Annotated in this window: 47 protein-coding genes and 1 tRNA gene (2 of these 48 cut by a window edge); 21 read left to right on the forward strand and 27 right to left on the reverse strand. The window is 37.2% G+C overall.

All coding sequences use genetic code 11. From position 1 onward, the window contains the following. From HCO57_RS13590 to HCO57_RS13615, 6 genes are all read right to left on the reverse strand, one after another. On the reverse strand, positions 1–2,605 hold the 5' portion of the coding sequence (locus HCO57_RS13590; RefSeq protein WP_167989471.1) for an amidohydrolase family protein. 332 nt of this gene lie to the left of the window's left edge; 2,605 of the gene's 2,937 nt are visible here — the first part of the coding sequence; the start codon lies at positions 2,603–2,605; the stop codon falls past the left edge of the window. A 67-nt stretch (positions 2,606–2,672) separates the two neighbouring features. After that, complete coding sequence (locus HCO57_RS13595) at positions 2,673–3,740, reverse strand: DUF3810 domain-containing protein (protein ID WP_167989472.1); 1,068 nt, start codon at positions 3,738–3,740, stop codon at positions 2,673–2,675. Between the two features lie 44 nt (positions 3,741–3,784). After that, positions 3,785–4,381, reverse strand: a complete 597-nt coding sequence (locus HCO57_RS13600; protein ID WP_167989473.1) for a hypothetical protein — start codon at positions 4,379–4,381, stop codon at positions 3,785–3,787. Positions 4,382–4,473: 92 nt separating this feature from the next. Beyond that, a complete protein-coding gene (locus HCO57_RS13605; RefSeq protein WP_167989474.1) occupies positions 4,474–5,580 on the reverse strand; it encodes a peptidylprolyl isomerase in 1,107 nt (368 codons plus the stop codon). Then, on the reverse strand, positions 5,580–6,137 hold the full coding sequence (gldI, locus tag HCO57_RS13610; RefSeq protein WP_136950951.1) for a gliding motility-associated peptidyl-prolyl isomerase GldI: 558 nt from the start codon (positions 6,135–6,137) through the stop codon (positions 5,580–5,582). Before gldI ends, HCO57_RS13605 begins: the two co-directional genes overlap by 1 nt. Beyond that, a complete protein-coding gene (locus HCO57_RS13615; RefSeq protein ID WP_167989475.1) occupies positions 6,134–7,153 on the reverse strand; it encodes a DHH family phosphoesterase in 1,020 nt (339 codons plus the stop codon). Before HCO57_RS13615 ends, gldI begins: the two co-directional genes overlap by 4 nt. A 150-nt stretch (positions 7,154–7,303) precedes the next feature. Here HCO57_RS13615 and HCO57_RS13620 point away from each other — a divergent pair, with 150 nt between their 5' ends. Then, positions 7,304–7,723 (forward strand): nucleoside-diphosphate kinase, encoded by a 420-nt coding sequence (locus HCO57_RS13620; RefSeq protein WP_167989476.1) that lies wholly within the window; start codon positions 7,304–7,306, stop codon positions 7,721–7,723. A gap of 72 nt (positions 7,724–7,795) precedes the next feature. On the opposite strand, the gene HCO57_RS13625 is transcribed toward HCO57_RS13620, so the two are convergent. The 3 genes from HCO57_RS13625 to recF are packed head-to-tail and all read right to left on the reverse strand — an operon-like array spanning position 7,796 to position 9,595. Continuing rightward, complete coding sequence (locus HCO57_RS13625) at positions 7,796–8,092, reverse strand: DUF721 domain-containing protein (protein WP_136950954.1); 297 nt, start codon at positions 8,090–8,092, stop codon at positions 7,796–7,798. Beyond that, positions 8,092–8,514, reverse strand: a complete 423-nt coding sequence (locus HCO57_RS13630; protein ID WP_167989477.1) for a hypothetical protein — start codon at positions 8,512–8,514, stop codon at positions 8,092–8,094. The genes HCO57_RS13625 and HCO57_RS13630 overlap by 1 nt, the downstream gene beginning before the upstream one ends. Position 8,515: 1 nt before the next feature. Beyond that, on the reverse strand, positions 8,516–9,595 hold the full coding sequence (gene recF / locus HCO57_RS13635; RefSeq protein ID WP_167989478.1) for a DNA replication/repair protein RecF: 1,080 nt from the start codon (positions 9,593–9,595) through the stop codon (positions 8,516–8,518). 124 nt (positions 9,596–9,719) lie between these two features. On the opposite strand from recF, the gene HCO57_RS13640 reads away from it, so the two are divergent. The 7 genes from HCO57_RS13640 to HCO57_RS13670 all read left to right on the forward strand — a co-directional run bounded on the left by HCO57_RS13640 (position 9,720) and on the right by HCO57_RS13670 (position 15,858). Next, positions 9,720–10,481 (forward strand): tetratricopeptide repeat protein, encoded by a 762-nt coding sequence (locus HCO57_RS13640; protein WP_136950957.1) that lies wholly within the window; start codon positions 9,720–9,722, stop codon positions 10,479–10,481. Between the two features lie 2 nt (positions 10,482–10,483). Further along, entirely contained in the window at positions 10,484–10,966 is a 483-nt protein-coding gene (ribH, locus tag HCO57_RS13645; RefSeq protein WP_136950958.1) for a 6,7-dimethyl-8-ribityllumazine synthase, read from the forward strand. A gap of 106 nt (positions 10,967–11,072) precedes the next feature. Next, positions 11,073–11,357, forward strand: coding sequence for a riboflavin synthase subunit beta (locus tag HCO57_RS13650; protein WP_136950959.1), 285 nt, complete (start codon positions 11,073–11,075; stop codon positions 11,355–11,357). Further along, complete coding sequence (gene mutL / locus HCO57_RS13655; RefSeq protein WP_167989479.1) at positions 11,357–13,210, forward strand: DNA mismatch repair endonuclease MutL; 1,854 nt, start codon at positions 11,357–11,359, stop codon at positions 13,208–13,210. Before HCO57_RS13650 ends, mutL begins: the two co-directional genes overlap by 1 nt. A 1-nt stretch (position 13,211) precedes the next feature. Beyond that, positions 13,212–13,955: a rhomboid family intramembrane serine protease gene (locus tag HCO57_RS13660; RefSeq protein WP_167989480.1), complete on the forward strand. Its 744-nt coding sequence runs from the start codon at positions 13,212–13,214 to the stop codon at positions 13,953–13,955. Positions 13,956–13,957: 2 nt separating this feature from the next. After that, entirely contained in the window at positions 13,958–14,833 is an 876-nt protein-coding gene (locus HCO57_RS13665) for a rhomboid family intramembrane serine protease (RefSeq protein ID WP_167989481.1), read from the forward strand. Between the two features lie 77 nt (positions 14,834–14,910). Continuing rightward, entirely contained in the window at positions 14,911–15,858 is a 948-nt protein-coding gene (locus tag HCO57_RS13670; RefSeq protein WP_209066172.1) for an endonuclease/exonuclease/phosphatase family protein, read from the forward strand. On the opposite strand, the gene HCO57_RS16680 is transcribed toward HCO57_RS13670, so the two are convergent. The 11 genes from HCO57_RS16680 to udk all read right to left on the reverse strand — a co-directional run bounded on the left by HCO57_RS16680 (position 15,848) and on the right by udk (position 26,158). After that, a complete protein-coding gene (locus HCO57_RS16680; protein ID WP_245167601.1) occupies positions 15,848–16,159 on the reverse strand; it encodes a DUF6122 family protein in 312 nt (103 codons plus the stop codon). The two genes, HCO57_RS13670 and HCO57_RS16680, sit on opposite strands and share 11 nt — an antisense overlap. Then, a complete protein-coding gene (locus tag HCO57_RS13675; protein ID WP_167989483.1) occupies positions 16,152–16,787 on the reverse strand; it encodes a WbqC family protein in 636 nt (211 codons plus the stop codon). Before HCO57_RS13675 ends, HCO57_RS16680 begins: the two co-directional genes overlap by 8 nt. A 9-nt stretch (positions 16,788–16,796) precedes the next feature. Further along, on the reverse strand, positions 16,797–18,509 hold the full coding sequence (lepB, locus tag HCO57_RS13680; protein ID WP_167989484.1) for a signal peptidase I: 1,713 nt from the start codon (positions 18,507–18,509) through the stop codon (positions 16,797–16,799). Positions 18,510–18,561: 52 nt separating this feature from the next. After that, entirely contained in the window at positions 18,562–19,269 is a 708-nt protein-coding gene (gene dapB, locus HCO57_RS13685) for a 4-hydroxy-tetrahydrodipicolinate reductase (RefSeq protein ID WP_136950967.1), read from the reverse strand. A 4-nt stretch (positions 19,270–19,273) separates the two neighbouring features. Continuing rightward, entirely contained in the window at positions 19,274–19,915 is a 642-nt protein-coding gene (locus HCO57_RS13690) for a DUF5683 domain-containing protein (RefSeq protein ID WP_136950968.1), read from the reverse strand. Then, positions 19,908–20,816: a ParB/RepB/Spo0J family partition protein gene (locus HCO57_RS13695; protein WP_167989485.1), complete on the reverse strand. Its 909-nt coding sequence runs from the start codon at positions 20,814–20,816 to the stop codon at positions 19,908–19,910. Before HCO57_RS13695 ends, HCO57_RS13690 begins: the two co-directional genes overlap by 8 nt. Then, the gene (locus HCO57_RS13700) at positions 20,817–21,590 is read right to left on the reverse strand and encodes a ParA family protein (RefSeq protein WP_136950970.1); all 774 of its coding nucleotides are present in this window, start codon (positions 21,588–21,590) and stop codon (positions 20,817–20,819) included. It lies immediately after the preceding gene. A gap of 137 nt (positions 21,591–21,727) precedes the next feature. Next, entirely contained in the window at positions 21,728–23,794 is a 2,067-nt protein-coding gene (scpA, locus tag HCO57_RS13705; RefSeq protein ID WP_167989486.1) for a methylmalonyl-CoA mutase, read from the reverse strand. After that, complete coding sequence (locus HCO57_RS13710) at positions 23,787–25,163, reverse strand: methylmalonyl-CoA mutase subunit beta (protein ID WP_167989487.1); 1,377 nt, start codon at positions 25,161–25,163, stop codon at positions 23,787–23,789. The genes scpA and HCO57_RS13710 overlap by 8 nt, the downstream gene beginning before the upstream one ends. A gap of 59 nt (positions 25,164–25,222) precedes the next feature. Further along, the gene (locus HCO57_RS13715) at positions 25,223–25,549 is read right to left on the reverse strand and encodes an FtsB family cell division protein (protein WP_167989488.1); all 327 of its coding nucleotides are present in this window, start codon (positions 25,547–25,549) and stop codon (positions 25,223–25,225) included. Next, complete coding sequence (udk, locus tag HCO57_RS13720; protein ID WP_136950974.1) at positions 25,550–26,158, reverse strand: uridine kinase; 609 nt, start codon at positions 26,156–26,158, stop codon at positions 25,550–25,552. 200 nt (positions 26,159–26,358) lie between these two features. Here udk and HCO57_RS13725 point away from each other — a divergent pair, with 200 nt between their 5' ends. The 4 genes from HCO57_RS13725 (at position 26,359) to HCO57_RS13740 (ending at position 31,150) form a co-directional block, all read left to right on the forward strand. Further along, a complete protein-coding gene (locus tag HCO57_RS13725) occupies positions 26,359–26,844 on the forward strand; it encodes an acetyl-CoA carboxylase biotin carboxyl carrier protein subunit (protein ID WP_167989489.1) in 486 nt (161 codons plus the stop codon). 15 nt (positions 26,845–26,859) lie between these two features. Next, a complete protein-coding gene (locus tag HCO57_RS13730) occupies positions 26,860–28,302 on the forward strand; it encodes an acetyl/propionyl/methylcrotonyl-CoA carboxylase subunit alpha (protein WP_167989490.1) in 1,443 nt (480 codons plus the stop codon). A 4-nt stretch (positions 28,303–28,306) separates the two neighbouring features. After that, positions 28,307–29,848 carry an acyl-CoA carboxylase subunit beta gene (locus HCO57_RS13735; RefSeq protein WP_167989491.1) on the forward strand — a complete coding sequence of 514 codons (1,542 nt, stop codon included), beginning with the start codon at positions 28,307–28,309 and terminating at the stop codon, positions 29,846–29,848. A gap of 87 nt (positions 29,849–29,935) precedes the next feature. Beyond that, on the forward strand, positions 29,936–31,150 hold the full coding sequence (locus tag HCO57_RS13740) for a multidrug effflux MFS transporter (protein ID WP_167989492.1): 1,215 nt from the start codon (positions 29,936–29,938) through the stop codon (positions 31,148–31,150). On the opposite strand, the gene HCO57_RS13745 is transcribed toward HCO57_RS13740, so the two are convergent. From HCO57_RS13745 to nagB, 5 genes are all read right to left on the reverse strand, one after another. Further along, a complete protein-coding gene (locus tag HCO57_RS13745) occupies positions 31,147–32,226 on the reverse strand; it encodes an anhydro-N-acetylmuramic acid kinase (protein ID WP_167989493.1) in 1,080 nt (359 codons plus the stop codon). The genes HCO57_RS13740 and HCO57_RS13745 overlap by 4 nt on opposite strands. 1 nt (position 32,227) lies before the next feature. Then, complete coding sequence (locus HCO57_RS13750) at positions 32,228–33,736, reverse strand: glycoside hydrolase family 3 protein (protein ID WP_167989494.1); 1,509 nt, start codon at positions 33,734–33,736, stop codon at positions 32,228–32,230. A 2-nt stretch (positions 33,737–33,738) separates the two neighbouring features. Beyond that, positions 33,739–35,007 (reverse strand): MFS transporter, encoded by a 1,269-nt coding sequence (locus tag HCO57_RS13755; protein WP_167989495.1) that lies wholly within the window; start codon positions 35,005–35,007, stop codon positions 33,739–33,741. Further along, on the reverse strand, positions 35,007–36,494 hold the full coding sequence (locus tag HCO57_RS13760) for a glycoside hydrolase family 10 protein (RefSeq protein ID WP_167989496.1): 1,488 nt from the start codon (positions 36,492–36,494) through the stop codon (positions 35,007–35,009). The genes HCO57_RS13755 and HCO57_RS13760 overlap by 1 nt, the downstream gene beginning before the upstream one ends. A gap of 80 nt (positions 36,495–36,574) precedes the next feature. Then, positions 36,575–38,515, reverse strand: coding sequence for a glucosamine-6-phosphate deaminase (gene nagB / locus HCO57_RS13765; RefSeq protein ID WP_167989497.1), 1,941 nt, complete (start codon positions 38,513–38,515; stop codon positions 36,575–36,577). Between the two features lie 174 nt (positions 38,516–38,689). On the opposite strand from nagB, the gene HCO57_RS13770 reads away from it, so the two are divergent. Together HCO57_RS13770 and murQ are read left to right on the forward strand one after the other, a co-directional pair. Further along, positions 38,690–39,439, forward strand: coding sequence for a DeoR/GlpR family DNA-binding transcription regulator (locus tag HCO57_RS13770; protein ID WP_167989498.1), 750 nt, complete (start codon positions 38,690–38,692; stop codon positions 39,437–39,439). 1 nt (position 39,440) lies between these two features. Next, positions 39,441–40,256 (forward strand): N-acetylmuramic acid 6-phosphate etherase, encoded by an 816-nt coding sequence (gene murQ, locus HCO57_RS13775; protein WP_167989499.1) that lies wholly within the window; start codon positions 39,441–39,443, stop codon positions 40,254–40,256. On the opposite strand, the gene HCO57_RS13780 is transcribed toward murQ, so the two are convergent. After that, positions 40,253–41,377: a PQQ-dependent sugar dehydrogenase gene (locus HCO57_RS13780; protein ID WP_167989500.1), complete on the reverse strand. Its 1,125-nt coding sequence runs from the start codon at positions 41,375–41,377 to the stop codon at positions 40,253–40,255. The genes murQ and HCO57_RS13780 overlap by 4 nt on opposite strands. A gap of 144 nt (positions 41,378–41,521) precedes the next feature. Between HCO57_RS13780 and HCO57_RS13785 the strand changes: the two genes are divergently transcribed. Both HCO57_RS13785 and HCO57_RS13790 read left to right on the forward strand, forming a co-directional pair. After that, positions 41,522–50,029, forward strand: a complete 8,508-nt coding sequence (locus HCO57_RS13785) for a T9SS type B sorting domain-containing protein (protein WP_167989501.1) — start codon at positions 41,522–41,524, stop codon at positions 50,027–50,029. 298 nt (positions 50,030–50,327) lie between these two features. Continuing rightward, positions 50,328–50,401, forward strand: a tRNA-Pro gene (locus tag HCO57_RS13790). A gap of 163 nt (positions 50,402–50,564) precedes the next feature. Here the strand turns inward: HCO57_RS13790 and HCO57_RS13795 are convergent. Beyond that, the gene (locus tag HCO57_RS13795) at positions 50,565–51,323 is read right to left on the reverse strand and encodes a helix-turn-helix domain-containing protein (RefSeq protein ID WP_167989502.1); all 759 of its coding nucleotides are present in this window, start codon (positions 51,321–51,323) and stop codon (positions 50,565–50,567) included. A gap of 220 nt (positions 51,324–51,543) precedes the next feature. Between HCO57_RS13795 and HCO57_RS13800 the strand changes: the two genes are divergently transcribed. The 5 genes from HCO57_RS13800 to HCO57_RS13820 all read left to right on the forward strand — a co-directional run. Further along, positions 51,544–51,939 carry a molecular chaperone Tir gene (locus tag HCO57_RS13800; protein WP_167989503.1) on the forward strand — a complete coding sequence of 132 codons (396 nt, stop codon included), beginning with the start codon at positions 51,544–51,546 and terminating at the stop codon, positions 51,937–51,939. A gap of 2 nt (positions 51,940–51,941) precedes the next feature. Then, positions 51,942–52,655, forward strand: a complete 714-nt coding sequence (locus tag HCO57_RS13805; RefSeq protein WP_167989504.1) for a PspA/IM30 family protein — start codon at positions 51,942–51,944, stop codon at positions 52,653–52,655. Positions 52,656–52,675: 20 nt separating this feature from the next. Then, the gene (locus tag HCO57_RS13810) at positions 52,676–53,374 is read left to right on the forward strand and encodes a hypothetical protein (protein ID WP_167989505.1); all 699 of its coding nucleotides are present in this window, start codon (positions 52,676–52,678) and stop codon (positions 53,372–53,374) included. Positions 53,375–53,386: 12 nt separating this feature from the next. Beyond that, positions 53,387–55,453, forward strand: coding sequence for a flotillin family protein (locus HCO57_RS13815; RefSeq protein WP_167989506.1), 2,067 nt, complete (start codon positions 53,387–53,389; stop codon positions 55,451–55,453). 151 nt (positions 55,454–55,604) lie between these two features. Further along, positions 55,605–57,671 carry the 5' end (the start) of a DNA repair ATPase gene (locus HCO57_RS13820; protein ID WP_167989507.1) on the forward strand. It continues 2,799 nt past the right edge of the window, so only the first 2,067 of its 4,866 coding nucleotides appear in the window; it begins with the start codon at positions 55,605–55,607; its stop codon lies off the right edge, out of view.

Here is a 57,671-nt window from a genome sequence, read left to right on the forward strand (position 1 = left end):
CACCATATTTCATAGTTTTGGCCGCTTCTTGGTTTAATCTCCTAGACATTTCTGCATCATCACTATTGATAGCTACAGTAACCCCTTGGCTAGCCATAATTGCAGCATTGTAGGGAATAGCATCTTTTACCTCGTACTTATATGCCCACCAATCGCTAAATGTTGATGCGCCAACGCCGTGTTCTGCCATTTTATCTGCCACTTTATAGCCTTCTAAAATGTGCGTAAAAGTGTTTACTTTAAAACCGAATTTTTCGGCAACTTTCATCAGCATGTTAATCTCGCTCTGTACATAAGAGTGGCAACTAATAAAGCGTTCGCCATTGATGATTTCTGCAATTACTTCTAGTTCTTCATCTACACGGTAGGGCTGTCCACTTTTCTTTTTGGCATCGTATTCTTTTGCACGTTGAAAGTAATTCATAAACACTTGTTCAACACCCATTCTAGTCTGTGGAAAACGAGAATAACTATCCCAGTTGCTTTGCTTTACATTTTCTCCCAGTGCAAACTTGATGAATTTAGGCATATCTGGAAATAATAAATCATCTGCACCTTTTCCCCATTTTAGTTTAAGAATGGCAGACCTGCCTCCAATTGGGTTTGCGGAACCATGCAGCAATTGTATGGTAGTAACTCCGCCTGCTAGGTTACGATAAATGTTTACATCTTTAGGGTCTACCACATCTGCCATTTTAACTTCTGCAGAAGAGTTGTGGCCAGCCTCGTTGATAGATAATCCAGCAATATGGCTATGTTCGTCAATTACGCCAGCCGTAAGGTGTTTGCCTGTAGCATCTATAACTTTAGCATTACCAGCACCTAAGTCAGTGCCAATCTTTGCTATTTTTCCATTTTTAACTAATACGTCTGTGTTTTTTAGAATTGCTTCCCCAGTCCAAACCGTAGCATTCTTAAATAGTATATTTTCCGCCTTTGGCAACTCTGTATTTCCTAACCCTATGTTGGGATAGGTCAATTGTACTAACTCTGGTGAACTTGCGGTTGCTTTTTCCTTTTCTTTCTGTTGAAAAGATTTTTCTTGCGCAGCAGTAAATTGTGTGGATGTACCGTTGGGCAAGATTAGTTTCCCAGCAATGTTTTTGCTTGTGCCATCCACTTTTGCTGTGGCACGATATAAATCGTTTTCCTTAGAGAAGGAGAAGGTAAGCCAGTCTCCATCATAATTTATTTTTGAAGTAAGTTTAAGAGTATCTAGTTTTACTTCTAATTTAGGCTTACTTGCTTCACCAGAAATAGCTAAATTAAAGGTTTTGCCTTGTGCCTTAAGAACATAATCGCCACGAATGTCTACTTGGTCCATAGCATTGATTACGTTTTTTTCTCCTTGTACCCAGTTTTCATAGAGGGTAGTACTAGTTTCAAAAATATCACCAGAAGCAATTAAAAAATTAGCTTGCTTGCCCTTTTCTAAGGTCCCAATGGTACTAGATTTGCCAATAATACTAGCAGGTACAGTAGTAAGAGCCTCTAAAGCTTTGGTTTTAGAAAGACCGTAGGTAATTGCTTTGTTAATATTACTTAGAAAATCCTTGGTCTTTATGTCATTCAACGTAAAGGAAAAGATAACTCCATTTTCTGCTAATACTTTTGGATTAGACGGAGCTAAATTCCAATGGCGCATATCAGATAAGTTTACATATTTTGCAGCGAAAGGGTCTGTTACATCATAAGCCTCTGGAAAGTTTAAAGGTATAATTAAACGTGCATTAGTTTGCTTAACTTGGTCAATAAACTGATACTCATCTCCTCCTCCAAGTATAGTGTATTGAATTCCAAATTGGTCACCTACTTTATCTGCACGCATAATGTTACCGTTATCACCAGCCGCAAATATTTGTGGTAAGCTTTTGTTAGTTATTAAAGCTTCTATTGAGCGGTCTTTGGTAGCTACATTCCCTTTAGCATACCAGTCCATGTCATAATACAACTGTCTCATTAAAGCTGTTGCCCCCATAAGACTAGTTGGGTAAGATTGTCTAGAAGTTACACTTTTAGAAAAAGAAAAATATTGAGCGGATTCGTCTTCTAAGATACGGTCTGCATCATTGCCGTCCGAGTTTAAAGCTACCAAGACACCTGTACCTCTGGCAATGCCATCTTGCACGTGTGCATTCACAACACCAAAACCAACTTTGCGTAATTCTTCTGCTTTTTTATCATCAAACTTAAACTTTTCAATAGCTGCCATTTCTGGCATAATGTGGTCGTTCCAATAAAATCCTTCTCTGGACGGTCCGTATTGCGAGGCTCTGCCGCTACCTGAGGCACGTTTAGGTTTTTCTATTCCAAAATCCGAGTACACATCTATAAAAGACGGGTATATACTCTTACCTGCAACATCTGTTACAATGGTGTTTTTAGGAATACTTACTGTTGTGCCAACACTGACAACTTTGCCATTTTGGATTAATAAAGTGGCGTTTTCTAAAACCTGTGTTGGTGTTACGTAAATTTTAGCATTGGTAAATGCCCTGTAGTTGTTGTTCTTTGCTTTTACGCCTGTATTATTAGGAAAGTAATCTTGCGCAAACAAAGAAACACTGCACCAGAATACTGCTAGTGCTAGGAGTCTCATTTTCATTAGTGGAATTTATTTGAATTAGTCCCTTTAAAGGTAAACTAACACAAATAACTGTGCAAAAAGCACACTAAAATCCTTTAGCTTTATGATAATTAATCAATAACCCCACCACTTTATTATAACTATGAATACCATCTGCCTGTTTATTTGCTTTTAAGAAACTATTAAATAAGGCTTTGAAAATTGGCTCTGTGATGTTTTCATAATTATCCCAAAAGCTTCTAAGTTCTGCGTAATTCTTTTTTACACCTGGATTTAAAGTTGCCCATAAACGATTAAAATCAGATTCGCTTTTTGCACGTAGGTCAGACAAGCAGTAGGCTAGTGCATGGGAATATGCGGCATATTTAAAATACGGGTCCTTGTTATTAGCAGTCACTAAAAAACCAATAAAATTGGTAGCAGATTCAGAAGAATAACCAATTTGATGCCCCGCTTCATGTCCGCTGATGGTTGGGAATCTAAGAATTGGAATTTTACCGTTTACTTGAGCTTCATTAGTAAATGGATTTAGATAACCACCATAACCCATGTAAGTTAGTGGCAGGCTATATAATGATGTTTTGAGACTTTTAGGTTGATATTTAAATTCTGGATAGATTACAGATAACGATTTATAACCCGCTGTGGTTTTTTTGAAAACTTCTTTTTGGCTGTAAGGGATAAAAACAGCTAGAGCGGTGTCTTTTGTTATGTTAAATTGAAGTGTATTGGTTTTTTCTATCAAATAGGTATTAAATTCTACCAATTCTTCTAAAGTGTAGTTCCTTTCTATCCCTAATTTCTCTTCAATAGGTAGCCTATGGTAATTTAACCCCCAAAATAAGTGAAATATAAAATAACCAATAGATAACGAAACACCGGTATCAGTAAAAAAATGCAATGGAGCCTTCCATACGTTTTTGCCTTTTAAAAAGAGGTAACGTAGTAAAGAAAAAGCTAGAAGGGTGTAAAAAATGTCGCCTACAGAAAAGGGAATCCAACCAGTTAATACGCGTAAAAATGTGCTTATCCAAAGATATATACCTTCGGAATAATAGGTTTCTACAAAATTAGGGTAGTGACTAAGCAAACGTACTAGCACAATTTGTGGTAGTAGGGATAACGCTATAATCCGTTTTGTTTTTGTATTCATTAATACTAACGAAGCTACAACAACTAGTGCATTCTTCCAATTTGTTATTCTATAAAGACCGAAGAAACTTTGCCATTAAAATTACCCTCTTTTCTACTATGCAAATTTAGAATTAGGCCAAAGGTTTGGTCTCTATGTGCTTGTAGACTGATTGCTCCATTACGCAATTTGATTTTTCTCCCATTTAGCCGTACCTCAATAATTCTGTTACTTAGGTTGTAGTTATGATGCATATTGTCATCATCATAATCATCATCGTCTAATTTGTAATAATTAAAATTAAGGTTGTGTCTGTTGTATTCTTTTAGATAGATTTCCATTTGGTTGCCATCGTCCAAGAATAAAGAAATAAATATCTCGCCGTGACTCTCTATATTCGCTAAAGCGTCTTCTACATAAAAGGAATATACAGAACCATAATTTTGATGGGTAATTTTTCCTAAATTATGATGATTGCATTGAATAGTGCAGCGGTGCGGAACGGGTTGTCTTCTTGGGGGAGCAGGTCTTCTACGGTTAATTACAACTACTTCTGGAAGGTCTATTCCAATTTCAATATGGCCACCAATATGGACCTGCGCGTTGGTTGGGATGCAACTAAGTAATACAACTAGAATTGTTAATCTGGTAAGTATTTTCATTTACTTGATTTTACAAGTGAAAATCAAGCATTATGCCAAAAACAAAAAGCCCTAACCGTTTGGTTAGGGCTAGATGGTATATAAAAAATATGTTATTCAGCTATACCGGTAATTTCTAAATCGAAAACCAAAGTAGAGCCGCCAGGTATTGGGCCATAATCGTTGTCTCCGTATCCTAAATGTGGTGGTATAAAAAGGCGAACTTTATCACCTACTTTCATAGTTTGCAAACCTTCTCTAAATCCAGGAATTAATTTAGCCTCTGGTCCATAAACCATAGGGAATGGACGGTAACCCCCTTGGTCTCTACGCCCAGGGTTAAGCTGTCCGTACTTTGCAGCAACTTCTTCTATATTACTGTCAAACAAATTACCATCTGTAAAATAACCCGCATAGTTAACCAAAACTTGTTGCCCCATTTGTGGTTGCCGTCCATTGGCATCATTTAATTTTAATACTTTTAGGCCGCTTTCTAGTGTTTCTGCTTTCTCTAACTGCTCTGCAATTTCAAAAGCAAAATCCTCTTTCATCTTTTTCATGGCTGCAATAACTTCTTCTTCTTCTTTAAAGTAGTCTTGCATTACTTTAATTGCATCAAACTTTTTAGCGTCTTTACCATTACGAATAATTTCTACTTTATTCATAGTAACTGGCTCAACAGGCTTGTCTCCGCTTCCTGTTTTTACTGCAGCAATAGAATCTACCACTTCTATGCCCTTCACTACTTCACCAAAAACGGTATGTTTACCATTTAACCAAGGAGTTTCTTTATGGGTGATAAAAAATTGACTGCCATTGGTTTTAGGTCCAGAATTGGCCATGGAAAGAATTCCTTTCTTGTTATGCTGTAATGTATCTACAAATTCGTCCTTAAACTTATAACCTGGGCTACCAGAGCCAGTGCCTGTTGGGTCGCCCCCTTGAGACATAAAGTCTTTTATAATTCTATGAAAAGTAAGCCCATCATAATATTTTTTGTCTTTAAATTCTTCAGAAACAAATGGATTATTCCCTTCTGCAAGAGATACAAAATTCGCCACCGTTACAGGGGTGGCTTCTTTATGTAATTTTACTACAATGTCTCCCTTATTGGTTTGGATATCTGCATAAATACCATCGCCCAAATCTGCATATTTTCCAGATTTACATGCGGTCATTAAAAGTAAGAGGGTGCTTATCCCAAGCAATAATTTTCTCATCAAGGTCTATTTAAATTAGTACTGTCTTTTTTTATTTCGATTAGTGTAATGCTCGATTTTACAGGCATGTTAGGTCCTATTTTATCGTTATCTCCCTTATAGCCGTAGGCTTGGCTAGACGGAAATAAAAAGGTGGCTTGTTCTCCTTCTCTTAATAGTTTTACGGCATTACGAAGCCCAGGAAATAATTGGGATTTATCTACGGCATGTTGTACCAAGCCGATATCTTTTCTTTTGTAAATGGTATCTCCTGTAAAACTCATGATATTGTAGGTAAGAAAAACTACATCATCGGTTTGTGGTGTGTAAGCCAAACTATCTTTCTGGGTTTCATAAAAATACCAAAAACCACTAGTGCTGGTTTCGTATTCATTTAGGGTATCTTTCTGTATTATCTCCTTAATCGCAGTTTCTTCTGCAGCTAATAGGCGTTTGCTTCGCTCTGCGGATTCTCTAATAAAACTTGTGCTTTTTTGTTGCACAGGTTTTCTAGGTTCTGGCTCGCCACAGCTTAATAGAACTACACCTGCAAGAATACTTAAAATACTATTTTTCATGCGTGTAATGCTGTTTTGTATGCTTCTAAAAGCTTTTTAAATTTAGTCACCGTTGCTTCCATTGAGTCATCACTTCTACCTCCTGCTGCATTATCATGTCCGCCACCGTTAAAATGTTTTCTAGCGAATTGATTTACAGAAAAATCACCCACAGATCTAAACGAAATTTTAATAATGCCTTCCTCTTTATTTTCAATAAAAATCACCGCAAATATAATCCCTTCTAAGGTAAGCCCGTAATTAACAAACCCTTCGGTATCTCCCTTGGTGTAATTATGCTTATCCAATTCTTCTTGGGTCATGGTAATAAATGCAGTGCGATACTCTTGCAGAATTACCAAATTATTTAGTGCAGTACCCAAAAGATGTAGGCGAGAAGGAGAATTATTATCAAATATATTCTGATTAATCGTAGTACCCTCTGCTCCTTGATCTAGTAAAGAGGCAATTACTCTATGTGTTCTACTGGTTGTAGACCTGTATTTAAAAGAGCCTGTATCTGTTAAAATACCAGTGTACAAGCTGGTAGCCATTTCCGGACTAATTAATGTTACCGCATCAAATGCTTCAACAACGTTGTAAACCATTTCGCAAGTAGAACTCATGCTGGTATCAGAATAGGTTATTTCAGCGTAATCTGCGGGTTGTTGGTGGTGGTCTATCATCACAAATTTAGCCTTGGCGTTTGTTAGCAAGGCTTCCATCTGTTGTCCAGTCCTAGAAAAATGATTAAAGTCTAGAGTAAATATAAGGTCGGCATTCTCAATTAAGCTCTTGCAATGCGCTTGTTGATATTCGTAAATTAGGATGTCTTTGCTGCCAGGAATCCATTTTAAAAACTTTGGAAAATCGTTTGGAACAATTACTTGAGCATCATGCCCTTGAGATGCTAAAAAACGTTGTAAACCTAAAGTAGAGCCAATAGCGTCCCCGTCTGGATTCTTATGAGGTACAATTACGATGTTTTTAGCCTTAGCTAGCAATGCTTTTAACTGCTTTACCTGTGTTGTATTCATGAGCCCAAATATAGTATTATAATAGCGTATTGCCGTTTTAAATTAGGCGTATAAAAAAGATATGTAATGTGTATTGGTAATCTTTAATTAAAGTAGATACTCTTGTGACTTTTATGAAAAGGCGTACTTTTGCGCAAAATTTCTAAAAAAATGACAGGTAATAGAACATTCACCATGATTAAGCCAGATGCTGTTGAAAACGGACACATAGGGGCTATTTTGGATAAAATCAGCGGTGCTGGTTTTAAAATCGTAGCAATGAAGTACACCCATTTAAGCAAAAGGGATGCAGAGGCTTTTTACGCTGTACACAATGAACGTCCATTTTTTGGTGAGTTGGTAGAATTTATGACCCGTGGTCCAATAGTAGCCGCTGTGTTAGAAAAAGATAATGCTGTGGAAGATTTTAGAGCTTTAATCGGAGCAACAAATCCGGCAGAGGCTGCAGAAGGTACAATCAGAAAATTATATGCTACTAGCTTAGGTGAAAATGCGGTACACGGTTCTGATAGTGATGAAAATGCTGCTATAGAAAGTGCTTTCCACTTTTCTGGTAGAGAAATTTTCTAAGTAAAAAGATTGCTAAGCCGTATAATACGGTTCGTTATACAAGAAAAGCCACCTGTGAGGGTGGCTTTTCTATTAGCGTAATACTATTTTTTTTACGAGTTCTGAACCCAACTCTTCATTAATCATGGCAATTATCTTTTGTTTACCCATGCTCAATTCTTGGCGTAAAACAGAAGAGGTTAAGGATACGTATAGCGTTTCGTTTTTTAATTCTACTTGCTGGGTGTAGGTGTTAATTCCTGGCCCCATGAGATTGGTCCAAGCTTCTCGCGCATTTACCTTATTTATCCCTTTTTCTAGATTATTTTCCTTGATAAACGCTTTTAGTACATCTCCTAAATGCTGTTGTTCGTTGTGTCTTTTAGCCATTAGGGTATAATATTTATAGGGTCGTATCTTTTGTAGCTATAGGTAATACCTTCTTTATCCTTGATGGAAAAATTAAGAGAGTCTAGATGGTTTAATTGCTCGGTCCATTGGTTTAATCCATTTTTATATTGCAGCAAAAATTCATCGTCTTTTTTTAGAATGCTAAAAGGCTCAACATCCTTAGTGCTAGTATACGTCCCATCTAATTTTGGTTGTACTTTGCTTTTAATTCCTTTAAATTGATTTAATTGAATAAAATCTATAGTGGTATTTACAGTGTATTCTTTTTTAGTGCCATCGGCAAATTCTACCGTAGTAATTTCCCAATATCCGTTGAGTAAATGTAAGTCTGTCTCAGTGATAGATTTATCTGTACAACTTAAAATACCCAATAATAGGCCAATAACTATCCAATACTTCATACTACAAGTTAAATATTTTATAAGATTGATGTATGTTTTTTACCACCTTTTCCGTTCGGTCTGCATGGGTGTCGCTTATAAATAGTTGACCAAAATGGTCATCATCTACTAATTTTACCAACTGCGCTACACGTTGCTCATCTAACTTATCAAAAATATCATCCAATAGTAGAATAGGAGTGGTGTTGGTTTGTTCTTTAATCATTTTAAATTGCGCAAGTTTTAATGCAATTAAAAACGATTTTTGCTGTCCTTGACTACCAAATTTTTTAATAGGATGTTCTGCGATACTAAAATCCAAATCGTCTTTATGTATACCAGCAGAGGTGTATTGTAGCGCTCGGTCTTTTTCCAAACTGCTTTCTAATAAGGTAAGTAAATCATTATCATGCAATTTGCTATTATAATGTAAGGCGATGCCTTCTTCCTTTTTAGCTACATTTAAATATTGTTCTTTAAACAATGGTATAAAGCGTTCTAAAAAATCTTTTCGCTTGTTGTAAATAGTAGTGCCGAGTGATGCTAGTTGTTCATTGTAAACCCCAAGAGTTACTGCGTCAAAAGTGTGGTTGGCAGCAAAATACTTTAATAGGGAATTGCGTTGCGTTACTATCTTATTATAGTTGATAAGGTTTTGTAAATACCCGTTGTCTGATTGTGATATCACACCATCTAAGAATTTACGGCGGGTATCACTCCCTTCAATTATTAAATCACGGTCGGCTGGCGATATAATAACTAAAGGTAAAAAACCAATATGTTCAGAGAAGCGTTCGTACGCTTTCCCATTTCTTTTAATTATTTTTTTAGTTCCTTTCTTATAGCTACAAATTACCTTTTCTTCTCGCTCATTCTTTTCAAAAAGGCCTTCTATCATAAAAAAGTCGGTCCCATGCTTAATATTTTGCGTGGTTACGGGGTTAAAGTAGCTTTTGCCAAAAGAAAGGTGGTAAATAGCATCTAACACATTTGTTTTGCCCACGCCATTTTGTCCTACAAAACAGTTTATTGTAGAATCAAACTCAAAATTTTCACTATCAAAACTCTTGTAATTAACTAAGGACAAATGTTTTAAATGCATAAAAAGGTGCTGTGGATTAAAAAAAGCAGCTCAGAACCCAAAAAATGGGGTTTCAAAAATAACGAATAATTTACCTTTCGATTTTAGATAAAAACTTTATTTTTGCCCGATTAAAAAAAGGAAGATGGCCACATATAAGAAGCGCGGTTACAAACCAAAGACAAAGGAAGAAGAAGTAATTATAGAAGAACAAGAAAGCACAACAGCAGAGGTATTTAATACACTGGATGAGGGTGCTTCTAAAACCGAAGCTTGGGTTTCTAAAAACCAAAATTACATTGTTGGTGCTATTGTAGCAGTTGCTGTTGTGGTATTAGGGTATTTGGCCTACACTAAATTTGTAGTGGAACCAAAAGACACTAATGCGGCGAATGAATTCTCTTATCCAATGCAAAACTTTAATGCAGCACTGACTAATGAAGCTCAGAAAGACTCTTTAATGACGTTAGCTTTAGAAGGTACGGAGGGTAAGTTTGGTTTTATTGATATTATTGAAGAATATAGCGGTACACCAACTGCAAACATGGCAAAATATGCTGCAGGTATGGCGTATTTAAACTTACAAAAGTATGATGAGGCTATTTCTTATTTAGAAGATTTTTCTTCTGACGATGAGGTTTATAGCGCTTTAGCTTTAGGTGGTATTGGCGACGCTTTTTCCCAATTGGAGCAACAAAAAGATGCTTTTGATTACTATAAAAAAGCTATTTCTGCCGCTGGGGAGAATGATTTTACGGCGCCTAAGTTTTTATATAAAGCAGGCGTTGCTGCCCTACAGTTGGGGAATAAAGAGCAAGCGTTGGATTATTTTAATAGAATTAAAGAAGAATTTCCAGCAGCAAAAGAGGCTAACTCTATAGACGCGTTAATTGGTTTTGCAGAGTAAGCATGGCTACAGAAAATAAAAACCTTTCCGTTTACAATAAAGAAGAATTGCCAAATGTGAGTCATTTAAAAATCGGCTTGGTAGTTTCTGAATGGAATGACAGTATAACAGAGCCCCTTTATCAAGGGGCTTTTGAAGCCTTAATAGATTGTGGTGTAGCACCAGAGGCAATTACGAGATGGAATGTTCCTGGTAGCTTTGAACTTACTTTTGGCGCTAAAAAAATGATTAAAGAATTGCCTGTAGATGCTGTGATAACTATTGGCAGTGTTATAAGAGGAGAAACTAGCCATTTTGATTACGTATGTAGTGCTACAGCACAGGGCGTTAAGGATTTAAATGTGCAGTTTAATGTACCTGTGATTTTCTGTGTACTTACAGATGACACTATGCAGCAAGCCATTGACCGCAGTGGAGGTAAACATGGTAATAAAGGTACAGAAGCCGCCATTGCTGCACTAAAAATGGCTATGCTAGGCAATTAAATTCCTTAAGGAGTGCTACTTGCACCCTGTTGTTAACAAATATTGTGAGCTGTAGTTTAAGGCTTCCTGCTATTTTAAGTAACTTTGAAGCTACAGTAAAAGGAATATGCGCAACTTTTTAAAGTTAAGGACAAATCGGGATTTTGATTACAAACCACGTTTTTACAAAGGCGAGGGAAACCCTTACAAGATTGAGCATAAATTAGATCAATTTAGGACAACTGCCACACACCAAAGAGGAATAAAACGGAAAGTAAGTAATGCCTTAAACGACCTTAAAACAGAGGGGGATAAGGATATGAAGAGGCGTTTTTTAATTATCCTTGGAATTTTGGTGTTGTTATTCCTTTTTATCATCGATTTTGATTTATCTATATTTTTAGGCTCCTAATGGCAGACATCATAAAACTATTACCAGACCATGTCGCTAACCAAATAGCAGCAGGGGAAGTGGTTCAACGACCGTCCTCAGTGGTGAAAGAGTTGTTAGAAAATGCCATAGATGCTGGAGCGGATACTATTAAACTCATTGTAAAGGATGGTGGCAAAACGCTAATTCAGGTAGTCGATAATGGTTCCGGAATGAGCGAGACGGATGCGCGATTGGCATTTGAACGCCATGCTACTTCTAAAATTACTTCTGCAGAAGATTTATTTAATTTACACACCAAAGGTTTTAGAGGAGAAGCGTTAGCTTCTATTGCAGCCATAGCACATGTAGAGTTGCAAACTAGAACTACAACCATGGATGTTGGCGTTTTAATTAAGATTGAAGGGAGCCAGATAAAAGAACAAGAAATGGTGGTGACGCCAGAAGGCACATCTATCGCTATCAAAAATATATTTTTTAATATCCCAGCGAGAAGAAACTTTTTAAAATCTAACCAAGTAGAATTACGTCATATCACAGACGAATTTCAACGGGTAGCTTTGGTACATCCAACCATTGCTTTTCAGTTTTATAACAATGGTTCTGAATATTTTAACCTTCCTTCAGAAAGTTTTAGGCAGCGTATTGTACATATTTTTGGTGCTAAAATGAACGAGAAATTGGTGCCTGTAGCAGAAGACACAGCGGTTGTAAAACTTAATGGTTTTATTTGTAAACCAGCGTTTGCCAGAAAGAGTAGAGGAGAGCAGTTTTTCTTTGCCAATGGCCGTTTTATAAAGAGTCCATATTTGCATCATGCTGTGGTTTCGGCTTTTGAAGGTTTGCTAAAACCAGAGGTATACCCTGGTTATTTTATTTGCTTAAATGTGGACCCAAAGTCCATAGACATCAATATACATCCAACAAAAACGGAAGTTAAGTTTGATGATGAAAATACCCTGTATGCAATTTTACGTTCTGCTGTAAAGCATAGTTTGGGGCAGTTTAATGTGGCACCGGTATTAGATTTTGACCGTGATCAAAATTTAGATACACCCTACGCCTACGAGCAAAAGCAGGCAAGTTTGCCAAAGGTTTCAGTAGATGCTAGTTTTAATCCTTTTGCCAAAGAAAAAGTATCGACAACTCAAAAAGGAGGCATAAAAGTAGCCTTGCCAAAAAAACCAAGAACGGAAGGATGGCAGGAACTATATGCATTTGATACTGTAGAAAATAATGTTTTTTCTAGCATTCAGGTAGAATCTGACTTAACGGAAACTAGTCTTTTTGATACAGAAGGAACAACGCAGGATGCCACCCACCAAACCTTTCAATTACAACGTAAATTCATAGTAAGTACAGTAAAATCTGGTTTGCTACTTATTAATCAAAATAGGGCACATCAACGGGTGTTATTTGAGCGTTTTTTGGAAGAAATAACTATTAAAAAAGCAGTTTCTCAACAATTGCTTTTTCCGGAAGTCTTGGAATATACTAGTACGGAGAAAGCACAAATAATGGCTGTAGAAGAGGTGTTGCACAATTTGGGATTTGATATAGATTATTCTCCCAAAAATGGGGTAGAGGTGCGGGGTGTTCCTACATTGTTGCCAGAAGGAAGTGTGGCTTTGGTCTTAGAAGACATTTTAGCTTCTACTGCTATTGGGCAAGAAGAAATAGGATTTTCTCAAGCAGAACAAATGGCAAAGATTATGAGCAATGCTTTGGCGGTCAAAACCGGTCAAGAGTTGAGCTCAGAAGCACAATTAGGGTTGTTAAACGATTTATTTGCATGTAAAGAGCCCAAATTGAGTCCAACAAACAAAACAATTTATACCATAATTGGTGTTAACGAATTAGAGAATAAGTTTTAAAATGGGGAGGATTACAGAAGGGATTAAGCACTTAATCATTATAAATGTTATCTTTTTTATCGCAGGGATTTCTGGATTGGCAGATACCTTGTATCAATATTTAGCATTGTGGTTTCCTTTGAACCCTAATTTTCAGATATGGCAAGTGTTTACCCACATGTTCTTGCATGATTTTACAGGCTTTATGCATATTTTATTTAATATGTACGGTCTTTGGGCGTTTGGTACGCCTTTAGAACGTATGTGGGGTCGTAACAAGTTTCTTTTCTTTTATTTTTCTGCAGGGTTAGGAGCGGGGTTAATACATATTGCAGCCAATTACTTTTTCTTTAGTCAAGGTTTAGATGCTGTAATGGCCAGCGGCTTAGCTAAGCAAGAGATTATTGATGTTTTGGCTAGTGGCAGGTATAGTCCCGATTGGTATAATTTGGCATCTAAAGGAACTATAGATGGTTTTATATCAGCCTTTAATGCCCCAGCAGTGGGAGCCTCTGGTGCGGTATATGGGATTCTCGTTGCATTTGCTTTTACCTTTCCTAATGCAGAATTGATGATGATATTCTTGCCAATACCCATAAAAGCAAAATATTTTGTGCCTTTGATTATTTTGGGCGATTTGGTCTTTGGATTTAGTAGTGTAAATACAGGTATTGCCCACTTTGCACATATTGGTGGTGCACTCATAGGTTTTATAATGATGTGGTACTGGAAAAAAAATCAGTTTAATAATAATCGTTGGAACTAACCATGAAAAATGGTAATCTACAATATCAGTTTGCAAGGCTTTCTGTAGCAGAGAAGTTGATAGTTATCAATATCATCATTTTTATTGTAAGTGGCTTAATACAAGCTTTGTTTAGTGCTAGTCCTAACATGGTAATGGGCTGGTTTCAATTGCCTAAAAATTTTGGGGAATTTATAGTACAGCCTTGGTCTTTAGTTACGTATTCTTTTTTTCATAGCGGCATTGGACATATATTTTGGAATATGTTGATGCTTTGGTTTGCCAGTCGTATTTTTTTAAACCTTTTTGATGCACAACGCTTTCTAACCGTCTATTTTCTTGGAGTTATTGTAGGTGGACTGTTTTTTTTATTGAGCTATAACATCTTTCCTGCGCTATTGAATACTAACACGGCATTGATTGGCGCTTCTGCTGGTGTTACAGCAGTATTGCTGTTTGTATGTAGCTACATACCAAACCAGGATGTTAGAGTTTTTATCGTGAATGTAAAACTATGGCATGTGGGGGTGTTTTTTGTGTTAATCGATTTAATACAAATTCCATATGGTGGTAATATTGGTGGTAGGTTAGCACATTTAGGAGGTGCTTTAATAGGGTATATCTATGCACGGCAATTACTAAATGGAAACGATATAGGGGCTGGTTTTTCTAGATTTATAGAAGGTTTTCAAAATATATTTAAACCGAAAGAAAAGAAACCCAAGTTTAAGAAGGTATACAAAAACCAAGCTGCAAGCAGCACTACAACAAGGGACTATGATAAGGTTGCAAGACAGAAAAGGATAGATGCTATTTTGGATAAGATTAGCAAAAGTGGTTATGAGAGTCTGTCTAAGGCAGAAAAAGATTTTTTGTTTAAAGCTGGTAAAGAAGATTAGTTAGCGTAGTGAGATTGTCCTTTTGTTTACGTTGGTTAGTTAAAATTAATCTTGTAGTTGTTCTAATTACAGTTTTGTTGATTTTGTCTAGTTTTTCAAAAGAAAGTTTTTTTGGAGTCTTTTCTTTTCTAGGTTTGTTTATTCCTGTAATAGCCTTTGTACATTTTGGTTTTATTGTATTATGGTTAACGACTAAAAAAAAGTGGCGAGCTTTGTATTCTGTGCTGTCCATTGTTTTTATTTATTACGCTTTTGGATTGTTTTTCAGACCATTTTCTGGCCCTGGTGAAGAAACCATTTCAATCATGTCCTTTAATGCAAGAGGGTTTAATAGATATGATTGGATGGCAGATGAGAAAGGAGGGGACAGAATATCTAAGTTTTTGAATAAAAAATTTCCTGATATACTTTGTATTCAGGAACATACAAGAATTCGTTACAAACAACTGAAGTCCTATAAATACAGGGCGGAAACTCCCTATGGCTCCGACAAATCTACACAAGCGATTTTCACTAAATATCTAATAGTTAATAAGGGGTCTTTAGATTTTCCAGGGACAATTAATAATGTAATATTTGCGGATATTGTTATTCAAATGGATACGGTGAGGGTATATAATGTCCATTTGCAATCATATGTTGTAGATCCAAATGGAGATGTACTAGAAAAAGGAAAATATAAAAGTACTCTGAAAAAGATATGGTATGCGGTTGGTAAACAACATGAACAAGCATACCTATTAAAAAATCATATAAAGACTTCTGGTATACGTAAAATTTTAATTTGTGGCGACTTTAATACAACGCAGTTTTCCAATATTTATAGAACAATTAAAGGTAATCTACAAGATTCATTTTTAGAAGCGGGTAGTGGGTTTGGTAAGACATTTGATTTGTATGGATTTCCTATGCGTATTGACTACATTTTAGCAGACGATAATTTTGAGATTACATCACATAAAAACTATGATATACAATTATCAGATCATTATCCAGTAATGGCAACTGTAAAATTTAGGGAATAAACTGGCAATCTACAATATCTGCTAGTATATGTATTAATAATGCTAAACCAATAATTCTCGTTTTTTTTACTACAAACAGGCCTACATAAACAATCATAGCCCAATAGGTGTGTAGGGGATGAAAGTTAATACTGCATCTATTAGGGTCAAATACAGGTGTACTCAATAGGTGGTCAAGGTCTATTACTATGCCTAATAGTAAGATTAAGCTAACTTTTTTCCATTTATGAGGATATATGGTGGCAGCTAGCATAACCGGTACTAAGAAATGTATGCCGTAATGCAAACAAAACCTAAGCATGTAAAAACGATAAATCCGCCTCTTTTAAAAGACTTAGCGCATTTGGCCCTTCATTAAATAACAAATCTAATGCACTAGTATTGGGTATAAAAGCATGGCGGGCCATGAATACTTGATTGTATTTGGGGGCATTAAAAGGGAGTTGTTGCTTAGCATTCACCAAAAAACGACCATCTTGATGGTTCTCTATTGTTTTATGATAGGTTTCTGTTTTGGGAAAATCTAAATTTATGCTCAAGGCATCCTCAAAAAAACGCAAAGTATCAAAATTAAAATCGATAAGATGCGTGTAATCTTTTGTGAATAACGGTGCTAATTCGTCTTCATAAAATTCAAAAAATGGTGACGTGCGATAAGCCGTTTGCAGCGTACGCCAATGCTGCCGTTGCCATTGCTCTTTATTATCAATCTTAACCTCACCATATTTTTGTCGCCCCTCGTTCTTTTTAATATGCTGTATAGGTATTGTCAGTGTATGTTTACCTTGGTCTGTACAGATATGATATCTATTCCGATAGGTTTGCTTCTGGAAATTATCTTGTGCTTCCCAGATACCTTGGTGCTGTATAGCCGTGGCAAGGGTAGCAATATTGGGAAAACAAACAGGATGTAAAACTATAGTTGCCAAGGTATTAAATTAAGCTTCTTCTGATTTTTTCTTCTTTTTTCTAAAGAAATCGAACACAAAATAACCCGCAAGCGCAATTAAAAAGAATTTAAAGTAAGATCTAGGTTCGCCACTACCACCAACTGTTGTAAAAACACGATCCCAACGTACTTTTTCATTAAATTTAATACCGTCTTGAAAGTTGTCAAAACTCATCCAAATGAATACAGGTTTACCTACGATGTGATTCTCTGGAACAAAGCCCCACGTTCTACTATCTTCTGAATGGTCGCGGTTATCCCCCATCATCCAAAAATAGTCCATTTTAAAGGTGTAACTATCTGCCGGTTTTCCATTAATCAAAATCTGGTTTCCAGATACCTTCACTGTATTATGTTCGTAGTCTCTAATCACCTTTTTGTAAAGCGGTAAATTTTCTAAAGTAAGTTTAATACTTTTGTCCTTTTCCGGAATATATAGTGGTCCAAAATTATCGTTATTCCAGCTGTATAGCTTGTTCTGAGGAAAAATGTTATAACCTGCCTTGCCTTTAGGCTCTACTGCTCTAACGACAGAATCTACACTGCTATTTTTCTCTAATGTAGCTTTCATCTCTTCTGTTAAATTCACCAAACGTTGCCTTGGTGTCTCTTCAGAAAGATTCGTTAATCTTGCATTGCGTATCACCTCAACAGGAATACCGTTCTGATTAGTAATGAGCGAAATTTTGCCATCAGAACGCTTGTCTGCAGCGAGTAAATATGGCGTAAGAATTTGAAGTTGCTGCTGTGTAATAGGTTCGCTTACATACGTTCTCTGGAAACTGTCTGCTCCAACTTCGTTTAAAATACGGCTACTAACCCCTTTGTTAGCGTATACTATGTTGTTAAACATTGGTTTTGCGCGGTCATCTAGCTGTAATTTTTTACCATCTATATAAACGTCACCATCTATTACAGATAAAGTGTCTCCTGGTGTACCCACACATCTTTTTACGTAATTAGACTTTTTATCAATAGGCTTTTTTACACCCTGTTCTTTAACAAAAAACTGTCTAACTGTGTCTGCAGGCCAACTAAAAACAACGATATCATTTTTTTTGGGCGACTGAAACCCTGGCAATCTAAAATATGGGATTTGAGGCTTATTTAGATAGGATTTAGTACCAACAATAGGCAAGGTGTCGTGTACCATAGGAGCGGCAACCGCCGTCATTGGTGTTCTCGCTCCAAAATGAAATTTACTTACAAATAAAAAGTCGCCCACACGTAAGGTGCGCTCTAAAGAACCCGTGGGTATTACGTAGGGTTGTATAAAATAGGTATGTACCATGGTGGCGGCAACTATAGCAAATACAATGGAACTAACCCATTCACCAACACCTGTAGTTGGTTTTAAACTACGGTCTTCTATATATTTTGCATCCATGGTGTAATTGACTACATAGATGTAAAATCCTAGGGTTAAAATTACTGCCCATGTTTGCCATAATTTGTTTTGTCCAAAACTTCTTATAGTTTCTACCCAAATTACAGGAAACATCAATAAGTTTATAATGGGGATAAATAGTAGTATAGTCCACCATTTTGGCCTATTGATGATTTGCATTAAAATTATAGCGTTGTAGACAGGTATTGCTGCTTCCCAAGCTTTTCTGCCAGCTTTAACATACAATTTCCAAGTGCCAAGAAAATGAATGACTTGTACTATTAGTATAAATAAAATCCACTGGGTACTATCCATAATTAATTGTTTATCTCGTAATCAGACAATAATTTATCGTGTTTGTTACCAATTAACTTAGGTTTAACACATCTTTCATGCTGTAAACACCTGTTTTGCCTTGCAGCCATTCTGCGGCTATGATTGCGCCCATTGCAAAACCATTGCGGTTGTGTGCAGTATGTTTTATTTCGATGCTATCTACATCACTATCATATTTTATGATGTGTGTGCCTGGAACTTCTCCTTCTCTAATGGAGGTAATGGCAATTTCATCGGGATGTGCACCTACCAATTGCCATCCTGAATAATCAGAATTAGCAATTATGCCTTCGGCAAGGGTAATCGCTGTGCCACTAGGGGCATCTATTTTATGTACATGATGAATTTCTTCCATATGGGCATGGTAATCCTTAAAACCATTCATCATTTGGGCTAGTCGTTGGTTCAACTCAAAAAATAGGTTTACGCCTAGACTAAAATTTGAGCCATAAATAAATGCGCCGTTTTTAGCTGAACACAAGGCAATTGCTTCTTCATATTTGGCCAACCAACCTGTGGTGCCAGATACAACCGGAATACCTTTCTCAAAGCACAAGGAAATGTTATTGAAAGCTGCATCTGGAGTACTAAAATCTATAGCTACATCTATCGCGTCAAAGTCTAGTTGATTTACATCTGTATCTAAATCTACTTTAGCAATAATGGTATGGCCTCTTTCTGTTCCTATTTTTTCTAACATACGGCCCATTTTACCGTAGCCGAATAATGCAATGTTCATAAGCTTAAAATTTTACTACCAACGTAAAGCCATAGCTTGGGTCGCCCGTAACTTCGTTGAGGTCTAGGTATGGTGATATGTCGTAGGCTAACTTATCACTAACATTAAATTGTTTTAAGTGTGCGGTTACATTGGCATCAATTATATTTAGTGCGTAAATACCAATGTTCAGCAATAACCACAAGTCTCTAGATTGCTGTATGTTTTCTTGTGCGTTCTCTAATCCTTCTGTAGATACGTTAATGACACCATTGCCATCTGGGTCATAAAACTCATCATCTGTAAAACCAGCCTTTCTACGTTTAAAAGCATTTCTGTACCTTCTGTATTTGGTATGTTCTGTAGAATAATTGTAGATACCCCAACCCATAATACCCCAAACAATGGGTGCTTTCCAATATTTTTTATTGTAAATCTGCCCTAAACCTGGTAAAACTGCTGAGTAAAATGCTGCTTTACTTGGGGCTAGTGGGTCAATAATTTCTGGAACATAAACAACTTCTTCAACAGTAATTCCTTTAGCTTTTGCGTTTGCTTTAATGGAATCCACAGCAGAAACGTTCCTAATAGAATCGGTTTCTACTTGAGCTAGAGCGACAAAAGAAAAAAGTAAGCATAGGGTAGTATGAAAAAGGGAATTATTCACCCGAAAGTATTTTTTGTAAACGTTGAAATTCTTCTTTGGAATGAAACGGAATTACAATTTTACCTTTTCCGTTGGCCGAAGCTGTTATGTCCACCTTAACGGCTAAATTTTCTTTTATGGCATCAAAGCGTTCTTGTATAAATTCTGGCAACTCTTTTTTTGCCTTTTTAGCTTTTGCACTGTTTTTATCACCACCTTCTTTATAGGCCTTTACCAATTGTTCTGTATCTCTTACAGATAATCCTTCAGCAACAATTTTCTCGTAAACGTCTATTTGGTCTTTATTTTTTTCAATATTTACTAAAGCTCTACCATGACCCATACTTATAAAGCCATCTCGCATCCCTGTTTGTATAATAGGATGTAATTTTAATAGGCGTAAATAATTAGTTATTGTAGAACGTTTTTTGCCAACGCGGTCACTTAATTTTTCTTGTGTGATTTCAATCTCATCAATCAATCTTTGATAAGATAGTGCAACTTCTATGGGATCTAAATCTTGGCGTTGTATATTTTCTACCAAGGCCATTTCTAACGACTCTTGATCATTGGCTATCCTGATGTAAGCAGGTATGGTCTCTAAACCAACAATTTTAGAGGCTCTAAACCTACGTTCCCCAGAAACCAGTTGAAACTTGTTATAGTCTAATTTACGTACGGTTATGGGTTGTATAATCCCTAATTCTCTAATGGAGACGGCTAGTTCTTGCAGTGCTTCATCACTAAAATTTGTTCTTGGCTGAAAAGGATTTACCTCAATAGAATTCAAATCTAATTCTACCACACTACCAATAACTTTATCCGCATTTTTATCAGTAACGGATTGTATGTCGTTTTCTGGATCTTTTAATAAAGCGGAAAGCCCTCTTCCAAGGGCTTGTTTTTTAGTTGCCTTCGCCATTTAAACTTTTTCCTTGTTTTTATTCAATATTTCGTTGGCCAAGTTTAGATAGTTGCTTGCGCCTTTGCTGCTTGCATCGTATTTAATAATACTTTCTCCGTAACTTGGTGCTTCACTAAGTTTTACATTACGTTGTATTATGGTGTCAAAAACCATATCTGCAAAGTGTTTCTTTACTTCTTCTACCACTTGGTTAGACAGGCGTAATCTAGAATCATACATAGTAAGTAGCATACCTTCAATATCCAAATCTGTATTGTGGATTTTTTGTACACTTTTTACTGTGTTCAATAGTTTACCTAGTCCTTCTAGAGCAAAATATTCACATTGTATAGGAATGATAACAGAATCTGCTGCCGTTAGTGCATTTAAGGTAAGTAAGCCTAAAGAAGGTGCGCAATCTATTAAGATGTAATCATAGGCATCTTTTAGGCCAGCGATTGCTTCTTTCATCATATATTCCCTGTTGTCTTTATCTACCAATTCTATCTCAATAGCAACAAGGTCTATGTGAGCAGGTATTAAGTCAACATTTGGAGATTCGGTGGTTACTACAGTTTCTTTTGCCTTGTATGTGTGCTCTAATAACTGATAGGTACCCAGTTCTACACCTTCTACATCTACACCTAGACCAGAAGTGGCATTTGCTTGGGGGTCTGCATCAATTAGTAACACCTTTTTTTCCAGCACTCCTAAAGAGGCGGCAAGGTTAACGGTGGTGGTTGTTTTACCAACCCCTCCTTTTTGATTTGCAATAGCAATGATTTTGCCCATTGAACGCGTTAAGTTAGGGGTTAAAAATACAATTATTTACAACGCTAAAAAACGGAAATTGTTAACACTGGGTGAATAACTTGGGATAAACTCGTTAAACTACGTTAAACAAATCTTTAATTCCGAATAATTCAGTTTTAATTCATTAAAATTTCTAATAATGTAATAGCGGCTTTACTAATTTTAGTCCCAGGTCCAAACACTGCAGCAGCACCTGCACTAAACAAATAATCATAATCTTGTTTGGGTATAACGCCACCCACAATAACCATTATATCTTCTCTACCATGTTCAGCTAATGCTTTAATCACAGCAGGTATAAGTGTTTTGTGCCCACCAGCTAAAGAAGAAACTCCTAAAATATGCACATCATTCTCCACGGCTTGTTTAGCAACTTCTTCTGGTGTTTGGAAAAGTGGTCCTATATCTACATCAAAGCCCAAGTCTGCATAACCCGTAGCTACAACCTTAGCGCCGCGGTCGTGCCCATCTTGCCCCATTTTAGCAATCATAATTCGTGGACGTCTACCCTCTTCTAAGGCAAACGTATCTGCTAGTTCTCTTGCTTTTAAAAAGCTCTCGTCATTATTTATCTCTTTGCTATACACACCAGAAACCGATTGTATTTTTGCCTTATGCCTGCCAAACGCCTGTTCCATAGCATCACTTATTTCACCAAGTGTTGCTCTAGCTTCTGCCGCATCCACAGCTAAAGCTAACAAATTTTTAGAAGAATCGCCAGCCAATTTAGCCTTAGAAACAGTAGTGATTTGTTCTAACAACTGTTTTACTTTTTTAGTGTCTCTTGTGGTTCTAATTTGGTTCAAGCGTTCAATTTGTTGCGCTCGTACTTTTTGGTTGTCTACCTCTAAAATTTGTAAATCGTCCTCTTCTTCTAATTGGTATTTGTTAACGCCTACTAAAATTTCTTTACCACTATCTAAACGTGCTTGTTTTTTTGCTGCAGCTTCTTCAATTCGGAGTTTAGGAATACCCGCTTCTATAGCTTTTGTCATACCACCAAGCTTCTCTACTTCTTGAATGTATTCCCAAGCTTCATTCGCAATTTGGTCCGTTAGTTCTTCTACATAATAACTGCCAGCCCAAGGGTCTACCGTTTTTGTAATTTGGGTTTCTTGCTGTAAAAATAGTTGTGTATTACGAGCTATTCTAGCAGAAAAATCTGTTGGTAAAGCAATAGCCTCGTCCAAAGCATTAGTGTGTAAACTTTGCGTGCCTCCAAAAGCAGCTGCCATAGCCTCAATAGTTGTTCTCGCTACATTATTAAAAGGGTCTTGTTCTGTAAGACTCCACCCACTAGTTTGGCTATGCGTTCTAAGCATAAGAGACTTTTGGTTGCTAGGTTCAAATTTGGAAACAAGTTTAGCCCATAGCATACGAGCTGCGCGCATCTTTGCAATTTCTGTAAAATGCCGCATGCCAATACCCCAGAAAAACGATAAACGTGGTGCAAAATCATCTATTTTTAATCCTGCTTTTAGTCCTGTACGGATGTATTCTATACCATCTGCTAGAGTGTAAGCAACTTCTAAGGCAGCCGGAGCACCAGCCTCATGCATATGATAGCCAGAAATACTGATACTGTTAAATTTTGGCATCTGTTTGCTGGTATATTCAAAAATATCTGCAATGAGCTGCATGGATGGGGTAGGAGGATAGATATAGGTATTGCGCACCATAAACTCCTTTAAAATATCGTTTTGGATGGTACCTGATAACTGGTCCAAGGCTACTCCTTGTTCTTTTGCAGCAACGATGTAGAAGGCCATTATGGGTAATACCGCGCCATTCATGGTCATAGAAACAGACATTTTATCTAGTGGAATGCCATCAAATAATACCTTCATATCTTCCACACTGTCAATCGCTACGCCAGCTTTACCAACGTCACCAATAACTCGTTCATTATCACTATTATAACCTCGGTGTGTAGGTAGGTCAAAGGCTACAGAAAGACCTTTTTGACCAGCAGCAAGATTTCTTCTATAAAAGGCATTACTATCTTCTGCGGTCGAGAATCCTGCGTATTGTCTAATGGTCCAGGGTCTTCTAACATACATAGTAGAATAAGGGCCTCTTAAAAAAGGAGCAATACCTGCAGCAAACCCCTCATGTCCATTTATAGGTTTAGCTTCGCTACTTTGTGAACTTAGTTCTAAGTTTTGTATGTTGATTCTACTCATCTTTTAATCGGTTTTGTTCTACAGTTTCTGCTAATCTTTTACGTAGAATTGGTGGTAAAAGGGTTTTTCTTTTGTTGCATACCATGAAGGGCGATTTCTGTAGTGACGCCTTCATTTTATCTTGCGGATTTTGATATACATTAGTGCCGATTAAGGGTAGTTGGCCAGCATCAAACAAGGACTGTTCTTTTTGTGCAGCTGCTTTTATCTTTTTCTGTAAAATGCCTTTTTTTAGATTAGCTAAAAACCCGCCTGAAGTTTCTAATTGTTTCCATAAATCTAACGCAGCCTGAGCCAATTGATACGTTAATACTTCAATATAATAAGTGCCATCTGTAGCATGTAATGCTTCATCTAGGTATGCTTCTTCTTTTAAAAGCAATAATTGGTTTCGTGCTATGCGGTCACCAAATTCATTACTATAATTAAAAAGTGTATCATAAGGGGTGTTTATTATAGTATCCGCACCTCCCAAAACAGCTGCCATACTTTCTACAGTGGTACGTAGCATATTCACATTATAATCATAAATAGTTTTGTTCCGTAATGTAGGTGTAGCTGTTAATTTAAATGTAAAATTACCTTCGTACTTATTTTGCAGGCTTTCTAACAACCAACGTAAAGCTCTTAATTTTGCAATTTCAAAAAAATAGTTGCCTCCAATGGCAAGATTAAAATTTATATAGCATTGGCCACCAGCTTCTGCTAGGTTTAAATACTCACTCGCGTGTGCAAGTCCATAAGCTAATTGTTGCACGCAATTGGCACCCGCATTTTGGTACAATTCCAGATTTACTGTATGGCTGTAAACATTTACGGCGTTATTGGTAGCCATTAAGTCCTTCGCAGCCTGTAAATCGGTCTCCATAGTGCTAGACCAATTTCCGGTTTCTGCTAATTGCCCAATAGGATCATAGGTCAAAACCAAACTTTGATATTCTGGTTTCCATTCTTCTAATATACTTTTATAGTGTGTTGTAGAAGGGTTCGTGAATCCTAACTGTAAAGCAATTTCTTTTTTGTTTATTCCTTTTAATAGTGTAGATAGGTCTGCCGTAGTAGGGATAGCAGATATACAGATTTCTTGAGCACCATTATTAATGGCCTTTAATGCAACACTATTGCTTTCTTGTTCCGTGGCAAAAATAAGGTGTTGCGCTGCTCTCCACTGGTGCTTTTTAGGCATTTTGTAACGGGGCAATGCTTCTAAATCTTCTTGGGAATAGAAAGGTTTTACTTTTATACCTTCTAAAGTTTCCCAAACTAAGGTGTCATTATAGTCCGCTCCTTTAAGGTCTACCTGTATTTTTTGTTTCCATTGCTTGGCGCTAACCTCAGAAAACTCATCAAAAAGAGGATGTTGATCCATACTTTAAAGATTCAGTTTGTTAGTGCAAGGCCTGCAAAAGATATTTTATTAGAGCCTTGCTATTGCTTTAGTTTTAGACTGTCTTCGTATTCAATTAAAAAGATTTCTTCACCATCTTTTTTCATAAAATACTTTTCCCGAGCAAACTTTTCTAGCTCGTCTTTACTAGACAATTTTTCCAAGAGTTTTTTATCGTGCTCAATCTCTTTTTGTAAAAACTCCTTTTTCTGTTCAAGTTTATTTATTTCCTTTTGCAGCTCCCTGTGTATTAAAAGGGAATTGGTGTCAAAAAAGGCCATCCAAATAACAAAAATAGTCAAGACTAAAACATAGGTGTTAGTCATGATTTTAATCCATTTTTTTTGTCTTAAGGCCTTTAACCCCATTTATATCAACTTATTGTTAATAATGGTACGTACCATATCTACCGCAACTGTATTATAATGGTTGTTAGGTATAATTATATCTGCAAACTCCTTGGAGGGCTCTATAAATTGATTGTGCATAGGCTTTACGGCAGTTTGGTAGCGGTAAAGTGCCTTTTCTAAGTCGTGCCCACGTTCTTTAATATCGCGTTGTAAACGTCTTATTAGACGTTCGTCTGAGTCTGCATGTACATAAATTTTTATATCAAACAACTTTCGTAATTCAGGATTGCTTAATACCAAAATGCCTTCTACAATTATAACCTTTTTAGGTGCTGTAGGTATGGATTCTGGTAAACGTGTTTCTTCTACAAAAGAATACACAGGAATAGCTATAGGTGCGCCTGCTCGTAAGGTGTTTATATGTTGTATGAGCAAGTCAAAATCTATAGAATTGGGGTGGTCAAAGTTTACTTTGCTTCGCTCCTCTTTGGTAAGGTAAGATAAATCGTTGTAATACGAATCCTGTGAGATAACCACAACTTCATTTTCTGGAAGTTCATCAACTATTTGTTTTACAACTGTAGTTTTACCACATCCGGTACCACCCGCGATTCCGATAATTAACATGAGAATAATTTTACGCCAAAAATACACATTTGACCCTATTTGCAGGGTTTTAAATGTGCAATACCTTAAATTTATATGTGCTTTTTGTCTTTCTTACGAATTAAGCATTTAAAAATCAACAAGTAAAATTCATTTTTTGAATATTTGCTAATTATTTAGCAAATAACCTATCTTTAAATGCGAGAAATTTAATGATTTCAATGGAAAATAAATATATTCTTAAGGTTGATGGCGGTTCTGAGTTTTCGTTAACAGCAAAAGACCTTACACAATTAAATGTAGTTGCGTCTGGTCAAAATCTTTTTCATGTTTTACATAACGATGAAAATTTTAAAGCAGCTGTAGTAGGGAGAGATTTTCAGAATAAAACCTATCAAGTAAAAATTAATGCCACTGTACACACGGTTACTATTCAAAATCCACTTGCCACACTAATCAAAGACATGGGTTTAAGTGTTAATGCAGGAGCTGTGGTCAACAGTATAGAAGCGCCCATGCCCGGTCTTATTTTAGATATTGCAATTAAAGTAGGGCAAGAAGTAGCGGAAGGTGATACCCTGTTAATCTTAGAAGCGATGAAAATGGAGAATGTATTAAGCGCTCCACGCGCTGGGGTCATAAAAGAAATTGCAGTGGTTAAAGGCGATGCAGTTGAGAAAAAACAAGTGTTGATTACGTTTGAATAATTCTTGTAAAGTAAGATGAAAAAAATATTAGTTGCCAATAGAGGAGAAATTGCCCTTAGGGTAATGAAAACCGCAAAGAAAATGGGAATTAGAACCGTTGCTGTTTTTTCAGAAGCGGATAGAAATGCGCCACATGTAAGTTTTGCGGACCAAGCTATTTGTTTGGGGCCAGCACCTTCTAATCAATCGTATTTATTGGGTGATAAAATCATTGCAGAGGCCCAGCGTTTGGGTGTAGATGGTATACATCCAGGGTACGGATTTTTAAGTGAAAATGCGGATTTTGCGGAGGCGGTAGAAAATGCAGGTTTAACCTTTATAGGACCCAAATCTCACGCTATAAGAGTTATGGGTAGTAAGCTTGCTGCCAAAGAGGCGGTTAAAAGTTATGATATTCCCATGGTTCCTGGTATAGAAGAAGCCATTACAGATGTTGCCAAGGCTAAAGCCATCGCTAATGAAATTGGCTTTCCTATTTTGATAAAGGCATCTGCAGGTGGTGGTGGTAAAGGCATGCGTGTAGTAGAAAAGGAAAGTGATTTGGAGCAACAAATGAATCGTGCCATAAGCGAAGCTACTTCTGCATTTGGTGATGGCTCCGTATTCATAGAAAAATATGTTACCTCTCCTCGTCATATTGAAATTCAGGTTATGGCAGACACGCATGGTAACTATCTTCATTTTTTTGAGCGGGAATGCAGCATACAGCGCAGACATCAAAAAGTAGTAGAAGAAGCGCCTTCCGCAGTATTAACCCCTGCCTTACGTACAGAAATGGGGGAGGCAGCTAAAAGAGTAGCCAAGGCCTGTGATTATGTGGGAGCTGGTACTGTAGAGTTTTTGTTAGACGGAGACCATAATTTTTACTTTTTAGAAATGAATACCCGCTTGCAAGTAGAGCACCCGGTTACCGAATTAATTGCAGGGGTAGATTTGGTAGAATTGCAAATAAAAGTAGCCCGTGGGGAAGCACTGCCTTTTAAGCAAGAAGATTTAAAAATTACTGGGCATGCTATGGAACTTAGAGTGTATGCAGAAGACCCGTTGAACGATTTTTTGCCAAGTGTAGGTTTGCTGTCTAAATACAACATCCCTGTTGGGGAAGGTATTCGCGTGGACAATGGGTTTCAAGAAGGTATGGAAATTCCTATTTATTATGACCCAATGTTGGCTAAATTAATTACGTATGGTGCTACAAGAGAAGAGGCCATTGCTTTAATGGAAAAGGCTATTGCGGCCTATGAGGTAGAAGGGGTGCAAACTACCTTGCCTTTCGGAACTTTTGTTATGCAACACCATGCATTCACCTCTGGTGATTTTGATACTCATTTTGTTAAAAAATATTACAATCCAGAACAATTAAAAGAAGGACAAGAAAAAGAAGCACATTTGGCCGCCCTATTGGTCTTAAAATTGTATTTGGACGATAAAAAAACACTAAGACTGCCCATTGCTTAAAATTATGGACGATAAAATTAAACAGTTACAAGATAAAGTTGCTCAGGCTCATTTAGGAGGCGGGGAAAAACGTATAGAAAAGCAACATGCTAAAAAGAAATTAACGGCTAGAGAGCGTATTGCATATTTACTAGACGAAGGTTCTTTTGAAGAGATGGGAATTTTAGTGACCCATAGAACAACGGACTTTGGAATGGAAAAGGAGCAGTATTACGGTGATGGCGTTGTTACAGGTTATGGTACAATTTCGGGTAGGCAAGTTTATGTTTATGCGCAAGATTTTACCGTGTTTGGTGGTGCGCTATCAGAAACGCATGCAGAAAAGATTTGCAAGGTTATGGATTTGGCAGTAAAAGTAGGAGCCCCAATTATAGGCCTTAACGATTCTGGAGGAGCGCGTATCCAAGAAGGGGTACGTTCTTTGGGTGGATATGCCGATATTTTTTTTAGAAACGTACAGGCTTCTGGGGTAGTTCCGCAAATTTCTGCCATTATGGGGCCTTGTGCGGGTGGTGCCGTTTATTCCCCAGCAATGACAGATTTTATCGTGATGGTAGAGCAAACCAGTTACATGTTTGTAACAGGTCCCAACGTGGTTAAAACTGTTACCAATGAAGAGGTGACATCAGAAGAGCTGGGTGGCGCTAGTACACACGCAAGTAAATCGGGCGTAGCCCATAGGACATCTCCAAATGATGCTGCTTGTTTGGAGGATGTTAAGAGATTATTGTCCTATTTGCCTCAAAACAATCAAGAAAAAGCCAAAAAACTACCCTTTGTACCTGGAGAAGAGGTGAGAGAACAATTAAAGGGAATTATTCCAGATAATGCCAACAAACCGTATGATATGCATCAGGTAATTCATGGTATTATTGATGTAGATTCTTTTTATGAAATTCATAAAGACTACGCAGAAAATATAATTACTGGTTTTTCTCGTATTGGTGGGCGTAGCGTAGGGATAGTTGCTAACCAGCCCATGGTTTTGGCAGGAGTGTTAGATGTAGATAGCTCTATAAAAGCGGCACGTTTTGTTCGTTTTTGCGATGCTTTTAATATTCCACTTTTAGTTCTTGTAGATGTACCTGGCTTTTTACCTGGAACGGACCAAGAATGGAATGCAATTATTACCAACGGCGCTAAATTACTTTATGCTTTGAGTGAAGCCACCGTACCACGGGTTACCTTAATTACTAGAAAAGCATATGGTGGTGCTTATGACGTAATGAATTCTAAGCATATTGGAGCCGATTTTAACTTTGCTTGGCCTTCTGCAGAAATTGCAGTAATGGGCGCTAAAGGAGCTAGTGAAATTATTTTTAGAAAAGAAATTGCTGATGCAGAAGACCCTGAGGCTAAATTAAAAGAGAAAGAAGCCGAGTATGCAGATAAGTTTGCTAATCCTTACAGAGCAGCTAGTCGTGGTTTTATAGACGAGGTAATTTTACCGGAAAATACCCGTAGAAAATTGCTGAAAACCTTCGCGATGTTAGAAAATAAAACTGTTGTGCCTCCTAAAAGAAAGCACGGTAACATTCCCTTGTAGTTAACAATACAAGCATAAGTGTTTAACTTAACAAAAGTTAAACACTTATTGTTTCTGGCATGTTCTAAGAGTACCTAATTTTGCCAGATGCAAAACACAACCCAAAAACCTAGTTTTGAGTTCATCGCATTAATGGCTTCTTTAATGTCTATTGTAGCCTTGTCTATAGATGCGCTTTTACCTGCTTTTCCAGAGATAGGTGTGAGCATTAATAGTTTAGACGCTACAGAACATCAAAAATTGGTGACGATGATTTTCTTAGGGTTGGGTGTTGGACAACTATTTTTTGGCCCGTTATCAGACGCTATTGGTCGTAAAAAAGTGGTGTATTTAGGTATGGTTATCACGCTTTTAGCAAGCTTGGTTTGCGTGTTCTCTCCTAATTTAGAATGGATGCTTTTTGGGCGAATTGTTCAAGGAATAGGATTATCTACCTCTAGGTCTATTTCTATCTCCATGATAAGAGATATGTACAAAGGAGATGTAATGGCAAAAGTGATGTCTTTTGTGACTGCTTTTTTTATTCTTGTCCCTGTTGTAGCTCCCGCATATGGTAAATTGGTTTTGGACCTTGCTAACTGGCAAGCCATTTTTTATTCGCAAATGGTCATTACAATACTTGTTGGGTTTTGGTTTTGGAAGCGTCAACCAGAAACGTTAAAGCCAGAATACAAACAACCTTTTACAATACGAATGTTTTGGGACGGGTTCAAAGAATTTTTAAAATACAAAGAATCAGTGGCTTTTACTCTTATTTCTGGTCTAGTGACGGGAGCATTTTTAGTGTATTTAAGTGCGTCTCAACACATATTTGAAGACCAATATGGATTAAAAGAATCGTTTCCCTATATTTTTGCAGGTTTAGCTATATCTATAGGGTTGTCTACACTATCTAACGGTACATTAGTATTACGTTTTGGTATGCGTAGGCTTTCCTTAACGGCACTTATTCTTTTCTGTATCATAGCTCTAGCATTTGTTGTCTTGTACATGGGGGGTCCAAACCCTAATGTGTATGTTTTGGTAGCCTTTTTATCGTTACAGTTCTTCTGTTTAGGGTTTATGTGGGGTAATTTTAGGTCTATAGCCATGGAGCCAATAGGGCATATTGCTGGTATAGGAGCTGCTATTAATGGTTTTTTCTCAACTGTGGTAAGTATCCCAATTGCTACTTTTATCGGATTATTTGTAGATACTCATGTATATCCTTTATTTCTCGGACTTGCCGTCTGTGGACTATTGTCCTTAGCTATATTTCTTTACGTTCGCAAAGCGAAAAATTTGGTGCCGGCTACTTCTTAATTTGGATGATGTAACACGCCAGAGCAAGAATCTCTACTAGCACCGGTTACAGATTTGAGTATATTAATTTGGTTTTCTACCCTAAGCACTCCCATAAAAGCAAAAACTAAGGCCTCTTTGTAATCAATTATAGTTTTGGATGGAACTATTAATTGAATTGCTTCTGGTAAATAAGTGGTTAAAGTTTGTGTGTAAAATGTATTCAATGCTCCGCCACCTGTGACCAATAGTTGTGTGTTTATAATTGGTTTTTCTTTTTTGATAGAAAATGCTATTTGTTGGCAATTATGATGAATTATAGTATGTAACAGGTCTTTTGTGGATGCGTCTTTAAATTTTTCTAATATAGGAATAACCGCTGCCCTAAACCACTCGTATCCTGTGCTTTTTGGGTAGGGCAATTGGTAATATGTGAGTGCATTTAACTGCCTAAGCAAATCTGGGAGCAAAGTTCCTTGACGTGCCAAGTTGCCATTCTCATCGTAAGCTAGTCCTATTTTAGCGGTTAAATAATTTAAAGGCATATTGGCAAGGCCGATATCATAAGCAATACGTTTCTCCTCCTTATCAAAAGAAATATTACTGATGCCTCCCAAATTAAGACAAAATTGATGAGAAGCAAAGAGTAACTTATCTCCAATAGGTACTAAAGGCGCACCTTGACCACCAAGAGCTACATCTAAAGTTCTAAAATCATTAATTACAATACAACCTGAAGCTTCTGCTAACGCTTTGCCATCCCCTAATTGAAAAGTAATTCCCTCTGCGGGTCTGTGGTGAGAGGTATGCCCATGACTAGCTATAAAATCAACGGATATATGGTGTGTGTCCAAAAAGTTCTTGGCTTGTGCTCCAAGCCATGTGCCATAAGTAATATGTAGTTGTTGGTGTGCAGCAGGTGAAAGGATAATGGCATGTTTAAGTTGCTGGTACAGCTGTTCTTGGTAAGGTATTGTTGTAGCTTGATTAATGCTGAATTTCCACTCATTTCCTTCCTGCCAAAGGCTACAATGTGCAATATCTAATCCGTCTAAGGAAGTGCCAGACATTAACCCCAAAACCGAATACTTTTTCATATCAATCTAAATGTACGGGCAACTCTCCGTAGGAGGGCAGTTCTTCTAAAAACTGCTGTGCAGCGTAGGTTTGAAAAGGTTTAAAATCTTGATAAGTAATATAGATTCCTTTAGCCTTTTTATATGCTAAGGTATTCAGAGCGTATGGGTTGCCAAAGTGATAAATAAGAGCATCTTTTGTAGCCACAAGCGTATTGAATAATTCTATTTCTTCTTTACTTAATCCAAAATTGTCTAAGGGTTTTGCAGAAGGCGGATTTACTACGATTAAGACCTGTTTGGAATTGATAGCTTCAACCAGATTAGCTGCCCTTTGTTTTAATAGTTCTGTAAAATAGGATGTTTTCGTTCCTAGGTTTACCAACTGAAAGGGTTCTTTTTTAAAGCGAGATAGATTAAAGTTTGGAGTGTAATTGGTAAGACTGTATTGAGCAATAGCCGCATTCAAACTACTTTCATTGGCAAAATTATGTTTTGTTTTTTGTTGTAACGCCTTTTGTTTTAAACGTTGAATGCGTTGGTATTTTTCATCGATTTCGGAAGCACTTGCTTCCGCTTCAATTTTAGCAATACCTGCTGCGGTATTTTCTGCAAAGCAAAGTATGTCTACCCCTGCCTTAAAAGCTTGCAGTTCAACTTCTCCTTTTATTGTAAACAATTTGCTAATACTGTGCATGTTTAAAGCATCAGAAATAACCACCCCATTGTACTGTAATTCTTCTCTGATCAAGCTGTTAATGATGGTTTTAGAAAGTGTAGCGGGTTTCTTAGGGTTCTGCTCTAACTGTGGTAGTGCCAAATGCCCAACCATAATGCTATCTAAATTTTCCTTGGCAATGTGTTTAAATGGGTATAACTCGTTTTCTTGTAAATTCTGTAGGGATTTGTTAATAATGGGCAACCCTATGTGAGAATCTACAACAGTATCTCCATGCCCAGGAAAATGCTTCACAGAATTTAGAATACCACAAGACGCCATACCGTCTAGAAAGGCTTTTGCCTTAGCGGTTACCCGAATTTTATCGCTCCCAAAAGAACGATACCCTATTACCGGATTTTTAGGAGTGCTATTTATATCTATTACGGGAGCTAAATTCCAGTGAATACCGGCGTGTAAACAGTCTTGTGCAATTTGTTGCCCTACTTGGTAAATCAGTAGGTTTTTAGAAAGAGGCAAAGCACCCAATGTAATAGCGTATGGATACTGCGGGGTATTTTCAATGCGCATGGCTAAGCCCCATTCTGCGTCTATTGCTATCAAAAGCGGGTATTTTGCCGCTTTTTGATACCGGTTGATGAGGTAGGTTAACCGCTCAAAACTTTGTTCATTGTAAAGAACCTTTTTTTTACCCTCAAAATTAGTGGCAGCGCTTGCTCTGGAGTGAAAAAAGCATAGTGCCCCTACATGATGTGTGGCAATCAAGCCTTCTAAAGATTTAATTTCTTTTTCTGAATCGTTTATAAAAGCAGCGGGCATAAATAGCTGACCAATTTTTTCTCGGAGTGTCATTACTAATTGTTTAAGGTTTTTTTACCAAAATCCGCAGGGTAATCTAAAAATCGTACTAATACGAGCGCAGGAATAGCTGCAAAAGCAACCCAAAAAAAGAATCCGTCGTAACCCAACCACTCTTGGATATAACCGCTAATCATTCCAGGTAACATCATCCCAAGAGCCATAAAACCTGTAGCTAAAGCATAATGACTTGTTTTGTAAAAACCCTCTGCTACGTAGATGAGGTATACTAAAAAGGCAGCAAATCCAAAGCCATAACCAAATTGCTCTATGATTACGGTGCCTACTATGGCAAACATACTGGTAGTTTTAGTAATTGCTAAAAGTGCGTACAACAGATTAGGTAAGTTAAGCGAAAGAATCATGGGAAGCATCCATTTTTTTAATCCATCTTTAGAAATCAAAATTCCACCAAGAATACCACCTAACGAAAGAAAAATAATGCCTACTGTTCCATAAATTGTTCCAACAGCTTCAGTAGCTAATCCCAAACCGCCTTTTGCGGTATCATCCAATAAAAAAGGAGAAGTCATTTTTACCAATTGAGACTCCCCTAGGCGATAGGTTAAAATAAAAGCTAAGGATAACCAAATACCTTTTTTTGAAAAAAATGTGCTGAAAATAGTTCCAAAATGCGCATTTTGATTGACTTTAGAGCTATTTTCCTCTGCTTTGGGAGATGTAAAGAAATTGCTAATGGTGAGTACGGCCATTAATACGGCGGTGGCTATCATTGTAAAACTCCATGCTTTAGCCGTATTTTCTAATTGATGCTCTAGAAAACCAGCTAGGATAACAATAAGACCTTGACCTGTAACCATGGCTAGACGATAAAATGTACTGCGCATGCCAATAAAAAAAGATTGCTTTTTCTCACTCAACGCCAACATATAATAGCCGTCAGATGCAATGTCATTGGTGGCAGAGGCAAAAGCAACCATCCAAAAACAAGCAAGGGTAGCTGTTAAAAAAAAGTCGGTTTGTAGAGTAAGTCCAATCCCCAAAAAAGCCAAAGAAATAAGTAATTGCATACTCAAAAACCACTTTCGTTTGGTAAAATTTAAATCTACAAATGGACTCCACAAAGGTTTTAAAACCCATGGAATATAAAGCCAGCTTGTGTATAGTCCAATTTCTGCATTGCTTAGGCCAAGCTTCTTATACATGATAACAGACAAACCTACTACAATAATGTAGGGTAAACCCTGAGTAAAATAAAGGATTGGCACCCAAAGCCATGCATTTTTATCTTTATCGTTTGTCATTAATTTAATTTTATAGCTATGGGCAAACTATGCTGCCCATATTTACTTTCAAAAACCAGCACAAGTTTTTTTCGGTTCTTAGTAAGTTTTATTGGAAGCCGTAAAATGCCATCTTTGGAAAGATACCGTTTTCCTAAAAGTCTTTTAGGTTCTGTGGGTTCTTTTTTATAGATAAGCACGCTGCGTTGTTTTTGTTCTGATTTAATATTGAAAATGTAATTTTCATCATTTTTTTCTAGTTGAGTTACCGTAATGTTTTGCGGTAAGGGAGCATCATATAACGGTGAAAGGCTAGGAGTGTAAGCTTTGTGTTTGTATAATTTACGCTTAATGGTATTGGCTATTTCTTCATGTGCTAAAAGCGATTTAGCACTAAAGAACACGTTTCCAGAAATGTTGTTGGCACTTCTTGCATAGTTTAATTGAGTGGGTAGTTCTAGTGGATTTCCCCAAGCAATATCTGCATTGTTTTTAATCTTGTAGGGACCATTACCAATATAAATACGGCTATCAAATGCGTTGGTACTCCACCAATCTGCTAATATTTTATGTGAGGCTGGAGCAAAATCCATGCTCCAATAGATTTGGGGAACTAGATAATCTATCCAACCTTTCTCCATCCATAATAGTGGGTTTGCATACAAATCGTGATAGGTAGTCTGCCCTGCTTTGGTAGCTGAACCCTTTGGGTCTGTAGTGTCGTTTTTCCAAACACCAAACGGACTGATGCCAAATTGAACCCACGGCTTAGTGTTTTTAATGGTAGTATAGACATTTTTAATCAATGAATCTACATTGCTGCGTCTCCAATCATCTAACGGTAGTTTTTTTGGATTGTAATTTGCGTAGCTTGTGCTATCTGCGAATATCTGGTCTTTAATGGTGTAGGGGTAAAAATAATCATCAAAATGTAGGGCGTCTATATTGTATTTTTGTACCACCTCTTGCATTATTTCGGCTAAATGTGCTTGTACTTCTGGATTTCCAGGGTCATAGTAGTACTTGGTTCCGTAAGGAATCATCCAATCTTTATGTTGGTAAAAGTCATGTGTAGTGCTTAGTTGCAAAGTATCCAAGGTCATGGTAGCCCGGTATGGGTTTAACCATGCATGGAATTCCATACCTCTTGCGTGCGCTTCTTTTATTAGAAAAGGAACTATGTCTACCGTTTCTTTTAAACTTGTCCCTTGTTGGCCGGTTAGATAAGTAGACCAAGGTGCTAATTTAGTAGGGTAAAGGGCATCTCCTGCAGTTCTTAGTTGTACTATTACAGCATTAAAATTATGAGCTTGATAGTAGTCTAAAAGCGCCAAATAATCTTTCTTTTTTTTCTCAAGGTTATCGCTCCCGTTTTTGGGCCAGTCAATATTGGCAACTGTGGCAATCCAAACGCCTCTAAATTCGGCAGGTGGCGTAGGTACTGCTTTAAATGTACTGCAAGAACCTATGAGAATAGCTAAAATAAGGGCGCTAAAAATAATTTTCATATTTGGGATTACTACATAAAAGGCCTACAAAAAGCTGTAGACCCTTTACAAAGGTAACTAACAAAATATAGCTTTAGCACTTAAAAATGATATTGAACAAAGCCCTCCATAGCCTCATATTCAGCAAGGCCTAATGCATTATATTTTGCAGCTGTTTCTGTATTTCTTTGTTGTGCACGCTGCCAAAATTCGCGCTCATCATTCCCAGGAAACATAGCACTATCTTTTTGGGATTGATGTTTAAATATGGCATTAATTTTACGTTGCATATCTTTTGGTCCAATGGGTACTGCCATTTCCATAGCAGCAATGTCCCATTCTTGCCATGCGCCACGGTATAGCCAAACTTTGCAATCTTTTAACCATTGAGCCCCCGATGTTTTTAACTGTTCCAAAGCCAAATAAATTATTTGTAGGCATACTCTATGAGTACCGTGTGGGTCCGATAGGTCCCCAGCAGCAAAAATTTGATGCGGTTGTACTTTATTTAATAGGTCTACAGTTAACTGAATATCTTTTTCTGAATGTGGCTTCTTTTTTACGGCACCAGTTTCATAAAACGGAAGGTTCATAAAATGTGCATGCGCTTCTTTTACGCCACAATAGCGACAAGCGGCTAAGGCTTCTCCTTTACGGATTAGGCCTTTATATTCTTGTATTTCTGAGCTATCTATTTGGCCGGGTTTTTTGTTGTTTAAAAACTCCCGAACCTCCTTCATTTTAGTTTTTAACTTTTCATCTCCCTTTTCTATTTCTAAGGCAAAATCTAGAAAACGAATTACCTCATCATCAAATACCGCAATATTACCAGAAGTTTGATAGGCAACATGTACCTCGTGGCCTTGGTCTACTAACCGAAGTAGAGTACCGCCCATAGAGATTACATCATCATCTGGATGTGGACTAAAAATAAAAGCGGTTTTAGGGTAGGGGAGCGCGCGTTCTGGTCTATGGCTATCATCTGCGTCAGGTTTACCGCCAGGCCAACCCGTAATAGTAGCCTGTAATTGATTAAATACTTTTAGATTAATCTGCTCAGCAGAACCTATTTCTGCTACCAAATTTCCCATTCCATATTCATTATAATCTTCATTAGTGAGCTTTAAAATAGCTTTTGATAGCTTTTCTGATAACCAAATAGTGGCTTTTTTGATAAGGAAATCATTCCAAATTACCTCTCCTACTAACCAAGGAGTTTCTACACGAGTTAAGAAAGAAGCTGCCGCTTGGTCTAGGATAAAATCGCATTGAGTATGTTTTTGTAAAAAGGTAGCTGGTACGGTTTCTCTAATTTTGCCCTCAACAGCTTCTTTGACGATGTGGGATTTACCTTCCCCCCAAGCCATTAGTATTATACGTTTAGCGGCCATTATAGTACCTACCCCCATGGTTATGGCGCGTTGTGGTACATTTTCCTCGCCAAAAAAATCGCTCGCAGCATCTAATTTGGTAACCCGGTCTAACCGCACTAAACGGGTTTTACTATGAATGCTAGAGCCAGGTTCGTTGAAACCGATATGTCCTGTTCTACCAATACCAAGCATCTGAATGTCTATACCTCCTAAATCTTGAATGCGCTGCTCATAGGCGTCACAAAATGGCCTAATATCACTGGTATGCAAATTTCCATCAGGAATATGCACGTTTTTGCGATTTATGTCAATGTGGTTAAAAAGATGCTCATTCATAAAACGAACATAACTATGTATACTTTTTGGGTGCATAGGGTAGTATTCGTCCAAATTAAAAGTGGCAACATTTTTAAAACTTAAGCCATCTTCTTTATGAAATTTTACCAAATAATCGTAAACCTTAGTAGGCGTAGAACCAGTAGCTAAGCCTAAAATTGCCATTTTGCCTTCTGCCTGTCTCTTTTTAATCAGTTTGGCAATTTCAGTTGCTACAAAATAAGATGCACGGTCAGCATCTTCATGAATTAGGGTGTTAACCTTTTCAAATTTTTGAATTTCTGCTAGATTAGCATCTGAGGTAATTTGCTGTTTATTGATAGTTTTGGTCATGTATATTTGGTATTTTGAGTTTAAAACAGCATAAAACTACAAAATAATCTTTTTTATGCTTTTTATTGCTGTTAAATATGCGTTAAATTGCGTTTTATTGTATTAATACGATTTTTTTATAATAAAAACAGCATAAATCCATTTTAGCTATCTTTGTATTTCTAGCAACGAATCATGTTAAAAGAAGAAAGGCAACGCATTATCCTCAACGAAGTTGAATTACATAATAAAGTTTTGCTAACGGATATAGCAGAACAATTAGCAGTGTCTATAGACACGGTGAGGCGAGATGTAAAGGAATTAGATGGGGAGCAAAAACTTAGGAAAGTTCACGGTGGTGCAGTTTCTTTGGGATTTGCTAATTACAGTCCATCCAGAGCCAATGTATACGCTTTAGATAAAAAAACGACTATTGCAGAAAAAGCAATAAAGCTTATCAAAGCAAATAGTGTAATATTAATAGATGGAGGAACCACCTGTTTAGAGTTAGCTAGGTTATTGCCACAGCATTTGCATTTAACTTGTTTTACCCTAAGTTTACCAGTGGCGATGGAATTGCTGAATAAACCTAATGTTGATACTATCTTTATTGGCGGTAATTTGTCTAAAGATTCGCAAATATCGTATGGAGCTAATACCATCAACAATCTGAGTCAACTAAAAGTAGATTGGGCTTTTATTGGTACAGGTTATGTTGATGCAGCTTTTGGTTTAACAGAGTTTGATTGGGATATTGTACAAACAAAAAAGGCAGTAATCAAGGCGGCGAAAAAATCGGTTTTACTGTGTATTTCAGAAAAACTGAGTTCTCAGCACCGCTATAAAACCTGCGATGTAAGACAGATACACACCATGGTAACGGAGTTGCCTGCAGACCATAGAGATTTAAATCCATTTAAAAATCAAGAAATAACGATAGTATAGTATGGCTACATTCCAAAAAATAACGGAACAACCTTCTTTGCATAATGATTTAGAGCAACAATCTACCTTAAACCTATTAGAAAAAATTAATGAAGAAGACAAAAAAATTGCGGCAGCGGTGGCTAAGACTATTCCCCAAATAGAGCAATTAGTAGAAGCTTTGGTAAGCCGTTTTAACCAAGGGGGGCGTCTTTTTTATATCGGAGCTGGTACTAGTGGTCGCTTAGGAATATTAGATGCTTCAGAAATCCCGCCGACGTTTGGAATGCCCTATGACCGCGTAATTGGTCTTATAGCTGGTGGAGATACAGCAATCAGAAAAGCGGTAGAGTTTGCAGAAGACAATACTGTACAGGCTTGGAAAGACCTTTCTGAATATAACATAACTACAAATGATGTAGTAGTTGGGATTGCAGCTTCTGGGACAACTCCTTATGTGATGGGTGGTATAGAAGATGCTAAAAGGCATGGAATACTCACTGCGGGAATTACCAATAATCCGGGTTCTCCTTTAGCATTACAAAGCGATATTGCCATTGCGGTAGAAGTAGGGCCAGAATTCGTAACGGGCAGTACCCGTATGAAGTCAGGTACCAGTCAAAAATTAGTGTTGAACATGATTTCTACAACATTAATGATACGAATAGGACGTATTAAAGGAAATAAAATGGTAGACATGCAATTGAGTAATAAAAAGTTGGTAGACCGTGGTACCCGCTATTTGGTAGAAGCTTTGAATCTATCTTATGAATCAGCGGAGAAGGCCTTAAAAGAGTTCGGAAGCGTACGTGCAGCTATGCAAGCCTTAAAACCTTAGTGTTTAGCTGGAACTAGTTTATATATCCCTTTATTCTCTACACCAATATAAATAAAACCGTCAGAATCTTGGGTCAGGCTTCGTACCCTGCCAATGCCGTCTAACAACTTTTCACGCCGAACAACTTTGTTGTTTTCAAAAATTAATCGCTCTAAATATTGAAAAGCTAAAGAGCCAACGAGTAGATTGCCTTCCCATTCTGGATAGATACTTCCAGTTACAAAAAGCATATCACAGGGAGCAATAGAGGGTACCCAATAATGAATAGGTTGCTCCATGCCGTTTTGTGCTGTTTTATCTGTAATTTTTGTGCCACTATAATTAATACCATAGGTAATTTGGGGCCATCCATAATTTTTACCCCTTTGTATAATATTTATCTCATCCCCACCTCTAGGCCCATGTTCATGAGACCAAAGCTCTTTTGTTTTAGGATGAAAGGTTAATCCCTGAGGATTGCGATGACCGTAACTGTAAATGGCTTTTTTTGCTTTAGAACTATTTACAAAAGGATTATCATCTGGGATACCTCCATTGGTAGTTATTCTGTAAATTTTACCACCATCTCTAGAAATATCTTGCGGGTTCTTGTCTCTATTGCCTCTATCGCCAACAGAAAAATATAAATTTCTTTTACCGTCTATAACTAGTCTTGAACCAAAATGATGAGCGGTACTACTATTAGGGCTCGCTTTATAAAGTACTTTTACTTCTACAAGCTCTTGATTGTTAAGTTTTGCTCTAGCTATGGCTGTATTACTTCCGTTACCTGTACCTTCTGGAGAACTGTAAGCAAAATATAAATATCCGTTATTTTTGTAATCTGGATCTAAAATTAAGTCGAGCAACCCACCTTGACCACTAGTTTTTATGGCAGGTAAATTTTTTATTTCCTTGGATTCACCATTTTTAAAATGAAGTAGTTTACCTGCTCTTTCGGTAATTAAAATACTTTGGTCAGGTAAAAAAACAAAGCTCCAAGGAACGCCAGTATAGCGGAGGTACAAATCTGCCGTAATGCCTGTTTTTTCTGGGGTTACGATAGTTTTGTCAGTTGTTTGCGCACAAGAGGTGTTGAGCAGTACAACGAAAAAATGCAAGGTGAGTATATACTTTTTCATAAATTCATCGTTAGAATAATAGTTTTATAGGTTGAAATGCAAATTTCTATCTACGAATAAAAATAATGAGATTATAAGCTAAATAATTACGCAAAGAAATATTAGGCTCCCAAATCCCGGTATTTCTTTTAACAGACTTAACCTATGCTGAGCAATAAGACCTCACGTGTTTTATATGCACTACTTTTGGTACTAGTATCCTTAGTAGGCTATGCTTCTTTCACTAAAGCCAATTTTAGTGGACTAAGCTTTTATGAGTCTAATACCCCCCTAGCAGACCAAAACACAATCCCAGAAGAATTAAAAGAAAGCCAAAACAGTTCTGCTGATATTAAAGATTTATCTTTTGAAGCACCTGCTGCAATGATGTTTACTACTATCATTACCAATGCAGATGAAACTATTGGTTGTTCTGATAATGGATTTACCATTGCACGTTACAATTTGTGTGGTGAGTTTGATGATAGAACAGTAACCCTTTCTGGTTCTTATAGTTCTTACGTATGGGAACAATACACATACACAGGAACTGGAGCAGCAGACATTAATGATTCTTGTCCAGATACCAATAATGCCAGATGGTCAGTTGTAGATAATGATGCCAATTTTACCATTGATGCCAGTACAATAAATCCTACGAGTGGAGGGGAATTTAGAGTTAGAGTAAACGGTGGAGCATATTACTACTTTAAAGTTAAAAAGAGTACTATTACCCAAACATTTGTAAAAAGAAATTACATCTGTGACGTTCCTGGTAGAATACAAATTACGAATCTTTCTAGTGCCTACGAGTATGCAATAAATCCGGGAACTGGCTACGGCGCATGGCAAAATTCTGCCATTTTTGAAGGATTAACTCCAGGCACCTATATAGTGAAAGCAAGATTACGCAATACGCCAAATACTTGTGAATATCCGTATGAAGCCATAGAGATAGAAGAAAGAGAGATAGATATAGATGTTACTTATACGGATGCTAATTGTTACGGTGAAACAGGTAGCATAACCGTACAGGTAAATGATGTTCCTGGCCCATACAAATACACCCTTTTAGATCAGAGTGGTGTACCCCAAGAATTTACAACATTCATTGCCACAAACCCCTATACTTTTTCAGCTGTAGGTTTTGGTACTTATAGTGTACAAGTAGAGACACAGCAATGTGCCGGTGACCCTGGCAATGGAATCCCCGCTCCCAGACAAACAACAGATGTTAATGGCAACCCCATCACTATTGGTGATGGATTGGTGCCATTGGCGGCTTCTACGGAAGTTAATGAAAGTTTAAATGCAGCTTGTGGTGTTAATAATGTAGATATTGTAGTCCGTACCTCTGGTGGTGCTGGTCCGTTTACTTTTACTACGAGTGATGGTGGTAATAGTGGAGGCTCTTATACTACCTCTACTACTTACAATGTATCCGCGGCCGGAGATTATGAATTTTATATTACTGATAGCAATGGTTGTACTATTACGGCAACAGCTACAGTAGAAGAGCTTACGCCTCCAGATTTAACGGTAACAGGTACCAATGGTACTTGTAGTAATGGTGGTGCAAAACTTAATTTTTCAGTGAGTGACTCTAAAGGATATAACTTGTCTTTTAGAGCAACTCCAAGTGATGCCTGGTCTCCTAATCCAATTCTTTCTGTGGCAGCAGGCACGTATGCTAATATCCAAGTAAGGTACCAACAAGGAACCGTTGATTGTATACTGAATGTGCCAACGAGTGTTACGGTGACCAGCGTTGGTACTATTACTGGAAATGCCGTTAAGATTGCAGATAGAACTTGTGATGGTTCTGGAGGAGTAGATGGTGGTATTATTGAGTTTCAAGGCCCGTTTGGTGGTGGTTCTGGTAGTGGCTATGTATTTAGTATTTCTGGTGATGCGCCTTCTAACTTTTCAACCCAAACCACCTATAGCAATTTAGCACCAGGTACTTACACCCCTATAATAAGAGATGGTGGTGGATGTAGATTGGAGTTAACACCAATAACTATTTTAGATGTAGATCCGCCTACCAACATAGATTTTACCCAAAGCAATACAAACTGTGCTGCTAATACCTCTGATGTGCAACTAACAGTAACAGCCAATGCTGCTATCGCTACTTTTGAAGTGATAAGTCCGGTAGCAATTAACAATGGGGCCTCAGATACTTTTATTGGGTTAACCAATAATACCAATTATACCTTTAGGGTCACAGATGTAAATGGTTGTCAATACGAAGAAAGTTATAATCCATCGGTTATAAGTTCTGTAAGAGCTAGAGTCAAATCTGGTGGTGATTTAAGAGTTTGTTCTGGAGCTTCAGATGGTTCTGGTACATTTATAGTGGATGGTTTTACCAATAATTATACCTATAATATTAATGGTGGGGCAGAAAGTGCACCGCAGAATGCTTCCGAAGTAGACATTACAGGCTTGGCAGCAGGTAATTATACAATTACGGTAACTGACGTAGATTCGGGGTGTACAGATACAGCCACCTTAACGGTAGCAGAGCCAGCTTCTGCTATTAGTTTAACAGGTACGGTTACTGCCATGAGTTGCGATAACAACAATTTAGGTAGGGTAGTAGCCAATGCAACTGGGGGTTGGGGTAGTTATAGCTATACATTAGATTATCCAGATGGTACCACACAGGCAGGCCCTAAATCGGGAACTTCCTTTGGTAATTTAGGTCAAGACGGTACCTATACGCTAACGGTTGAAGATGTTGAGGGTTGTACAGATACGTTTACCTTCAACTTAACAAGATTAGATGCTCCAGTAATAGCATTAGATGCAGCTACAGATTATTGCTACGACCCAAGTTCAGGAGCAACGGTGGTAGTTACTGCTTCTGGCGGAACGGCAGGGCCTCCATATACCTTTAGATTAGACAATGGTACACCCCAAGCCTCTGGTACGTTTACCAATGTAGGTTCAGGAAGCCATACGATAGAAGTAGAAGATGCTAACGGATGTACTGATGAGGTTACGGTAAATATACGTCCACAACTGCGAGTAGCGGCTAATATTGTTGCAGAGATACCCTGCGGTGGTGCAGATGGAGAAATAGAAGTACGTGCACGTAACGGATACTTATCGGGTTCTGGAATAAAAGCTTATGAGGTTAGTGCAGACAATGGTACCACTTGGTCCGCTGCCACACCCTTGACCACCAATACATTTAGCTATTTTACCAATGTACCTGGTACGTATGTCTTTAGGGTAACGGATAATCAAGGTTGTGTGGCTACCTCCTCTCCGGTAGAATTGGCGCCACCTGTAAATATAGACCCCGCTAGTACAGAAGTTTTCCCAGCAAGCTGCGGTGAAACAAATAATGGTAGAGTTATTATTACACCAGATGGAACTAGTGGTTTACCGCCATACGAAGTTAATTTTGATGGTAGAGGATGGGATTCTCAAACCGCTTTCTCTAACCTAAACGCTGGGCAAACCTACGCGTTTCAAGTTAGGGATGCTAGAGGTTGTTTAACTGTTTTAGATAATGTTACAATTCCCACAGATGCTACCCCTGCGCCAGATGCAGCAGTGAGTCAAGTATTGGCTACCTGTACAACCGGCGTTGTAGAAGGTGGTATAAGTATCACTGGAGTAACCGGTGGTGTTGCTGATTTTACCTATATTTTGCAAGATGAATTTGGAACAGAACTAGATATAATAGGACCTACGGCGAGTACTACGGAAACATTTACGGGTTTTGAGCCAGGGAATTATAGAGTAATTACAATTGATAGAAACGGTTGTACAGATACAGATGAGGTAACGGTAACACAAGCGACATTAGATGTGATTCCAGACCCAGTACCATTTCCAGTATGTGGTCCATCAGGCTTCTCTAATACCGTAGAAATTGTTGGCGGCACAGGTCCTTTCTTAATCCGTTTGGTAGGGGATCCAAATCCGCCTGTGGTTCCAAATGTGCCGCCAAGAAGACACACTTTTAACGATTTACAATATGGAGTAACCTACGTGGTAGAGGTTACAGACCAAGGTACAGGTTGTATTTATGAAGAAGAAATACCGCCAATTACTGGTCCAACAGCCTTAACAGTAACAGCAAACTCCACACCTGGTGCCTGTGATGTAAACAGAAACGGAGAAATACAATATACTATTGACCAATTTACAGTAGGTGATGTGTTGGAGTTAGAATTGATGAATTCTGATGATGGTACCGTGGTAAATCTAGGTACAATTACACCAGGTGCTGTTCCATATTCTGATGTAATAGCAGAATTAGCAGGGAACTATCAATTAATTGTGACAAACCTTACAGATAACTGTAATGCGGCGGCATCTGTAACTATTGAAGAAAATTTACCGAGTTATCTCATCTTATCAGAAGAACCTGCAAACTGTAATGCTTTAGGGCAGATTACAGTGCAAGGTTACGGTGGTGATGGAGGTCCTTACGAGTTTGCTTTTATGCCAGATGGCGTAACGCCAGCAGCAGGAGATTACAGTAATGAAACCACTTTTGTAGGTGCTGCAGGAGATTATGATGTATATGTAAGAGACGGTTCTGGTTGTACCTCTTTTGATATTGCAACAATCATTGCACTTAGACCAGATTTACCAACGCCAGTGATAAATGTGGTGAATCAGTGTGATGTTACTGCAACTAGTTTTGAAATCAATGTAAGTATACCTACAGCTCTTGCAGATACCCCAAGATTTACTATGGGTGGTACTACGCAAATTGGTGTGGTAAACGGAAGTGTTTATGAAACTACATTCTTTGTGAATTCACCTGGAAACTATACTATAGATGTACAAGATGCAGATGGTTGTACTAGTGTGGGTGTTGCAGAAGTGTTCGATTTTCTAACGGTAAGTGGAGAATTTAGTACCATGCCTACGTGTTTTGATGCTGATGGAACTATTACTATTGATGTGACAGGGGGTAGTGACGATTTTAATTTTGAACTTCAAGATGGTTCTGGTGTTTATGTAGGTCCTACATTGACAGGAAACCGTACAGCAGGTGTATTTACAGGTTTGGTAGCGGGCAATTACAGAGTCTATATTTTAGATAATGAAACAGGATGTTCAGATACGGTAAATATTAATCTAGATATACCTACACCTCCCGTATTACAGCCTTCCATTGTACAGAACATTTCTTGTAATGGTGCTAACGACGGCGCTATAGATATGCTGATAGACCCCGCAAGTGCTGTGGATACACCGTTTACTTATAATTTGTACGAGGCTGGGACATCCACTCTAGTCGCTACTAATGGTTCTGGAGTGTTTAACAATTTAACCCCAGGATTTTATGATGCAGTGGTGGTTACCGATAGAGGTTGTGAAGATAGAGAGGATAATATAGAAATAGAAGAACCACCAGTTTTTGAGATTGGTGCTTCTGCACCAGATTTTACCTGTGAGGTAGGCGCAAACAGATTTAGCAGTACGATTATTACCGTTGCTATTGATCCCAACGGAACAGGCAATGTGGGTACTTCTGGGTATCAATATAGCATAACAGGTTTTAGCAACTACCAAACTGGTAATACATTCGAAATTATAGATAACGGTACTACACAAACTGTTACCGTGTATGGAATAGATGGTAACGGTTGTCAAGACCAAGTAGATGTGATTATTGCACCGCCAACAGATGTTGTACCAACCATTACAGATACCACAGCATTAACCTGCGCTACAGACGAGCTGGTAGAAATAACAGTAACGGGCACTACAAATTACGAGATTGAAGTAACGCCAGCTGTACCAGGTAGCCCATTTAACAGTGGGGGTACCGCAGCAACCACAATTAATTTACCTGCAGCTGGTGAATATCAATTTGTGGTAAACGATTTATCACCAAATGGGTGTTCTTATCTATTACCAAAATATACCGTAGTAGAGCCTATAGAACCAATAGCATTAATTTCTGAAGCAGCACCAATACGTTGTGACGGAGATACCAATGGTGCATTATTTATTGATGTATCTAATTATACCGGAAATTATAGTTACGAAGTTTTTGCCGTGGATGGTGCGGGAACACAAACTAGCACTGGCGTAACAGGTAACTTTAACACGGCGGACTATCCAGATATAAATGGAGACGCCGCCAGGATTTCCGGATTAAATGGTGGTAATTTTGTAGTCAGAATTACTTCAATAGATACGCCATTTTGTTCAGCGGAAAGCAATTTAGCAACGGTACGTACGCCAAGTGGACCGTTAGCTGTAAGCACTACAGAAATTGGCAATGTAAGTTGTACGGACAATACAGGAAGTATTGAAGCTATTGGTACGGGCGGTTGGGATGTTGCTCCCTATGAGTACCAATTGTTACAAGACGATGGTTCTGGAACATATCCTACAGTGATTACAGCTTTTTCAGGACAGCAATTATTTGAGAATTTAGCGAGTGGGGACTACCGTGTTGAGATTAGGGATGTAGAAGGTTGTGTGTCTTTTGATGACATCACCCTAAACCCAATCACCCCAATCACCGCTGGTATTAGAGAACCATCTGGCTTAGTGTGCCCTGGTGGTAACAACGCTGTTTTAGAGGCCTATGACCTAGCTACAGGAGATGCTACTACGGCTACGGCAGGTGCATCAGGAGGTGTGCTGGGTGCAGGCTATAAATATCAATTAATTTACTTAGGTAGTAATAACATCGCCGATGAGTTGTCCCGTAGTGGATTGCAGGATTCCCCCACCTTCATCGGTACAAATGGGGAAGGATACATCAGTGCAGGATGGTACGCAATAGAAATTTCATCTAGCTATTCTTGTATAGGAGTAACAGCACCTTACTATGTAAATCCGCCACCTGCTATTATACCGAGTTTAGTGCAAGTAAGGGCTCCCGGTTGTGGCGGGCTTGGTCAGATGCGTTTAACGGTAACAAATCCAGAAGCTGGTTTTGAATACGAATATCGTTCTGTAAATACTCCAGATCCTATAAACGACCCTTATATTTCTATGGGCGCCGGGGTTACCAGTGTAATTATAGATGGTGGTCCAGGGTTCTATCAGTTTGATGTGAGAAAAGTAAATCTAAATAATACTTGTGATCCAGTTGCGTCTAATGGTTTAACCTTGGTAGATGCTCAAGATTTAGATTTAGTAGTTAACTTACCAGATGATATTTCTTGTGCCTCAGAAACAGATGGGCGTATAGAGTCTTTCTCTTCTGGTGGTGTAGGTTCTAACCAATATTTCTTGTACATGGGAGACCCTGGAGACCCATTTGCGCCAAATGCATCCGCGACCTTGGTAAGAGGTCCATTAACAGATGGTACTTTTGAAGGATTGCCAGAGAGTGCAGATTATTATGTTGCCGTAACTAGTGGTTCTACCTGTTTTGATGTAGAAGGTCCGTTTGTAATTACCAGACCTGCCCCAATAGAGTTTGTTAGTACTACGACAAACGTTAGTTGTAGTGGAGAGGAAGATGGTAGCGTAACGGTAGCGGTAACTAGTGGTGGTGAAGGATTAATACAGTTTGCTATAGGTCCTAATTTTAACGAGTTCTTTAATGATGCCGAGAACCCAGGTGTTTATACTTTTGATGAGTTAACAGGTAGTCCTACGGGTACAGAATACGTGGTATTAATTCAAGATTCTCAGGGTTGTTCAGAAACTGAAATAGTTACTATCTATGCTCCAGAAGAATTGCAGGCTACGGCTGCTACAACACCAGAAACATGTTTGGGTGTAGCAGATGGTAGCGCTCAATTGAGTATTACAGGTGGAACTCCGTTTGTAGATGCTCTTACAGGAGAAACCTATTTTGAGGTAGCTTTTAATAGTAATTTAGAGGAAGATTATGTTAGAAATGATGGTCTGTTCTATGACAATCTATTAGGAGGAGAAACTTACGTCTTCTTTATAAGGGATGCTAGTGGTTGCGAAACTACTGTGTTTGCAGAAATTTCTAGTGGTGTGGATTTAGTGCCAACCGCAGAAGTGGTGTACGGATGTGAGGGTATCTTTCCATTTAGTACAGTAACCATAGATTTAACCGATAGGAGTGAGCTGTCAAGAACGCTTTTTTCTTTAGATGTAAATGATATAAGTTTAGCAACAGATGAGCGTGTATTTGGTAATTTACCAGAAGGGGAGCACACTGTTTATGCATATCATGAAAACGGTTGTGTAACCTTTGTAGAATTTTCGGTAGAAAGTTATGAACCCTTAATCTTGACCGCGGAACAAACCGGCCCTGGAGAAATTACAGCTGTTGCAACAGGTGGTTTTGGAGGATATGAGTTCTTCTTTAACGGAGATTCTTATGGTGCAGAGAACGTATTTACTATTAATTATGACAGTAATATAGAAATACGCGTGGTAGACGCTAATGGTTGCGAGGCATTATTGTTAATGCCGTTCGATTTTGAAGGTATGCCAGAGTTCCCAGATTTCTTTACGCCGAATGGAGATGCCAGAAACGATAACTGGTTTGTAAAGAATGCGGACTTATTCCCTAACATGGAAGTTAAAATATTTGATAGGTACGGTAGAGTAGTGGCCATATTAACAGATGTAAAAGGATGGGATGGAACCTATGAGGGCTCACCTTTACCAACAGGGGATTATTGGTATGTTGTAAATGCCAATGACGCAGATAAACAACAATTTGTAGGGCACTTTACCCTTTACAGATAAAAATTTTGTTTGAAGATTGTAATTATGGGGTTATTGAAATTGCCTTTATAGATTTAAACGCAAGACAACAATAAAAAATACAATCTAATAAACATCCCGCTATTTGCGGGATGTTTTCTTTTTAATATATGGTATACAAACAGATATAAAATACTGTTCAATAAACAAAAGATATTCTGTTATAGTAAATGTATTATTAATGATGAGCATAATGGATACTCTACTGGAGGGAAAAAACAATTTTAGCCTCTAAAGAAGATTACTTTGGATTTAAATGTTATTTTTGCATCCCAAAATCCGGGATGTGGCGCAGTCTGGTAGCGTACACGCATGGGGTGCGTGTGGTCGCTGGTTCGAATCCAGTCATCCCGACAACGTATAACAAAACAAAGGCTTCCAATTACGGAAGCCTTTGTTTTTATACAATTAACATATATGATTATTTAGATTAAAGGATTATGAATGGTTTAAAAACCTATTATTAGACTGGCAAAATCCTTTAAATAAGGTTTGGTAGATTATTGGTCATTAAATCTTACCTTAAGTGTTCTTGTAGTTTAGCTAAATCTTGTTGTATAAGATTCAACTTTGCTTCAACCATATTAGAAAAGTCGGGTATTCTTTTGCAGAAAACATATTTTACATTCCATAATTCTTTTAAATCTTCTTTATGTAAAATAATATCATGTAGATTTTTGTGATCTGCACGTAGCACAAATTCTTTTTTAGATTGGTAAAGCTTTCTAAAAATTATTCTATCAGCTGTTACGGCAACGTAGTTTAAACCATTAGTTATTTTTATTGGGTCAGTTAAAGGTACGCGTTCTGCTATGATAATATCATTAGGATAAAAGCCCCTAGCATTGTTGGTCATTTCTAAATTTACTACTGTGAAAGCTCTACATAATTCTGAATTGTATATTGGTAACTGTATCTTAGGAAGATGTTTAATAAATTCTTCTTCTTCAAATGAAAAGGGATATTCAGACATCAAACGCTCGGTAACAAAATCTATTTCTGGAAAAATGGTTTTGGTGATTAAATGAGTGTCAGTAGTTAAATCTCCCTTGAACTTTAATAATGCATTTACGGTGAGTTCTTTGGTTAGCAGGTCATCAATAGGGATGCTAAAATAATTAGCAATTTTTATAATTGTGTCTATTTTAGGCTCACTTCGTTCTTCTTCGTAAGCTCCTAAGGTAGCTCGCTTAAGATTAAAAATTCCTGCAAATGCCTGTTGAGAAAGATTTCTTACTTTTCTAATTTTTTTTATATTTTTTCCAAACGAAGACATAAATTGCTAATATTATTTGCAATATAAATAGTTATTGCTATATTTATATCGTCTAAGTTAGTGAAACATGTAAAAATTACACTATAAAATTGTGTTTTTATGTTTAGCTGTTAGTTTTGGCTATTTATTTTAGCTAAATTTATACCCACGATTAGGCAATAACAAGTTTCTGAAAGGGTTTATTATAAACAATAAGAGTAACCAACAACACCATCGATATATGCAAGAACATTACTTAAAGGTTAAAGATTATCTGCAAGAATTAGACTTTATTATCGTTACAGAAAACATAAAACAAGGAATACTTGTAGTTAGCAGAGAGCAAGAGGGAATCAAAAATCTTATTCTTGGGGTTTATACGCCAATCTTAATTATAGAGCAACATTTGTTTAATATTACTACAAATGATAAAAATGTTTATAAGAGCTTGTTGAAAAAGAATAGAGATATAGTGCATGGAGCATTTGTGTTAGATGAATCCGGTGAGAAAGTGATATTTAGGGATACACTTAGGTTACAAAATTTAGATTTAGATGAATTTGAAGGCTCTATCAATTCACTTAGCCTGTTGCTAAGCGAGTTTGCAGAACAAATTATTAATTATTCAAAACATTAGATATGGTAAATTTTTTTAAACGATTATTTAAAATAGGAGAGGCAGAGGCAAATGCTGTAATAGACAAAATGGAAGACCCTATTAAACTTACAGAGCAAGGTATTAGAGATATGAAGAGCGATTTAGAAAAGAGTTTGGAATCTTTAGCTCAAGTCAAAGCATTAGCTATTAGGTCTAAAAACGATACGGAAGAATTTTTAACAAAAGCGGACGATTATCAACAAAAAGCTATGCTTATTTTGCAGCGAGCACAAAAGAATGAGATTGAAAGTTTGGAGGCTGATAGGTTAGCTAAGGAGGCTTTAATTAAAAAAGAAGAAGCAAGTCAACAAGCTATTCGTAGTAAAGTAGATTCTGAAAAGTTTGATAATTCGGTAGCTTCTTTAGAAAAAAATGTTCAAGAAATAAAACAAAATATTTCTCGTTGGGAGAATGAGTTAAAAACGCTTAAAGCTAGAGTGAAGGTTTCTAAGGCTACTAAAAATCTTAATAAGCAAATGGCAGAAATTGATAGCTCTAGTACGGTTTCTATGCTTGAACGTATGAAAGAGAAAGTGAAGCAAGAAGAGGCGTTAGCAGAAGCATATGGCGATATTGCTAATGCGTCTAAATCTATTGATGAAGAATTGGATAAAGCTGCAGACGTTAGTGCGTCTACAGCGGAAGAAAATTTAGATAAACTAAAAGTACAAATGGGAATTAAAAAAGAAAGTTAATTCCCTAAAACCTTAATATTTTGAAAGAATTGTATTATGTAGCAATAGGCATGGTAAATTTGCCATTAACCATTTTTTTGGTAATTCTAGTTTTATACTGGTTGTTTTCAATTTTTATAGGCTTAGATTTTGATATTGATGCAGATATAGATGTTGAAATGGACGTAGAAGTGGATATGGATGCTTCTAGTAGTATAGATATGCAAGATGCTAGTAATACAGAGATAAAAAGAGAACATGCTATGAGAACTCGTGGCAAATTAAACGTATTTCAGGTATTTCTTGTTTATTTTAATTTTGTGGGGTTGCCATTTATGTTTACCCTTACTGCTTTTGTTCTATTTTGGTGGGGTATAAGTATGTTGGGTACTTCTGTAACCCACAGTTATAATACAACCTTTGGCTTTGTATTCTTTTTTGGAGGTATTTTGCCAGCATTGTTTGTTACTAAAGTATTTACAACACCATTTAAAGCTTTCTTTAAAAATTTTAATAATAAAGGAGAAAATACGTTAGAAATATTGGGTAGACAGGGGGTTTTAACCACAGCATTAAGCGGTGATAAGTTGACTACTCTTGAGATTTTAGTCATGGATGACCCAATAAAAATTTTAGTGCAATCAAAAAATGGAGATTCAATTCCCGCGAATACCACGGTAGAAGTGGTAAACGAACTAAAAAATAAATCAATTTATTTAATACAACCAATTAACTATTAACACTTTAAAATTATGGATGCTTTACCATCTTTAGCTATTTTAATAGTAGGGGGAATTTTATTTCTCGTTGTGGCCTACTTTATCATCATTGCCATCTTTTATAAAAAGATACCACAAGGACAAGCTCTAGTAAGAACGGGTTTTGGCGGAACCGCCGTAGCTTTTGATAAAGGGCTTTATGTGATACCGGTACTTCATAAACTTGAAATTATGGATATTTCCATTAAAAAGATAGAAATAGAACGAACAGGTATTAACGGTCTTATTTGTAAGGACAATATACGTGCAGATATTAAAGTAGCTTTTTTTATACGCGTAAATAAATCCAAATCAGACATCATCAATGTGGCACAAACTATTGGTTGTGCAAGAGGGTCAGAGATATCCACCATTAAAGGTCTTTTTGATGCTAAATTTTCTGAAGCTCTAAAAACAGTAGGTAAAAAGTTTGAGTTTGTAGAGCTGTATGAGGCTCGTAGGGAGTTTAGAGAAGAAATTATCAATATTATCGGCACAGATTTAAATGGATACGTTTTAGATGATTGCGCTATAGATGATTTGGAGCAAACTTCATTATCTGTTTTAAAATCCGATAATATACTTGATGCAGAGGGTATAAAAAAAATAACAGAATTAACTGCTGCACAAAATGTCAAGTCCAATTTAATTAAAAGGGACGAAGAAAAGATAATTCGTAAGCAAGATGTAGAAGCTAGAGAAGCTATTTTAGAGCTAGATAGACAACTTGCGGAAAAAGAAGAGCAGCAAAAAAGAGAAATTGCTAATGTTAAGTCCAGAGAAGAGGCAGAGACTATTAAGGTAGCAGAAGAGGAAAGGCTTAAATCAGAAAGTGCAAGAATAGCTACAGAAGAGAAAATACAAGTAGCAGAAGAGAATAAGCTGCGCCAAGTAGTTGTAGCGCAGAAAAATAAAGAGCGTACTTCGGCTGTAGAAACAGAAAGAGTTGAGAAAGACAGAGCATTAGAGGCAACGGAAAGAGAGCGTGTTGTCACTTTGGCGCAAATAGAAAAAGATAAGGTAGTAGAGGTAGAAAAAAAGAATATTCAAGATGTTATCCGTGATAGGGTAATGTTAGAGAAAGGTGTAGTTGAGGAGCAAGAGAATATGAAAGATATTCAAGCTTTCAAGGGAGCAGATAGGGAAAAACAAGTAAAAGTTACACTGGCTGAAGCTAATGCTCAAGAAGATTTGATTAAGACCTTAAAAGCTGCGGAGGCACAAAAAGAAGCTGCAAAGCAAAGAGCAGAAGAAATAAATATAGAAGCACAGGCACAAAAAGAAGCTAGTGAAAAAGAAGCAGAAGCAAGAAAAACACTTGCAGAAGCAAAAGCTAAAGAAGAAGCCACTATTGGTTTGTCAGAGGCAGAAGTAATGCATGCTAAAGCAGATGCATCTGAAAGGCAGGGTACAGTAGAGGCCTTGATAATAGAGAAAAAAGCTAAGGCAGAGGCAGCAGGTATAGAGGCTAAAGCAGATGCAATTAAGAAAGAAGGTTTGGCAGAGGCGGAAGTAATAAAAGAGAAAGCTATAGCGGATGCCGCAGGTATAGAAGAGAAGGCAAATGCTATGAAAAAGTTAGATGGTGTAGGCAAAGAGCATGAGGAGTTTAAATTGCGTTTAGAAAAGGAATTGCAAGTAGACTTAGCTCATATTAATATTCAAAAAGAGATTGCCGATGCACAAGCTATGGTCTTAGCAGAAGGGTTAAAGGCAGCTAATATTGATATCGTTGGTGGTGAATCCATGTTTTTTGAACAAATTGTGGGCCAGATAACCCGTGCAAAAGGATTTGATAGATTAGTCGGGCATTCTCAACAAGCACAAGACCTTAAAGATGCTATATTGGGGACAGAAGATGTTGAGGGCAATCTTTTAGGTAGAATAAAAGACTTTGCTAGAGAGTATAACATATCTTCAGAAGATTTAAAGAACGTTACTATTGCCAATTTACTTTTAGATTTAAAGGGAAAGGCCACAGGTACAAGTGAGAGTAATATGTTTCAAAATCTTTTTAACCTAGCCAAAAGTCTTGGTTTAGGCGATAAAAAATTAGGATAAGATTTTACAAGCGGTACTAGCATTTTTTTAAAAGATGCTGGTATTGCTTTATTGGACTGGTTTACCACTTATTTGCCAGTTCTCTTGATTTTAGCATACGAGCATTTAAGCTAGATATGTATTTACGTATTTTCATCATTCAACTTTTAACATGCAAGAAGCACCTGAAAATAAACCTCAATCAGTCAATTTGGACGATGGCACTTATGAAATAATCCAAGCAAGACTTAAAGAGCAAAAAAATGAACTTCAATCAAGGTTAAATACCTTGAATGAAAGTAGAAAGAAGGTTTTTGGTAGTGTAGTAACAAAATTAATTGCTAACAATCGTATCAATACAGAAAACAATTGTATAGCTAGAGATATTATTACCATTGGGGATCATACTTTGCTTGGGTATAATGTGCATTTTGGCCTAAGAACTAGTATTAAATTAGAAGATGTTTTTGGTATATATAGTTACCAGGATGAAAGTTTTGTGTCAAAATCTTTGGCCCTAATTAATGATGAAGTATTTGTAAATGACTTCGTAAACCTATATAAATATTATCGCAATACCATATTTGCAAAATTTGCCATGGTTGGTAATTACTTGCATATGGTTTTTCAGCTAAGCGATAGTGTTACAGATATAAAAACTTTTAAATGGTTGGTCCGGGATGGGACTTTAATTTATCAAGATAATCGTAGTGAGCACGAATTTAAAATGCCGCCACAACACGAATTTAATTGGATAGAAACTGATAGGGATATGCAACGTTATGGGGAGCATCCTCATGTATCGGTTTTAGATAAAGTATTTGTAGAAACTGTTGGTGGTGACTTAACTATAAAAATAGAGGATAATACTGATGAGGGATTGGGTATTTTTAGTGAAGATGTTTTACACAAAGATCAAACCCTAGATGATGGTCAATTTAGATATGCAGAAATTGGTAATTTTGTTGCGCTAGAAATAAAACCCTTCCAAGAGGCGCCCCGTTATTTTATATACAATCATAAAATACAAGAGGTTAAAAAAATATCAAGTATTCAAAATGCTTGTATTTTACTACCCAACGACCAAGGTGTAATTTATCCAAATGGTTATTATTTGCAATCTGGTGCTTTTAAGATATTTGATAATGACTTAGGTGACGTAAAATTTCAACAGAAAATTAGTTCACCTAATGGAGAAGATTTTCTTTATGTTTTTTATGAAAGTAAAGAAGGACAGTATGTCTTAATGTCTTACAATGTAATTGAACAAGAAGTAAAAACCCCAATTATATGTAATGGTTTTACGTTGCTCAATAATGGTGAACTATGTTACTTTAAAACAAATGGAGAGCAAACCAAACATCATGTAATACAGATTTGGCAGACAACTTTTATGAAGGGTAGTATAATGCCTTCTGAGTATACAGATTCTCTGCTATATAAAATTGGCAATAAAGACATTGTAGAGGCTATGGCGGAATGCCAAAGTCTTATCACTTTATTGAATAAGGAAGATAGCTATGCAGGTTTGTATGACGATTTGGTGAAATTTGCCACGGATATTTTGGATAGCTATTATTGGATTCATGAAAAAGATGCACATGAGCTAAATGAACCTTTAGCAGCAATAAAAGAGACTGCAAACAATGCTATAGACGAATTTGAAAAAGTAGTTCAGCTTAGAAAAAATGCAGCAAAAATAACTAAAGAAATTCAAGAAAAAGCGGATGTTATTCTTGGTAAAATCCGTAGCAGTTCTTTTAAAACTATAGATAACTTTGTCCAAGTTTTGTCTAATCTTAGAGGGTTAAGGGGAGAGGTCATTGGTTTAAGAGATATCCGTTATATAGACTTAGATTTTATTACTTCACTAGAAGAAGAGATTGTTATTCATACAAATAAGGTCTCCCAAAGGTGCGTGTTGTTTCTTATAGATGACAAAGCGTTATTGCCTTATCATGATAGGGTTGTAGATAAACAAAAAGCTTTAGATGCTATAAATAAAGTAATAGAAGCTAAAACGTTAGAAGAAGAGGTTAATCAAATTGCGGTAGACTTAGAAATGTTGATAGAGATAGTCACTAATTTGAAAATTGAAGACACCTCACAAACCACAAAAATTATAGATAATATTTCTCTAATTTTTGCTTCAATTAATCAATTAAAGTCAGCAATAAAAAATAAAATCAAATCGCTCTCTGTTAAAGAGTCTGGAGCAGAATTTGCAGCTCAAATTAAG

The organism is Croceivirga sp. JEA036, assembly GCF_011882165.1.
Taxonomy (GTDB): Bacteria; Bacteroidota; Bacteroidia; order Flavobacteriales; family Flavobacteriaceae; genus Croceivirga.

What these genes read in the sequence shown, in the direction of transcription:
- dapB (WP_136950967.1), bottom strand. Translation starts at nt 19,269, where the DNA reads ATGAACATTGCATTATTCGGCTACGGTAAAATGGGCCGTATGTTAGAA.
- nagB (WP_167989497.1), bottom strand. Translation starts at nt 38,515, where the DNA reads ATGACCAAAACTATCAATAAACAGCAAATTACCTCAGATGCTAATCTA.
- HCO57_RS13625 (WP_136950954.1), bottom strand. Translation starts at nt 8,092, where the DNA reads ATGGCTAAAAGACACAACGAACAACAGCATTTAGGAGATGTACTAAAA.
- lepB (WP_167989484.1), bottom strand. Translation starts at nt 18,509, where the DNA reads ATGGATAGTACCCAGTGGATTTTATTTATACTAATAGTACAAGTCATT.
- HCO57_RS13755 (WP_167989495.1), bottom strand. Translation starts at nt 35,007, where the DNA reads ATGACAAACGATAAAGATAAAAATGCATGGCTTTGGGTGCCAATCCTT.
- HCO57_RS13600 (WP_167989473.1), bottom strand. Translation starts at nt 4,381, where the DNA reads ATGAAAATACTTACCAGATTAACAATTCTAGTTGTATTACTTAGTTGC.
- udk (WP_136950974.1), bottom strand. Translation starts at nt 26,158, where the DNA reads ATGTTAATTATCGGAATCGCGGGTGGTACCGGATGTGGTAAAACTACA.
- scpA (WP_167989486.1), bottom strand. Translation starts at nt 23,794, where the DNA reads ATGAGTAGAATCAACATACAAAACTTAGAACTAAGTTCACAAAGTAGC.
- HCO57_RS13730 (WP_167989490.1), top strand. Translation starts at nt 26,860, where the DNA reads ATGAAAAAAATATTAGTTGCCAATAGAGGAGAAATTGCCCTTAGGGTA.
- HCO57_RS13615 (WP_167989475.1), bottom strand. Translation starts at nt 7,153, where the DNA reads ATGAATACAACACAGGTAAAGCAGTTAAAAGCATTGCTAGCTAAGGCT.
- murQ (WP_167989499.1), top strand. Translation starts at nt 39,441, where the DNA reads ATGGCTACATTCCAAAAAATAACGGAACAACCTTCTTTGCATAATGAT.
- HCO57_RS13695 (WP_167989485.1), bottom strand. Translation starts at nt 20,816, where the DNA reads ATGGCGAAGGCAACTAAAAAACAAGCCCTTGGAAGAGGGCTTTCCGCT.
- HCO57_RS13725 (WP_167989489.1), top strand. Translation starts at nt 26,359, where the DNA reads ATGGAAAATAAATATATTCTTAAGGTTGATGGCGGTTCTGAGTTTTCG.
- HCO57_RS13780 (WP_167989500.1), bottom strand. Translation starts at nt 41,377, where the DNA reads ATGAAAAAGTATATACTCACCTTGCATTTTTTCGTTGTACTGCTCAAC.
- HCO57_RS13745 (WP_167989493.1), bottom strand. Translation starts at nt 32,226, where the DNA reads ATGAAAAAGTATTCGGTTTTGGGGTTAATGTCTGGCACTTCCTTAGAC.
- HCO57_RS13800 (WP_167989503.1), top strand. Translation starts at nt 51,544, where the DNA reads ATGCAAGAACATTACTTAAAGGTTAAAGATTATCTGCAAGAATTAGAC.
- HCO57_RS13770 (WP_167989498.1), top strand. Translation starts at nt 38,690, where the DNA reads ATGTTAAAAGAAGAAAGGCAACGCATTATCCTCAACGAAGTTGAATTA.
- HCO57_RS13710 (WP_167989487.1), bottom strand. Translation starts at nt 25,163, where the DNA reads ATGGATCAACATCCTCTTTTTGATGAGTTTTCTGAGGTTAGCGCCAAG.
- ribH (WP_136950958.1), top strand. Translation starts at nt 10,484, where the DNA reads ATGGCTACAGAAAATAAAAACCTTTCCGTTTACAATAAAGAAGAATTG.
- HCO57_RS13815 (WP_167989506.1), top strand. Translation starts at nt 53,387, where the DNA reads ATGGATGCTTTACCATCTTTAGCTATTTTAATAGTAGGGGGAATTTTA.
- HCO57_RS13640 (WP_136950957.1), top strand. Translation starts at nt 9,720, where the DNA reads ATGGCCACATATAAGAAGCGCGGTTACAAACCAAAGACAAAGGAAGAA.
- HCO57_RS16680 (WP_245167601.1), bottom strand. Translation starts at nt 16,159, where the DNA reads ATGCTTAGGTTTTGTTTGCATTACGGCATACATTTCTTAGTACCGGTT.
- gldI (WP_136950951.1), bottom strand. Translation starts at nt 6,137, where the DNA reads ATGAAAAATAGTATTTTAAGTATTCTTGCAGGTGTAGTTCTATTAAGC.
- mutL (WP_167989479.1), top strand. Translation starts at nt 11,357, where the DNA reads ATGGCAGACATCATAAAACTATTACCAGACCATGTCGCTAACCAAATA.
- HCO57_RS13605 (WP_167989474.1), bottom strand. Translation starts at nt 5,580, where the DNA reads ATGAGAAAATTATTGCTTGGGATAAGCACCCTCTTACTTTTAATGACC.
- HCO57_RS13785 (WP_167989501.1), top strand. Translation starts at nt 41,522, where the DNA reads ATGCTGAGCAATAAGACCTCACGTGTTTTATATGCACTACTTTTGGTA.
- HCO57_RS13700 (WP_136950970.1), bottom strand. Translation starts at nt 21,590, where the DNA reads ATGGGCAAAATCATTGCTATTGCAAATCAAAAAGGAGGGGTTGGTAAA.
- HCO57_RS13795 (WP_167989502.1), bottom strand. Translation starts at nt 51,323, where the DNA reads ATGTCTTCGTTTGGAAAAAATATAAAAAAAATTAGAAAAGTAAGAAAT.
- HCO57_RS13650 (WP_136950959.1), top strand. Translation starts at nt 11,073, where the DNA reads ATGCGCAACTTTTTAAAGTTAAGGACAAATCGGGATTTTGATTACAAA.
- HCO57_RS13760 (WP_167989496.1), bottom strand. Translation starts at nt 36,494, where the DNA reads ATGAAAATTATTTTTAGCGCCCTTATTTTAGCTATTCTCATAGGTTCT.
- HCO57_RS13620 (WP_167989476.1), top strand. Translation starts at nt 7,304, where the DNA reads ATGACAGGTAATAGAACATTCACCATGATTAAGCCAGATGCTGTTGAA.
- HCO57_RS13715 (WP_167989488.1), bottom strand. Translation starts at nt 25,549, where the DNA reads ATGGGGTTAAAGGCCTTAAGACAAAAAAAATGGATTAAAATCATGACT.
- HCO57_RS13630 (WP_167989477.1), bottom strand. Translation starts at nt 8,514, where the DNA reads ATGAAGTATTGGATAGTTATTGGCCTATTATTGGGTATTTTAAGTTGT.
- HCO57_RS13735 (WP_167989491.1), top strand. Translation starts at nt 28,307, where the DNA reads ATGGACGATAAAATTAAACAGTTACAAGATAAAGTTGCTCAGGCTCAT.
- HCO57_RS13740 (WP_167989492.1), top strand. Translation starts at nt 29,936, where the DNA reads ATGCAAAACACAACCCAAAAACCTAGTTTTGAGTTCATCGCATTAATG.
- recF (WP_167989478.1), bottom strand. Translation starts at nt 9,595, where the DNA reads ATGCATTTAAAACATTTGTCCTTAGTTAATTACAAGAGTTTTGATAGT.
- HCO57_RS13595 (WP_167989472.1), bottom strand. Translation starts at nt 3,740, where the DNA reads ATGAATACAAAAACAAAACGGATTATAGCGTTATCCCTACTACCACAA.
- HCO57_RS13665 (WP_167989481.1), top strand. Translation starts at nt 13,958, where the DNA reads ATGAAAAATGGTAATCTACAATATCAGTTTGCAAGGCTTTCTGTAGCA.
- HCO57_RS13750 (WP_167989494.1), bottom strand. Translation starts at nt 33,736, where the DNA reads ATGACACTCCGAGAAAAAATTGGTCAGCTATTTATGCCCGCTGCTTTT.
- HCO57_RS13660 (WP_167989480.1), top strand. Translation starts at nt 13,212, where the DNA reads ATGGGGAGGATTACAGAAGGGATTAAGCACTTAATCATTATAAATGTT.
- HCO57_RS13805 (WP_167989504.1), top strand. Translation starts at nt 51,942, where the DNA reads ATGGTAAATTTTTTTAAACGATTATTTAAAATAGGAGAGGCAGAGGCA.